The organism is Microbacterium sp. SA156, from assembly GCF_049065455.1.
GTDB lineage: Bacteria > Actinomycetota > Actinomycetes > Actinomycetales > Microbacteriaceae > Microbacterium > Microbacterium barkeri.
This window is the reverse complement of the sequence record NZ_JBAKGU010000012.1, coordinates 56,879-109,510: the sequence shown is the minus strand read 5'-3', so window position 1 is coordinate 109,510 and position 52,632 is coordinate 56,879. Positions and strand designations below refer to the sequence as shown.

At 73.7% G+C, this 52,632-nt stretch carries 61 protein-coding genes (2 of these 61 only partly in view); 27 read left to right on the top strand and 34 right to left on the bottom strand.

Annotated elements, in window-relative coordinates; translation table 11 throughout:
• Together msuE and ACOWU6_RS12480 are read left to right on the top strand one after the other, a co-directional pair.
• Window positions 1–36: the end of an FMN reductase gene (msuE, locus tag ACOWU6_RS12485; protein ID WP_282977871.1), read on the top strand. 546 nt of this gene lie to the left of the window's left edge; the window shows 36 of its 582 coding nt (coding positions 547–582); its start codon lies off the left edge, out of view; the stop codon is at window positions 34–36.
• 79 nt (window positions 37–115) lie between these two features.
• Window positions 116–994 (top strand): sulfurtransferase, encoded by an 879-nt coding sequence (locus tag ACOWU6_RS12480; protein ID WP_282977869.1) that lies wholly within the window; start codon window positions 116–118, stop codon window positions 992–994.
• Between the two features lies 1 nt (window position 995).
• Here the strand turns inward: ACOWU6_RS12480 and ACOWU6_RS12475 are convergent, their stop codons facing one another.
• The gene (locus ACOWU6_RS12475; protein WP_421075881.1) at window positions 996–1,913 is read right to left on the bottom strand and encodes a LysR family transcriptional regulator; all 918 of its coding nucleotides are present in this window, start codon (window positions 1,911–1,913) and stop codon (window positions 996–998) included.
• Between the two features lie 88 nt (window positions 1,914–2,001).
• Between ACOWU6_RS12475 and ACOWU6_RS12470 the strand changes: the two genes are divergently transcribed.
• Complete coding sequence (locus ACOWU6_RS12470; RefSeq protein ID WP_421075880.1) at window positions 2,002–3,018, top strand: YeiH family protein; 1,017 nt, start codon at window positions 2,002–2,004, stop codon at window positions 3,016–3,018.
• Window positions 3,019–3,081: 63 nt separating this feature from the next.
• On the opposite strand, the gene ACOWU6_RS12465 is transcribed toward ACOWU6_RS12470, so the two are convergent.
• The 3 genes from ACOWU6_RS12465 to ACOWU6_RS12455 form a co-directional block, all read right to left on the bottom strand.
• Complete coding sequence (locus tag ACOWU6_RS12465; RefSeq protein ID WP_282977866.1) at window positions 3,082–3,381, bottom strand: hypothetical protein; 300 nt, start codon at window positions 3,379–3,381, stop codon at window positions 3,082–3,084.
• A 119-nt stretch (window positions 3,382–3,500) separates the two neighbouring features.
• On the bottom strand, window positions 3,501–4,232 hold the full coding sequence (locus ACOWU6_RS12460) for a ThuA domain-containing protein (RefSeq protein ID WP_271171988.1): 732 nt from the start codon (window positions 4,230–4,232) through the stop codon (window positions 3,501–3,503).
• The gene (locus ACOWU6_RS12455; protein ID WP_282977864.1) at window positions 4,229–5,356 is read right to left on the bottom strand and encodes a Gfo/Idh/MocA family protein; all 1,128 of its coding nucleotides are present in this window, start codon (window positions 5,354–5,356) and stop codon (window positions 4,229–4,231) included. The genes ACOWU6_RS12460 and ACOWU6_RS12455 overlap by 4 nt, the downstream gene beginning before the upstream one ends.
• Window positions 5,357–5,555: 199 nt before the next feature.
• Here ACOWU6_RS12455 and ACOWU6_RS12450 point away from each other — a divergent pair, with 199 nt between their 5' ends.
• Both ACOWU6_RS12450 and ACOWU6_RS12445 read left to right on the top strand, forming a co-directional pair.
• Window positions 5,556–6,281 (top strand): B3/4 domain-containing protein, encoded by a 726-nt coding sequence (locus tag ACOWU6_RS12450; RefSeq protein WP_421075879.1) that lies wholly within the window; start codon window positions 5,556–5,558, stop codon window positions 6,279–6,281.
• Window positions 6,282–6,386: 105 nt separating this feature from the next.
• On the top strand, window positions 6,387–6,671 hold the full coding sequence (locus ACOWU6_RS12445; protein WP_282977861.1) for a DUF2188 domain-containing protein: 285 nt from the start codon (window positions 6,387–6,389) through the stop codon (window positions 6,669–6,671).
• Window positions 6,672–6,701: 30 nt separating this feature from the next.
• Here the strand turns inward: ACOWU6_RS12445 and ACOWU6_RS12440 are convergent, their stop codons facing one another.
• From ACOWU6_RS12440 to ACOWU6_RS12410, 7 genes are all read right to left on the bottom strand, one after another.
• On the bottom strand, window positions 6,702–7,670 hold the full coding sequence (locus ACOWU6_RS12440; protein WP_421075878.1) for a TIGR03557 family F420-dependent LLM class oxidoreductase: 969 nt from the start codon (window positions 7,668–7,670) through the stop codon (window positions 6,702–6,704).
• Window positions 7,671–7,772: 102 nt separating this feature from the next.
• Window positions 7,773–8,183 carry an arsenate reductase ArsC gene (locus ACOWU6_RS12435; RefSeq protein WP_421075877.1) on the bottom strand — a complete coding sequence of 137 codons (411 nt, stop codon included), beginning with the start codon at window positions 8,181–8,183 and terminating at the stop codon, window positions 7,773–7,775.
• 41 nt (window positions 8,184–8,224) lie between these two features.
• Window positions 8,225–9,109 carry a metalloregulator ArsR/SmtB family transcription factor gene (locus ACOWU6_RS12430; protein WP_282977858.1) on the bottom strand — a complete coding sequence of 295 codons (885 nt, stop codon included), beginning with the start codon at window positions 9,107–9,109 and terminating at the stop codon, window positions 8,225–8,227.
• Window positions 9,110–9,177: 68 nt separating this feature from the next.
• The gene (locus tag ACOWU6_RS12425) at window positions 9,178–9,348 is read right to left on the bottom strand and encodes a DUF2795 domain-containing protein (RefSeq protein WP_282978073.1); all 171 of its coding nucleotides are present in this window, start codon (window positions 9,346–9,348) and stop codon (window positions 9,178–9,180) included.
• Window positions 9,266–10,288 (bottom strand): glycosyltransferase family A protein, encoded by a 1,023-nt coding sequence (locus tag ACOWU6_RS12420; protein ID WP_421075876.1) that lies wholly within the window; start codon window positions 10,286–10,288, stop codon window positions 9,266–9,268. The genes ACOWU6_RS12425 and ACOWU6_RS12420 overlap by 83 nt, the downstream gene beginning before the upstream one ends.
• Complete coding sequence (gene rfaE2, locus ACOWU6_RS12415; RefSeq protein WP_421075875.1) at window positions 10,288–11,775, bottom strand: D-glycero-beta-D-manno-heptose 1-phosphate adenylyltransferase; 1,488 nt, start codon at window positions 11,773–11,775, stop codon at window positions 10,288–10,290. The genes ACOWU6_RS12420 and rfaE2 (ACOWU6_RS12415) overlap by 1 nt, the downstream gene beginning before the upstream one ends.
• Window positions 11,772–13,148, bottom strand: coding sequence for an aldehyde dehydrogenase family protein (locus ACOWU6_RS12410; protein WP_421075874.1), 1,377 nt, complete (start codon window positions 13,146–13,148; stop codon window positions 11,772–11,774). The genes rfaE2 (ACOWU6_RS12415) and ACOWU6_RS12410 overlap by 4 nt, the downstream gene beginning before the upstream one ends.
• A 147-nt stretch (window positions 13,149–13,295) precedes the next feature.
• Here ACOWU6_RS12410 and ACOWU6_RS12405 point away from each other — a divergent pair, with 147 nt between their 5' ends.
• Window positions 13,296–14,465 carry a glycosyltransferase family 9 protein gene (locus ACOWU6_RS12405; RefSeq protein WP_421075873.1) on the top strand — a complete coding sequence of 390 codons (1,170 nt, stop codon included), beginning with the start codon at window positions 13,296–13,298 and terminating at the stop codon, window positions 14,463–14,465.
• A 48-nt stretch (window positions 14,466–14,513) separates the two neighbouring features.
• Here ACOWU6_RS12405 and ACOWU6_RS12400 read toward each other — a convergent pair whose 3' ends face one another.
• From ACOWU6_RS12400 to ACOWU6_RS12370, 7 genes are read right to left on the bottom strand one after another with little or no spacing between them, the layout of a single operon-like run.
• Window positions 14,514–15,221, bottom strand: coding sequence for an SDR family oxidoreductase (locus ACOWU6_RS12400; RefSeq protein ID WP_421075872.1), 708 nt, complete (start codon window positions 15,219–15,221; stop codon window positions 14,514–14,516).
• A gap of 42 nt (window positions 15,222–15,263) precedes the next feature.
• A complete protein-coding gene (gene rfaE2, locus ACOWU6_RS12395; protein ID WP_421075871.1) occupies window positions 15,264–16,604 on the bottom strand; it encodes a D-glycero-beta-D-manno-heptose 1-phosphate adenylyltransferase in 1,341 nt (446 codons plus the stop codon).
• Window positions 16,601–17,230, bottom strand: coding sequence for a D-sedoheptulose-7-phosphate isomerase (locus ACOWU6_RS12390; protein WP_282977846.1), 630 nt, complete (start codon window positions 17,228–17,230; stop codon window positions 16,601–16,603). The genes rfaE2 (ACOWU6_RS12395) and ACOWU6_RS12390 overlap by 4 nt, the downstream gene beginning before the upstream one ends.
• Window positions 17,227–18,477: a glycosyltransferase gene (locus tag ACOWU6_RS12385; protein WP_421075870.1), complete on the bottom strand. Its 1,251-nt coding sequence runs from the start codon at window positions 18,475–18,477 to the stop codon at window positions 17,227–17,229. Before ACOWU6_RS12385 ends, ACOWU6_RS12390 begins: the two co-directional genes overlap by 4 nt.
• Complete coding sequence (locus ACOWU6_RS12380) at window positions 18,474–19,508, bottom strand: glycosyltransferase (RefSeq protein WP_421075869.1); 1,035 nt, start codon at window positions 19,506–19,508, stop codon at window positions 18,474–18,476. The genes ACOWU6_RS12385 and ACOWU6_RS12380 overlap by 4 nt, the downstream gene beginning before the upstream one ends.
• Window positions 19,505–20,581, bottom strand: a complete 1,077-nt coding sequence (locus ACOWU6_RS12375) for a glycosyltransferase family 9 protein (RefSeq protein ID WP_282977841.1) — start codon at window positions 20,579–20,581, stop codon at window positions 19,505–19,507. The genes ACOWU6_RS12380 and ACOWU6_RS12375 overlap by 4 nt, the downstream gene beginning before the upstream one ends.
• Window positions 20,578–21,135, bottom strand: a complete 558-nt coding sequence (locus ACOWU6_RS12370; protein ID WP_421075868.1) for a D-glycero-alpha-D-manno-heptose-1,7-bisphosphate 7-phosphatase — start codon at window positions 21,133–21,135, stop codon at window positions 20,578–20,580. The genes ACOWU6_RS12375 and ACOWU6_RS12370 overlap by 4 nt, the downstream gene beginning before the upstream one ends.
• A gap of 108 nt (window positions 21,136–21,243) precedes the next feature.
• On the opposite strand from ACOWU6_RS12370, the gene ACOWU6_RS12365 reads away from it, so the two are divergent.
• Window positions 21,244–22,221 carry a glycosyltransferase family 9 protein gene (locus ACOWU6_RS12365; protein ID WP_282977839.1) on the top strand — a complete coding sequence of 326 codons (978 nt, stop codon included), beginning with the start codon at window positions 21,244–21,246 and terminating at the stop codon, window positions 22,219–22,221.
• Window positions 22,222–22,256: 35 nt separating this feature from the next.
• Here the strand turns inward: ACOWU6_RS12365 and ACOWU6_RS12360 are convergent, their stop codons facing one another.
• Complete coding sequence (locus ACOWU6_RS12360) at window positions 22,257–23,081, bottom strand: sigma-70 family RNA polymerase sigma factor (RefSeq protein ID WP_421075867.1); 825 nt, start codon at window positions 23,079–23,081, stop codon at window positions 22,257–22,259.
• A gap of 321 nt (window positions 23,082–23,402) precedes the next feature.
• Between ACOWU6_RS12360 and ACOWU6_RS12355 the strand changes: the two genes are divergently transcribed.
• On the top strand, window positions 23,403–24,284 hold the full coding sequence (locus ACOWU6_RS12355; protein WP_271171968.1) for a manganese catalase family protein: 882 nt from the start codon (window positions 23,403–23,405) through the stop codon (window positions 24,282–24,284).
• A 4-nt stretch (window positions 24,285–24,288) separates the two neighbouring features.
• On the opposite strand, the gene ACOWU6_RS12350 is transcribed toward ACOWU6_RS12355, so the two are convergent.
• The gene (locus tag ACOWU6_RS12350; protein WP_421075866.1) at window positions 24,289–24,969 is read right to left on the bottom strand and encodes an esterase/lipase family protein; all 681 of its coding nucleotides are present in this window, start codon (window positions 24,967–24,969) and stop codon (window positions 24,289–24,291) included.
• Window positions 24,966–25,748 (bottom strand): alpha/beta fold hydrolase, encoded by a 783-nt coding sequence (locus ACOWU6_RS12345; RefSeq protein ID WP_271171966.1) that lies wholly within the window; start codon window positions 25,746–25,748, stop codon window positions 24,966–24,968. Before ACOWU6_RS12345 ends, ACOWU6_RS12350 begins: the two co-directional genes overlap by 4 nt.
• A 191-nt stretch (window positions 25,749–25,939) precedes the next feature.
• Between ACOWU6_RS12345 and ACOWU6_RS12340 the strand changes: the two genes are divergently transcribed.
• From ACOWU6_RS12340 to ACOWU6_RS12330, 3 genes are read left to right on the top strand one after another with little or no spacing between them, the layout of a single operon-like run.
• Window positions 25,940–26,734, top strand: coding sequence for a hypothetical protein (locus ACOWU6_RS12340; protein ID WP_282977832.1), 795 nt, complete (start codon window positions 25,940–25,942; stop codon window positions 26,732–26,734).
• Entirely contained in the window at window positions 26,724–27,143 is a 420-nt protein-coding gene (locus ACOWU6_RS12335; protein ID WP_271171964.1) for a phage holin family protein, read from the top strand. The genes ACOWU6_RS12340 and ACOWU6_RS12335 overlap by 11 nt, the downstream gene beginning before the upstream one ends.
• Window positions 27,140–27,703, top strand: coding sequence for a DUF3618 domain-containing protein (locus ACOWU6_RS12330; RefSeq protein WP_271171963.1), 564 nt, complete (start codon window positions 27,140–27,142; stop codon window positions 27,701–27,703). Before ACOWU6_RS12335 ends, ACOWU6_RS12330 begins: the two co-directional genes overlap by 4 nt.
• Window positions 27,704–27,753: 50 nt before the next feature.
• On the opposite strand, the gene ACOWU6_RS12325 is transcribed toward ACOWU6_RS12330, so the two are convergent.
• On the bottom strand, window positions 27,754–28,389 hold the full coding sequence (locus ACOWU6_RS12325; RefSeq protein WP_421075865.1) for a hypothetical protein: 636 nt from the start codon (window positions 28,387–28,389) through the stop codon (window positions 27,754–27,756).
• Window positions 28,390–28,553: 164 nt separating this feature from the next.
• Here ACOWU6_RS12325 and ACOWU6_RS12320 point away from each other — a divergent pair, with 164 nt between their 5' ends.
• Window positions 28,554–29,006 carry an SRPBCC family protein gene (locus ACOWU6_RS12320; RefSeq protein WP_421075864.1) on the top strand — a complete coding sequence of 151 codons (453 nt, stop codon included), beginning with the start codon at window positions 28,554–28,556 and terminating at the stop codon, window positions 29,004–29,006.
• 59 nt (window positions 29,007–29,065) lie between these two features.
• Here the strand turns inward: ACOWU6_RS12320 and ACOWU6_RS12315 are convergent, their stop codons facing one another.
• Window positions 29,066–29,383: a hypothetical protein gene (locus tag ACOWU6_RS12315; protein ID WP_421075863.1), complete on the bottom strand. Its 318-nt coding sequence runs from the start codon at window positions 29,381–29,383 to the stop codon at window positions 29,066–29,068.
• Window positions 29,384–29,674: 291 nt separating this feature from the next.
• Here ACOWU6_RS12315 and ACOWU6_RS12310 point away from each other — a divergent pair, with 291 nt between their 5' ends.
• Window positions 29,675–30,481 (top strand): helix-turn-helix domain-containing protein, encoded by an 807-nt coding sequence (locus tag ACOWU6_RS12310; protein ID WP_421075862.1) that lies wholly within the window; start codon window positions 29,675–29,677, stop codon window positions 30,479–30,481.
• Here ACOWU6_RS12310 and ACOWU6_RS12305 read toward each other — a convergent pair.
• A complete protein-coding gene (locus ACOWU6_RS12305) occupies window positions 30,468–31,226 on the bottom strand; it encodes a helix-turn-helix domain-containing protein (RefSeq protein WP_421075861.1) in 759 nt (252 codons plus the stop codon). The two genes, ACOWU6_RS12310 and ACOWU6_RS12305, sit on opposite strands and share 14 nt — an antisense overlap.
• 40 nt (window positions 31,227–31,266) lie before the next feature.
• On the bottom strand, window positions 31,267–31,794 hold the full coding sequence (locus ACOWU6_RS12300) for a MarR family winged helix-turn-helix transcriptional regulator (RefSeq protein WP_271171957.1): 528 nt from the start codon (window positions 31,792–31,794) through the stop codon (window positions 31,267–31,269).
• Between the two features lie 164 nt (window positions 31,795–31,958).
• On the opposite strand from ACOWU6_RS12300, the gene nagE reads away from it, so the two are divergent.
• From nagE to ACOWU6_RS12275, 5 genes are all read left to right on the top strand, one after another.
• Complete coding sequence (gene nagE / locus ACOWU6_RS12295) at window positions 31,959–33,881, top strand: N-acetylglucosamine-specific PTS transporter subunit IIBC (protein WP_421075860.1); 1,923 nt, start codon at window positions 31,959–31,961, stop codon at window positions 33,879–33,881.
• A gap of 232 nt (window positions 33,882–34,113) precedes the next feature.
• Window positions 34,114–35,403, top strand: coding sequence for an ABC transporter substrate-binding protein (locus tag ACOWU6_RS12290; RefSeq protein ID WP_271171955.1), 1,290 nt, complete (start codon window positions 34,114–34,116; stop codon window positions 35,401–35,403).
• 2 nt (window positions 35,404–35,405) lie between these two features.
• Window positions 35,406–36,377, top strand: a complete 972-nt coding sequence (locus ACOWU6_RS12285; RefSeq protein ID WP_271171954.1) for a carbohydrate ABC transporter permease — start codon at window positions 35,406–35,408, stop codon at window positions 36,375–36,377.
• The gene (locus ACOWU6_RS12280) at window positions 36,374–37,288 is read left to right on the top strand and encodes a carbohydrate ABC transporter permease (RefSeq protein ID WP_282977825.1); all 915 of its coding nucleotides are present in this window, start codon (window positions 36,374–36,376) and stop codon (window positions 37,286–37,288) included. Before ACOWU6_RS12285 ends, ACOWU6_RS12280 begins: the two co-directional genes overlap by 4 nt.
• A gap of 104 nt (window positions 37,289–37,392) precedes the next feature.
• Entirely contained in the window at window positions 37,393–37,803 is a 411-nt protein-coding gene (locus ACOWU6_RS12275; protein ID WP_282977824.1) for a hypothetical protein, read from the top strand.
• Between the two features lie 31 nt (window positions 37,804–37,834).
• Here the strand turns inward: ACOWU6_RS12275 and ACOWU6_RS12270 are convergent, their stop codons facing one another.
• Window positions 37,835–38,176 carry a hypothetical protein gene (locus tag ACOWU6_RS12270; RefSeq protein WP_421075859.1) on the bottom strand — a complete coding sequence of 114 codons (342 nt, stop codon included), beginning with the start codon at window positions 38,174–38,176 and terminating at the stop codon, window positions 37,835–37,837.
• A 110-nt stretch (window positions 38,177–38,286) separates the two neighbouring features.
• Between ACOWU6_RS12270 and ACOWU6_RS12265 the strand changes: the two genes are divergently transcribed.
• The 5 genes from ACOWU6_RS12265 to ACOWU6_RS12245 all read left to right on the top strand — a co-directional run bounded on the left by ACOWU6_RS12265 (window position 38,287) and on the right by ACOWU6_RS12245 (window position 43,179).
• Entirely contained in the window at window positions 38,287–40,590 is a 2,304-nt protein-coding gene (locus ACOWU6_RS12265; RefSeq protein WP_421075858.1) for an FdhF/YdeP family oxidoreductase, read from the top strand.
• Window positions 40,591–40,592: 2 nt separating this feature from the next.
• Window positions 40,593–41,489 carry a formate dehydrogenase accessory sulfurtransferase FdhD gene (gene fdhD / locus ACOWU6_RS12260; RefSeq protein ID WP_421075857.1) on the top strand — a complete coding sequence of 299 codons (897 nt, stop codon included), beginning with the start codon at window positions 40,593–40,595 and terminating at the stop codon, window positions 41,487–41,489.
• Window positions 41,490–41,570: 81 nt separating this feature from the next.
• A complete protein-coding gene (locus tag ACOWU6_RS12255) occupies window positions 41,571–42,017 on the top strand; it encodes a hypothetical protein (RefSeq protein ID WP_271171948.1) in 447 nt (148 codons plus the stop codon).
• Window positions 42,018–42,127: 110 nt separating this feature from the next.
• Entirely contained in the window at window positions 42,128–42,775 is a 648-nt protein-coding gene (locus tag ACOWU6_RS12250) for an NAD(P)H-binding protein (RefSeq protein ID WP_421075856.1), read from the top strand.
• Complete coding sequence (locus ACOWU6_RS12245) at window positions 42,772–43,179, top strand: DUF2809 domain-containing protein (protein WP_421075855.1); 408 nt, start codon at window positions 42,772–42,774, stop codon at window positions 43,177–43,179. Before ACOWU6_RS12250 ends, ACOWU6_RS12245 begins: the two co-directional genes overlap by 4 nt.
• Here ACOWU6_RS12245 and ACOWU6_RS12240 read toward each other — a convergent pair.
• Genes ACOWU6_RS12240 through ACOWU6_RS12225 form a run of 4 tightly spaced genes read right to left on the bottom strand, consistent with a single transcriptional unit; the run spans window position 43,133 to window position 46,951 of the window.
• Window positions 43,133–44,692, bottom strand: a complete 1,560-nt coding sequence (locus ACOWU6_RS12240) for a deoxyguanosinetriphosphate triphosphohydrolase family protein (protein WP_271171945.1) — start codon at window positions 44,690–44,692, stop codon at window positions 43,133–43,135. The two genes, ACOWU6_RS12245 and ACOWU6_RS12240, sit on opposite strands and share 47 nt — an antisense overlap.
• A gap of 30 nt (window positions 44,693–44,722) precedes the next feature.
• Window positions 44,723–45,316, bottom strand: coding sequence for a DUF1992 domain-containing protein (locus ACOWU6_RS12235; RefSeq protein WP_421075854.1), 594 nt, complete (start codon window positions 45,314–45,316; stop codon window positions 44,723–44,725).
• Window positions 45,317–45,369: 53 nt separating this feature from the next.
• A complete protein-coding gene (locus ACOWU6_RS12230; RefSeq protein WP_421075853.1) occupies window positions 45,370–46,203 on the bottom strand; it encodes a hypothetical protein in 834 nt (277 codons plus the stop codon).
• Window positions 46,204–46,228: 25 nt separating this feature from the next.
• The gene (locus ACOWU6_RS12225) at window positions 46,229–46,951 is read right to left on the bottom strand and encodes an NUDIX hydrolase (RefSeq protein WP_421075852.1); all 723 of its coding nucleotides are present in this window, start codon (window positions 46,949–46,951) and stop codon (window positions 46,229–46,231) included.
• Between the two features lie 47 nt (window positions 46,952–46,998).
• Between ACOWU6_RS12225 and ACOWU6_RS12220 the strand changes: the two genes are divergently transcribed.
• Complete coding sequence (locus ACOWU6_RS12220; protein WP_271171941.1) at window positions 46,999–47,493, top strand: MogA/MoaB family molybdenum cofactor biosynthesis protein; 495 nt, start codon at window positions 46,999–47,001, stop codon at window positions 47,491–47,493.
• Complete coding sequence (locus ACOWU6_RS12215) at window positions 47,490–47,927, top strand: molybdenum cofactor biosynthesis protein MoaE (protein WP_421075851.1); 438 nt, start codon at window positions 47,490–47,492, stop codon at window positions 47,925–47,927. Before ACOWU6_RS12220 ends, ACOWU6_RS12215 begins: the two co-directional genes overlap by 4 nt.
• Window positions 47,928–47,930: 3 nt before the next feature.
• Here the strand turns inward: ACOWU6_RS12215 and ACOWU6_RS12210 are convergent, their stop codons facing one another.
• The 4 genes from ACOWU6_RS12210 to ACOWU6_RS12195 are packed head-to-tail and all read right to left on the bottom strand — an operon-like array spanning window position 47,931 to window position 51,020.
• Window positions 47,931–48,164 (bottom strand): MoaD/ThiS family protein, encoded by a 234-nt coding sequence (locus ACOWU6_RS12210; protein ID WP_282977811.1) that lies wholly within the window; start codon window positions 48,162–48,164, stop codon window positions 47,931–47,933.
• On the bottom strand, window positions 48,161–48,643 hold the full coding sequence (gene moaC / locus ACOWU6_RS12205; RefSeq protein ID WP_271171938.1) for a cyclic pyranopterin monophosphate synthase MoaC: 483 nt from the start codon (window positions 48,641–48,643) through the stop codon (window positions 48,161–48,163). Before moaC ends, ACOWU6_RS12210 begins: the two co-directional genes overlap by 4 nt.
• The gene (gene glp / locus ACOWU6_RS12200) at window positions 48,640–49,878 is read right to left on the bottom strand and encodes a gephyrin-like molybdotransferase Glp (RefSeq protein WP_421075850.1); all 1,239 of its coding nucleotides are present in this window, start codon (window positions 49,876–49,878) and stop codon (window positions 48,640–48,642) included. The genes moaC and glp overlap by 4 nt, the downstream gene beginning before the upstream one ends.
• The gene (locus ACOWU6_RS12195) at window positions 49,875–51,020 is read right to left on the bottom strand and encodes a ThiF family adenylyltransferase (protein ID WP_421075849.1); all 1,146 of its coding nucleotides are present in this window, start codon (window positions 51,018–51,020) and stop codon (window positions 49,875–49,877) included. The genes glp and ACOWU6_RS12195 overlap by 4 nt, the downstream gene beginning before the upstream one ends.
• 96 nt (window positions 51,021–51,116) lie before the next feature.
• Between ACOWU6_RS12195 and ACOWU6_RS12190 the strand changes: the two genes are divergently transcribed.
• A complete protein-coding gene (locus tag ACOWU6_RS12190; protein ID WP_421075848.1) occupies window positions 51,117–52,295 on the top strand; it encodes an ATP-binding cassette domain-containing protein in 1,179 nt (392 codons plus the stop codon).
• A gap of 47 nt (window positions 52,296–52,342) precedes the next feature.
• A protein-coding gene (gene moaA, locus ACOWU6_RS12185) for a GTP 3',8-cyclase MoaA (protein WP_421075847.1) crosses the window boundary here: on the top strand, window positions 52,343–52,632 show its 5' end (the start). It continues 727 nt past the right edge of the window; only the first 290 of its 1,017 coding nucleotides appear in the window; the start codon lies at window positions 52,343–52,345; its stop codon lies beyond the right edge, outside the window.

The window sequence follows — 52,632 nt, the reverse complement described above, 5'->3', positions numbered from 1 at the left end:
CTCGCCACGTCGTCCCCGGTGGCCGCGGGCGTGTAGCGCCCGGGCCGACGACGCACGACGTCATATTCCCTATCGGAATGATCGGGAATGCGGTGCGCGGGGTCAGGATGGCCTCATGTCGCCTCTCATCTCCGCTGCCGACCTGCACGAAAGGCTCTCCGGCGGCGCACGCGTGAGCCTTCTCGACGTCCGCTGGCGCCTCGACCTCCCGGAGGGTCGACCCGCCTACCTCTCGGGTCACCTCCCCGGCGCGGTGTACGTCGATCTCGAGACCGAGCTCGCCCGTCGCGGTCATCCGGAGGAGGGCCGGCATCCGCGTCCGGCCCACCGCGATCTCGAGCGCGCGGCCATCCGATGGGGCGTGCGCCGCGGCGACCTCGTGGTCGTCTACGACGACAACGACTCGGTCGCCGCGGCGCGGGCGTGGTGGCTGCTCCGGCGCACCGGGCTCGAGGTCCGCGTCCTCGACGGAGGCCTGCGCGCGTGGATCGCCGCCGGACATCTCCTCGACACGGGCGACGTCGCTCCGCCCCGTGGTGACGCGACGCTGCGCGACGTCGATCCCGGGGAGCTGCCGATCGACGAGGCGGCGACCCTGCCGAGCCGCGGCGTGCTCGTCGATGTGCGGTCCCCTGAGCGATACCGCGGTGCGCACGCGGGAGCCGATCCGACGGCGGGCCACATCCCGGGCGCCGTCAGCCTCCCCGCCGTGACGCACATCCGACCGGACGGCACGCTGCGCACGCCGGCCGAGATCCTCACGGCCTTCGCGCGGATCGGGGCTCGACCGGGCCGCGAGATCGGGCTGTACTGCGCGTCGGGCGTCGCATCCGCCCACAGTGCCCTCGCCCTCGCGACAGCGGGGATCGAGGCGCGGGTCTTCTCGGGCTCGTGGAGCCGGTGGGTGCAGAGCCCGGGGCGGCCCATCGCCGTCGGCCCGACGCCGGCCGGGCGGGTCGTCGGGCACCTGCGGAGCTCTGCGCTCGCCCGGTGACTCAGGTCGGGATGCCGCGCCGAACCGCGGCTTCGAGCAGGTCGCGGCTCGTCGGTGCGAGGTCGCGCGGTGTGCCGCGCCAGAGCGCCGTGATCGGGCGCGAGATGGCGGGCCCGGCGATCGCGATCCGCCGGAGACGCGCCAGGCGCACATCGTCCGCCACGACGAGGTCGCTCAGAACGGCGGGGGCGATGCCCTCGGCGACCGCAGACCGGACGGCCGCCGAGGTGGACAGGACCATGGCCGGCGCGACCGGCGTGCGTCCGAGCCGCTTGCGGACCGCGGACTCCCACGCCCTCCGCGTGCCGCTGCCGTCCTCGCGCGCGATGAGCGCGGTGTCGGCGACGTCGTCGAGCGACACGCTCCCGTGGTCGGTCCACGGGTGCGAGGGCGCCGTGACGAGGACGAGCACATCGTCCGCGACGGTCGAGCTCGACAGGTCGTCCGGGATGTCCGGGCTCTCGACGAACCCGAGGTCCGCCCTGCCCGTGCGCACGAGCTCGGCCGTCTCGTCGCTGTTCGCCGTCACGAGGCGAACGGAGGTCGGCTCCCTCCCGTCCTCGAGTTGCGCGGCGCGCAGGGCGAGGAGCCACGCGGGCAGCATGTGCGCGGCGACCGTCTGACTCGCGGCGACGACGAGCGCGCGCGTGCTCTCCCCGCGCAGCCGCTCGACGCCCGCGCGGAACCGCTCAGCGGCCGCGAGCAGGTCGTCGGTCCAGGTCAGCACCCGGCGTCCGCTCGCGGTGAGTGCCACGCCGTGCGGGGAGCGCGTCACGAGCTCGAGGCCGAGCGTGCGCTCGAGCGAGCGGATGCGCGCTGACGCGGACTGCTGCGTGCAGCCGGTCTCGCGGGCCGCGGCCGAGATCGAGCCGTGGTGCGCGACGGCCCTCAGGAGCTCGAGGGCGTCGATCGAGGGCACGTGTCGCATGGTCCCTACAGTCTGGCCCTGTACCCCCACGCACGCCAGCCGGATACCGCGCGCCCCGTGATCCGGCGACCGTGGGAGCATGCCCCAGCTCCTTCTGCACCGCACGATGCGGGCGGCCCCCGGTCTCGCGGCCTGCGGCGCGATCGCCCTCGTCTCCCTCGTGATCGGCCGCGCAGCCCCCGCGGTCGGCAGCGCGGCGCCCGCGATCGCCCTCGGCGTCGGCTGCGCGGTGCTCCGCGCTCCGGGGCCTGCGCTGCACCCCGGGATGGCGTGGGCGAGCGGCCCGGGCCTGCGGGTCGCCATCGTGCTCCTCGGCGCGGGCCTCCCGATCCAGAGCGTCGTCGCGGCCGGTGCCGAGGCGCTTCCGGTCATGGCCGCCACGCTCGGGGCGTGCGCGCTCGCGACGGTCGTCGTCGGCCGGGTGCTCGGCGTGGGGCGGCGACTGCGGACCCTCGTCGGCGCGGGCACCGGGATCTGCGGCGCGTCCGCCATCGCCGCGATCGCCCCCGTGATCGGCGCCTCGAGCGCCGAGATCGCCTACGCGATGTCGACGATCTTCCTCTTCAACCTCCTCGCTGTCGTCGTGTTCCCCGTGCTCGGGCACGCGCTGGGGCTCGACGCGCACGCGTTCGGGGTGCTCGCGGGCACCGCCGTGAACGACACGAGCTCAGTCATCGCGGCGGCGGGGGTGTTCGGCGGAGGCGCACTCGCCGTGGCGGTCGCCGTGAAGCTCGTCCGCACGCTCGCGATCATCCCGCTGAGCATCGCGCTCTCGATCGGCGAGAGCCGACGGGGCGGGGGAGGGAGCCCGCTGACCCCGAGCCGGGCCGCGGCGCTCGTGCCGTGGTTCCTCATCGGGTTCGCTCTCCTCGCGCTCGCCCGGTCGGCCGGGTGGATCCCGGCCGGGATGCAGGACGCGGTCTCGCAGGCGAGCGGATTCCTCATCGCGGCCGCGCTCGCGGGTGTGGGCCTCTCGACCGACATCCGAGCCGTGCTCCGAGCCGGGTGGCGCCCGCTGGGGCTCGGCGCGATCCTCTCCGCGGTCGTGGCGGGCACCGCGCTGGCCGTGATGTCCGCGTTCGGCGCTCTCGCCTGAGGGTCTGCACAGACGAGGAGGCGCCGCCCGGCGATCCGGGCGGCGCCTCCTCGTCGCGGTCGGTCAGACGGCCGTGAGACGGTGCGGGATGTCGGTCACGAGATCGCGGATGGCGACGGTGAGGCTCGCGCGGGTCCCGATCGAGCGCGCGTCGGCCATGTGCGCGCCGGCGAAGCACTCCCACTCGCGTCCCTTGACGCAGATGTACCCCTTCACCTGGTCTGCGAGCGCCACCTGGTAGCACGTGAGGCTGATGGGGATGAGGACGGCTTCCGGCGCGCGTCCGAGGCTCGGGTGACCGGTCCTCATGGTCGACGCGGTGCGTGCGGGGGCCTGCGGGGCTGTCTCTGCGATCAGCGACATCTGTCCTCCGTTCTCGGGGCCGCGGGGTGCGGCGATAGAAGATGTCTACCGACCGCGCGGCCTCCTCTCCAAGACGGGGCTCGAGGCTTGACACGGTCGCCGCGATCGGGCAGACGGCGTCAGGACCACGTCCTCCGCGCGGGGTTGCTCACCTCCGGCTGTCGGCGCTCGCCCGGCGTCGGGGCCGTCCAGCGGACGGCGTTCGCGAGCACGCGGCGCACCTGAGGGTGGAAGTAGACGGGGTACTCCTGATCGCCGGGGCTGAAGTAGAAGATCCGCCCGCGGCCGCGCGTGAAGGTCACGCCGGAGCGGAACACCTCGCCGCCCTCGAACGAGCTGATGAACACCTGGTCGTCGGGGTTCGGGATGTCGAAGTGCTCGCCGTACATCTCCTGTCGCTCGATGACGATCGGATTCTCGACGCCTTCCGCGATCGGATGCCCGGGCGCGGTCGTCCAGACCAGCTCGCGCTCTCCGTCGTTGCGCCAGGCGAGGGAGCACGTCGTGCCGAGCAGTCGCGTGAAGATCTTCGAGAAGTGGCCGGAATGCAGCACGATGAGGCCCATCCCGCCGAGGACATGGCGCTGCACGCGCGCCACGACCTCGTCCGCCACCTGATCGTGCGCGATGTGGCCCCACCACAGGAGCACGTCCGCGGCCGCGAGGGCATCCTCCGTCAGGCCGTGCTCGGGCTCCGCGAGCGTCGCCGTGCGCACCGCGACGTCGTCGCCGAGGAGCTCGGCGAGACCCTGCGCGATCGCGCCGTGGATCCCGTCGGGATAGATGGCGCGGATGTCGTCCTGCGTCGTCTCGTGGACGTTCTCGTTCCAGACGAGGGCGCGGATGGTCATGCTGTTCCTCCGATGATGTTGAGGTCGGTGTCGAGGGCGATCTCGCGCCCGGCGGCGGCCGACGCGTAGCAGGCGTCGACGAGGCGCGCGCGGCTGAGCCCGACGCTCCCGTCGTGCTCGGCCCACGTGCCGGGGTCGGCGACGTGGTCGAGGAACGTCTCCACGACGGCGGCGTGACCGCGACCTGCGGGCGCCTGGATCGGGGTGTCCTGGCGCGACGCGCCATCGCCCGTGAAGATCGTCAGCTCGCCCGACGGGGCGTAGTCCACGACGGAGAGGTCGGCGCCGCCGTCGGTGCCGTACAGCGCGATGCCGAACTGATCGGGGGTCGAGCGGTGCGACGCCCAGCTCGTCTCCAGCACGATCGACCCGCCGCCCTCGAGGCGCAGGAGCGCGGTGGCGAGGTCCTCGACCTCGTACGCGTGACCGGTCCCGTGCTTCACGCCGCCCGAGCCGCCCAGGCCGCGCGGGCCGAGCTCGGAGTGCGTGACGGCGGACACCGCGGTCACGCGGGGCTCGCCCATGAGGTGGAGCGTCCAGTCGAGCACATGCACGCCGAGGTCGACGAGCGGCCCGCCTCCCGACATCTCGGCGTTCGTGAACCAGCTCCCGAGAGCCGGGATGCCCGAGCGCCGCAGCCACATGGCGCGCGCGTGGTAGGGGCGACCGATCGTGCCGTCGTCGACGGCCGCACGGATCGCCTCGATGTCGCCGCGGCGGCGGTGGTTGAAGGTGATCTCGAGGATGCGCCCGGCCTCGCGCGCGGCGTCGACCATGCTCTGGCCCTCGTCGCCCGTGCGGGCGATCGGCTTCTCGCACAGGACGTGCGCGCCGGCGCGCAGCGCCGCGATGCTGATCGGCGCGTGGAGGAAGGTCGGCACCGCGACGCTGACGACGTCGAGGTCGCCGCGGCCGATCATCTCCTCCCAGTCGGCGTACGTCTCGTTGATGCCGTAGGTCTCCGCGAGCTGCGCGCGGACGTCGTCTTCCTTCCCGGCGATCGCGACGAGGTCGACCTCCGGGCGGGCGGCGTACGCCGCCATGTGCTGCTGGCCGGCCCATCCGATTCCGACGACGCCTGCACGGATGCGACGAGCGGGAGTGGGGGAGGACTGCTGTGTCACTGTTCCTCGTTCTCTCTCCGGGCATCGACGCCCGGATGATTGAGTATCTAAATATATGCGTGTCTCGACCGTAGGAGACATCTCCCGGAGAGTCAATCACCCGCCTGCGGGCGCGTCGATACCGGTTTCTCGGAGCCTGGTCATTCAGTGCAGTTTCGTGCACTATGCTCGGGGGGAACGGGAGACCGAGGAGGAGCTCATGGCGGGAACGACGCGGATCGACAGGATCCTCGAGGACAGCTTCGTCCACGAGGAGGTGTTCGCCCTCCGCCCCGACTACCGGGCGATGCTCGTCGTGATCGAGGGGATCGCTCCGGCGGCAGGCGACGCGGAGAGCGAGGCGCTGCTCGTCCGCGCCGAGGAGCACGCCCGGCGCGTGGCCGCCGCCGGGCCGATCGAGGATGAGCCGCACATCGCGTCGTGGCGCGAGGCCTACCGCGCGTTCGGGGCGAAGCCGCAGCGGACGCGCAACAGCCTCGAAGCGCTCACCCGTCGTGCGGCGGATGCGCTGCCGCGAGTGAACCGCCTCACCGACGTGTACAACGCCGTCTCGGTCCTCCATGGGCTCCCGCTCGGCGGTGAGGATCTCGACCGGTACGTCGGCGCGCCGCGCCTCGTGCGCGCGACCGGGACGGAGCCCTTCGACACGGTGGCCGGCGGAGACCCGGTCGTCGAGCACCCCGACCCGGGCGAGGTCGTCTGGTGCGACGCCGAGGGCGTGACGTGCCGCCGATGGAACTGGCGTCAGGGCCGCCGCACGCGGCTGACCGACGGCACGCGCACGGCCCTGTTCATCCTCGACGCTCTCGCGCCGACGACGGATGCCGAGCTGGAGGCCGCCGCGGACGCGCTCGTCGGGCACCTCGGCGCGGGCGCGACGGTCGCGCGACGCCTGCTCGCGGGACCGGATTCCGCTCTCGGATGACGCTGCCCGCGGACGGCGTGAGGCGCACCGGGCCAGGGCGCAACCCCCTGTCGACATGCCGGCGCCCGTCGTAGCGTCGCTCCCGACATCGACGAGGGAGGACGCATGACCGGAACGCATGTGGAGACGTTCGCCAAGCGCGGGCAGTGGATCAGCCGGGTCGCCGGCGACAGCGCGCTCTCGCAGAGCTCGGCGAGCAGGGAGGAGGCCATCGAGGCCGGGCGTGCGCTCGCCGAGCGCCTCGGGGTGCCGCACCGGGTCGTCGACAGCGAGCCGACCGGGGTCGCGAGCGACGAGCAGAGCGAGGCCGACGCGGCCGAGGTGGCCGACGAGATGCTGCCGGACACCACCGACGAGCGGGGGATGCCGCTCGACAACCCGTCCGGCTGAGCCGCGCCGGCCTGCCCTGCGGGGGAATCGTCAGAGCGCGCGGAGTCGGTCGAGCAGCGGCTCCGCGATCTCGGCGAGGAAGCGCTCCTGCTGAGCGTCTCCCACCTGGACGATCGCGACATCCGTGAAGCCGGCATCGACGAACGGGCGCACGCTCTCCGCGAGGGCGTCGAGGTCGGGTCCGCACGCGATCGAGGCCGCGACGTCCTCGGGACGCACATATGCGCTGGCCCCCTCGAAGCCGGCGGGCGTGGGCAGGTCGGCGTTCACGGCCCAGCCGCCCGCGAACCAGCGGAACTGCTCGTGCGCTCGTGCGACGGCCGCGTCGCGGTCGGGGTCCCAGGAGATCGGGATCTGCCCGATCTTGCGGGATGCGCGGCCTCCCCGGGCCTCGTCCCAGGAGGCGAGGAGGTCGGCGTCGGGAGCGGTCGTGATGAGGTGGTCGGCGAGCGGTGCGAACTCCGCGACCGAGTTGTCTCCGGACACCGCGACGCCGATCGGCACGCCGCCGTCCGGGGCGTCCCACACGCGTGCGGAGTCGACGCGGAACCACTCGCCCTCGTAGGTCACGAGGTCGCCCGTGTGCAGCGCGCGGATGATCTCGATCGCCTCCGCGAGCATGTCCTGGCGCGCGTGAACGGCCGGCCATCCCTCGCCCACGACGTGCTCGTTGAGGTTCTCGCCCGATCCCAGTCCGAGCGTGAACCGCCCGTCCGAGAGCACCTGCATCGTCGCGGCCTTCTGCGCGACCACGGCGGGGTGGTACCGCATCGTGGGGCACGTCACATATGTCATGAGCTCGACGCGCGACGTGGCCTGGGCGACCGCGCCGAGCACCGTCCAGGCGTAGGGGGCGTGGCCCTGGCTCACGAGCCACGGGGAGTAGTGGTCGCTGCACGCGAGGTAGTCGTACCCCGCCGCCTCCGCGGCCTGCGCGTACGCGACGAGCTCTCGCGGGCCGCTCTGCTCGGTCATCAGCGTGTATCCGAAGCGCGTCATGTGGACCTCCTGTGTCGTCGGCTTCCCCCGCACACTAGGCGCGGGGGAAGGCCGCGAACAGGGGGTTGCCGCGGGCCGAGAGGTCCTCGATGATGCCCGCTCTCAGGCGGGCGCGATCTCCGCGACGAGGCTCTCGACGCGCGCCCGGATCTCGTCCCGGATGGGCCGGACCGCCTCGATGCCCTGCCCGGCCGGGTCGTCGAGCTGCCAGTCCTCGTAGCGCTTCCCCGGGAAGATCGGGCAGGCGTCGCCGCAGCCCATCGTGATGACGACGTCGGACTCCCGGACGGCGTCGACGGTCAGCACCTTCGGGGTGGCCCCCGCGATGTCGATGCCCTCCTCGGCCATGGCGGCGACGGCCACCGGGTTGATCTCGTCCTTGGGCTGCGAACCCGCGGAGAGCACGTCGACGCGGTCGCCCGCGAGCGCCTGCAGATAGCCCGCGGCCATCTGCGAGCGGCCCGCGTTGTGCACGCAGACGAAGAGGACAGCGGGGCGGGTGGTCTCGGTCATGGCTCCTCCGGGTCGGGTCGCCTCAAAGCATAGACCGTTGTCTATGTAATGGGAAGCAGGTCCCCGAGAAGACCGCGCACGCGGCGCTCGATCTCGTCGCGGATGGCCCGGACGCGCGGGAGCGGCTGGTCGGCGGGATCGTCGAGCGGCCAGTCGAGGTAGGTCTTGCCCGGGAGCACGGGGCACGCGTCGCCGCAGCCCATCGTGACGACGACGTCGGCCGCTCGCAGGGCCTCTGCCGTCAGCGGCTTGGGGAACTCGTCTCCCAGCGGCACCCCGATCTCGTCGAGCACCGCGACGACGTGCGCCTTGACCTCCTCGGCCGGCTCGGACCCGGCGGTGCGGGCGCGGACCCGGTCGCCGGCGAGATGCCGCAGGATCGCCGCGGCGAGCTGCGAGCGGCCCGCGTTGCGCACGCAGACGAAGAGCACCTCGGGCGCGCCGCGGTCGACGGATCGGGAGCGCGTGAGCGCATCGAGGCGCTCGACGGCGAGGGCCGACACCCGCGAGGCGAGGCGGGCCGGCGCGCGCTCCTGTCGGCGGAGGAGCTCATGGCTCGTCCGCACGAAGAGCGACACGGTCTCGGCGCCGTGCACGCCCCGGTACCGCTCGGTGAGATCCGCGGCGATGCGCTCGAGGTCCGGGCCGGCGGCGGGGGCATGGCCCACGAGGCCGATCACCTCATCGACGCGATCCGGTGCGAGCGAGAACCACGCCCGCCGTCCCTCCTGCCGCCGCTCGACGACGCCCGCCGACGCGAGCGCGCGCATATGGTGGCTGACGGTCGGCTGGCGCAGTCCGAGCTCGCCGGCGAGCTCGGTCACGCTCACGCGGCCCTCAGCGGAGTCGAGGATGAGCCGGATGATCCGGGCGCGCGTCGGGTCGGCGACCGTCGCGAGGACAGCGGGGGAGGTCGCGGCGGGCATAGATCGCAGTCTATGCCTCATGGGACCGAGCGAGAGGGAGCGCCGGCGTCGGCCGGCGCCCCCTCGCGTCACTCCGCGTCGCTCACGGCCGAGCTGACGGCCGTCGGCGCGTCGTACTCGCGATCGGGGATGCGGCCGAGCGCATCGAGCACGGCGTCATCCGCGCCCGCGTCCCGCGCCGATGCGAGGATGTCCTCCTTGCTCGCGGGATAGTCGATGCCGCCCAGGAACTTCTGCACCTGGATGGGGCCTGGCGTCTCGCTCATCCTTCTCTCTCCTCTCTCGTTCGGGCCCCGCGGGGCCCTGCTGCGCCGACTCGCCCGCGAAGACGATCTCGCTCGCCTCCGTCCCGCGGTCGACGACGGTGGTGGGGGCCTCGAGGTGGACGGCTCCGCTCGGCAGCACGCCGGCGCCGCCCGCACGCTCCATGACGCGCCACTGCGCCACGACGTCCTCGCCCGCGTGCGCGGCCGGCAGGTCGCGCCAGAAGCGGAACCCGCCGGCGGCGAGCAGCTCCGCGCGCTCGAAGAGCACGCACCCGCCGACCCATGCGATGCGGTAGGCGAGCCGCGCGTCGTCGTCGAGCCCGCGGTCGGCGGCCTCGTGCGCCATGTTCGCGGCGTTGTGCAGACGCCACCGCTCGAAGCCCGGAGCGCCGCGGCGCATCCGCTCGGGGCGCACGCCCGCGGGCCCCCACGGCTCGAACGCCTCGCGCTCGTGCGGGCGCACGTCGTCGAGATGCGACAGTCCCTGCACCGCGTACCCCGCGAAGCCTCCGCCCGACTCGGTGAGTGCGGCGTCGAGCCGCTCCAGCGCGCCCGGCTCGAGCCATACGTCGTCGTCGAGGAAGAGCACCCGCGGCGCGCGGGACGCGTCGAGCAGGAACTGGCGCTGCTCTGCCATCCCGCGGCGGGGGAGGTGACGAAGCAGCACGACCTCGCGCCCCTGGGCTCGGAGGACCCGGACCATCGCGCGCACGGCGGGGTCTGCGTCGACAGGCGCGGAGGGCGACTGGTCGCTCACGATCACCCGGAAGGCCGGGTCGTCCTGCGCGGCGAGGCCGGCGAGCGTCACGGCGAGCGCCGACGTGCGGCCGGCGGTGGGGACCAGCACGTCGACGGCCGGCGGCGCGGGCTGCGAGGCGAGCGCCCATCGCGCCGCTCCGCGTCTGCTCCGCATCAGCGCCGCCCCTCGCGAGCGAGATCCGCCGGCGCGGGCCGGGACCGGATCCGTCCGATGATCTCGGTCGTCGAGTGATCGGAGACGTAGTCGAGGATCGCGACCTCTCCGCCGACCGCGTGCACGTCGGCGGTCTCGGCCAGCATCTCCGGTGTGTAGTCGCCGCCCTTCGCGTACACGTGCGGGCGCAGACGCCGGATGAGTGCGGCGGGCGTGTCCTCGTCGAAGACCGTCACGTAGTCGACGCACTCAAGCGCGGCGAGGACGTTCGCGCGGTCCGAGGCGCTGTTGACCGGGCGGCCGGGCCCCTCGAGCCGTCGCACGGACGCGTCGCCGTTCACCGCGACGACGAGCACGTCGCCGAGGCGCCTGGCCTGGCGGAGGTAGCTCGTGTGGCCGCGGTGCAGGACGTCGAAGCACCCGTTGGTGAAGACGACCCGCTCGCCGGCTCGCCGGTGCGCCGCGATGCGCTCGGCGAGCTCGTCGGCATCGAGAGCCGCATCCGACGGGCGGCCCACCCAGGCCGCGAGCTCGTCGAGGGAGCACACGCAGGTCCCCGGCTTCCTCACCGCGACGTCGGCGGCGGCCTGCGCGAGCTCCGTCGCGACGGGCAGGGGCGCTCCCGAGGCCACGGCGACCGTGAGCGCGGCCACGAACACGTCGCCTGCGCCCGACGCCTGCTTCTCCGGGGTCGGGTGCGCGCGCGTGCGGACGGGCGGATGGCCGGGGCGCAGGAGCACCGTCCCGCTGCGGTCGAGCGTGACGACGGCGGCGCCCGCGCCCGCCGCCGCGCGCAGCCGGTCGGCCACGGCGGCGGCCCGCTCGACCCGCTCCTCGCCCGTGCCGAGCTCCGCTCCGACGAGGCGCTCGGCCTCCGCCGCATTGGGCGTGATCACGTCCGGTTCGGCTCGCCGCCAGCGCGCCGCATCGTGCGCGTCGACGACGCGCAGAGGCGGCCGCGGCAGCCGAGCCAGCGCCTCGACGACCTCGTCGGCGAGGAGGGTCGACGCGTAGTCGCAGATGAGCTGCGCGTCCGCGCCCGCGCTCGCGTCGCGCGCGTCCTCGACGAGACGAGCGAGGGCATCCGCCGGCCATGGTGAATCCTGGGTCTCGTCGAGACGCAGCATCACCTGATCGCCTGACACGACGCGGATCTTCGTGGTCGTCCGCGCATCGGCCACGTCGCGCAGCCGCGCCGTGTCGATGCCGGCCGCGGCGAGCCGCTCGCGCAGCAGCCGTCCTGCGTGGTCGGTGCCGATGAGCCCCACGGCGCTCACGCGGGCGCCGAGCGCGGCGAGGTTCATCGCGGTGTTGGCCGCGCCGCCGGGCGCCCAGGCGCGCTCGGCGACCTCGACGACCGGGGCCGGCGCTTCGCGGGCGAGCCGCGAGATGCCGCCGCTCCACCAGCCGTCGAGGAGGAAGTCGCCGATGACCGTCACGCGCGGCGCACGGTCGCGGATCGCGGCGAGGGCGTCGAGCGCGCTCACCGCGTCACCGCCGGTGCCATGTGGACCACCTTGACGCTCGTCATCTCGTCGAGGAGCTCCGGTCCGTACCCGAAGCCGGATCCGCTGCGGCCGCGCGGCTGGGCGGAGCCGCCCGGAGCTCCGCCGAAGACGGCGTTGATCTTCACTGTGCCGACCGGCAGGGCGTCGATCGCGCGATGCGCGTGCGCGATGTCGCCCGTGAGCACGGTCGCGGCCAGACCGTACGCGTCCTGCACGGCGTGGCGCAGAGCCGAGTCGAAGTCGTCCACGACCATGACCGGGGCGACCGGGCCGAAGGTCTCCTGGCGGAAGACCGCGGTGTCGGGCGTGCAGCCGACGAGGACCGTCGCGGGGTAGCGGAAGCCCGGGCCGTCCGGCATCGTCCCGCCGGTGAGGGCCCGGGCGCCGTCGGCGAGCGACGCCGTCACCTGCGCATGCACCTCGTCGCGCATCCGCGCGTCGACGAGCGGCGCGAGGGTCCGGCTCTCCGCCTCCGCGACGAGGGCGCTCGTGAACTCCTGCGCGACCGCACGGTGCACGAAGATGCGCTCGACGGCCGTGCAGATCTGGCCGCTGTTCGCGAACGCCCCGAGTGCCGCCTGGGCCGCCGCCCAGCGCGGGTCGATGTCGGCGTCGACGATGAGCGCGTCGTTGCCGCCGTTCTCGCGCACGAGGTGCGCGCCCGTCAGCGCCGTCATGCGCGCGATGCGCTCGCCCGCAGCCGTCGACCCGACATGCGCCACGACGTCGACCCCGGGCGAGCTGACCAGCGCCTCGCCCACGTCGGCGCCCCCGAGCACGGTCACGAGCACATCCGGGGGAAGGGCGGCGGCGAGGATCTCGCCGAGCAGGCGCCCGGCGTGCGGGCAGCGCTCGCTCGGCTTGTGGACGACGGTGTTGCCCGTCGCGACGGCCGCGCCGATGAGGCCGGCGGCCACGGCGATGGGATCGTTCCACGGCGTGACGGCGGCCACCACGCCGCGCGGCTCCGCGCGCGTGAGGTCGAGCGCGTCGGGGGCGCCGCGGAGGCTGCGGCCGCGGTGGAGCGGAGCGCTCTCGGCATACTGCAGGAGCGTGTCCACGGCCGCCGCGATGCCGCCGTCGGCATCGGCGCGCAGACGCCCGTTGTCGCGCTGCTCGACCTCCGCGAGCTCCGCGCCGCGTTCAGCGAGCGCGTGCGCGGCGGCCCGCAGCGCTCGACCTCGCTCGGCGGCCGGGGTCGCGCGCCAGGCGGGCTGCGCGGCCCTCGCCCTCGCGACGGCGGCACGGACCTCCGCGACATCGGCGACGGGCACCGACCCGCTCACCGTTCCGTCGCGCGGATCCCTGATCACGATCTCGTCTCGCGTCCGGATGGCTGTGTCGCCGCTCATCGTCCTGCTCCTTCCGCTCGCGTGCTCCTCCTCCCCACGTACCCACTGCGCCGCGCGTTCACACACCGCGCTCGCCGGGGTTTGCCGTGCGCGGCGCGGGGGAACGGAAGGAGGAGAGGAACCCTGCCGCACGAGAAGGAGCCGCACATGACGCCGGAGACAGCGCTCGCCGATCCGCTGGGCACCCGCCCCGCGGCACCCGCTCCGGCGGTCGCGCCGCCGCGCGACCGATTCGCCGGCGTGCGGCGCATCGCCGTGCTGCGCGCGGGCGGCCTCGGCGACCTCCTCTTCGCCGTGCCGGCGATGCAGGCACTCATGGCGTCGTATCCCGAGGCCGAGGTGACGCTGCTCGGCGCGCCCGTCGCGCGCGCCCTCCTGCCGGGGCGCGACGGCGCGCCGCATCGCGTGCGCGTCCTCCCGGCGATCCCGGGCGTGGGCGCGGCGCCCGACGCCGCGGCGGATGTCCGGGAGATCGAGCGGTTCGCGGCCGAGCAGCGGGAGGAAGGGTGGGATCTGGCCGTCCAGCTGCACGGGGGAGGGCGCTTCTCCAACCCGTTCCTGCTGTCGCTCGGAGCGCGGCACACGGTCGGCACGCGCACGGATGATGCCGCTCCCCTCGAGCGCACGATCGACTACGTCTACTACCAGCACGAGATGCTCCGCGGCCTCGAGGTCGCCGGCCTCGCCGGCGCCGCGCCGGTGGCTCTCGAGCCGCGCCTCGGCACGTCCGCGCGCGAGCGCGCCCACGCCGCGGAGCGGTGCGGAGCGGATCGCCCCGTCGCCGTGATCCATCCCGGCGCGACGGACCCGCGACGCCGATGGCCCGCCGAGCGCTTCGCCGCGGTCGCCGCCGCGCTCGTGGACGCGGGAGCCCGCGTGGTCCTCGTCGGCGATGGCGAGGACGCCCATCTGTGCGGTCGCATCGCCGCCGCGGTCGACGCGCCGTCCGACCGCGTGCGGGACCTGTCCGGCGCGCTCGATCTCGGCGCGCTCGCCGGCGTCCTCGCCCACGCCGCGGTCGTGATCGGGAACGACAGCGGCCCGCGCCACCTCGCGCAGGCGGTCGGCGCCCGGACCGCCGCGGTGTACTGGTTCGGCAACGTCGTGAACGCGGGGCCTCTCGGCCGGGGACGTCACCGCGTGCAGCTGGGGTGGACGACGCACTGCCCCGTGTGCGGGCGAAACGCGACACAGGTCGGATGGACCGCCGAGCGGTGCGCGCACGACGTCTCGTTCGTCGCCGATGTGCCGGTGGCCGCCGTGCGCGACGATGCGCTGCGCCTCCTCGAGGACGCCGCGGCGGAGCGCGCGCGGTGAGACCCGGCGAGCCCCGCCGGTCAGCGGGGTCCGGCGGGTCTCACCGGATCACGGCCACGACGGCTCCTCCTCGGGGCAGACGACGAGCTCGCGGACCTCGCAGCCGCGCGGCTGCTGCAGCGCGAAGACCACCGTGCGCGCCACCTCGGCGGGGTCGTTGAGCTGCGCGTCGGGACCCGGCCGATACTGCTCGTCGCGGTCGTCGAAGAAGCGCGTGCGCATCCCCGCCGGGATGAGCGTCGTGACCCCGATGCGACCGCGCGTCTCCGCGGCGAGTGCCCGGGAGAACCCCAGCACGCCGAACTTCGATGCGCAGTACGCCGTGGCATCGGGGAGCGCCCGCAGCGCGAGCGACGACGCCACCGTCACGACGCGTCCGTGGGCCCGCTCGATGTGCGGCAGCGCGGCGCGGACCACGGAGACCGTGCCGAGCAGATTGACGCCGATCACGCGCTCCCACTCCTCGGCGGCGACGGCGTCGAGTCGTCCGCAGCGGTCGATTCCCGCGGCCGTCACGACCGCGTCGATGCCGCCGAGCTCCTCGGCGATCTCCGCGACCGCGCGCTCGACCGCGACCCGGTCCGAGACATCCGCCTGCCGGGTCGTGATCGCGCCGACGATCCCCGAGACATCCCGGTCGATGACGGCCGGCGTTCCGCCGCCGTCGGCGACGGCGCGGACGACGGCCTCGCCGAGGCCCGAGCCGCCTCCGGTCACGAGCACGCGGCCGAGGGGGCACGGATATGTGTCCTGCATGTGGTTCCTCCTTCTCCGGCTGACGCCGGCGATCGGGATGGCTCAGCCGACCTTCGCGAGCGCCGAGGCGAGCGCGGTGGTCGAACGGCCGAGGTGGTACGGGAGCGTGAGAGCGCGGCCGCCCCAGCGCTCGAGGATGCGCGCCTCGGGAAGGCTCTCGGCGCTGTAGTCGCCGCCCTTGACCCAGAGGTCGGGCCGGATGCCCTCGATCGCGCGCTCGGGACCGTCCTCGTCGAACACGACGACGGCATCGACGCACGCCAGGGCGCTGAGCAGCTCGACGCGGTCGCTCTCGCCGATGATCGGGCGCTGCGGACCCTTGAGTCGGCGGACGGAGGCGTCGGAGTTGAGGCAGACGATGAGGCAGTCGCCCAGTGCGCGCGCCGCCTCGAGGGTCCGCACGTGGCCCGCGTGGACGAGGTCGAAGCAGCCGCCCGTCGCGACCACGGTGCCGCCTCGGCTCCGCACCGCTTCGGCGACCGCGCGCGCGTCGCGTCGGCCGTCGGGAAGGCGGGAGAGCGCGGCCGCGTCCAGCGTCGACACGCCGCCCGCCGCGAGGAAGGCCCCCGCCGCGTCGACCGCCGCGCGGACGGCCGTGCGCTCGTCGTCGCCGCGGGCGAGGGCCACGGCTGCCGTCGCGGCGAAGCGGTCGCCCGCTCCGCACGGATCGCTCGTCGCCACGGGGAGCGCGGGCAGCCGGATCGCGCCGTCGCCCGTCGCGAGCACAGCGCCCTGCTCACCCGCCGTCACGGCGACGGCCGCGCATCCCCAGAGATCGCGGAGTCGGCGTGCCGCGTCCTCGGGGTCGCCCTCGCCCGATGCGCTCGTCGCCTCGGCGAGGTTCGGCGTGACGAGGCGGGCCTGCGCCACGGGCTGCGCGCCGCGCGGATGCGGGTCCCACACGAGCGGCGCGTGCGCGGCGCGGCGCGCGAGCGCGCTCCGCAGCGGCGCGCGCGCCGCGATCCCCCTGCCGTAGTCGGCTACCACGATCGCATCCGCCTCCGCGATCGCCGTGAGCATCTCGTCGGTGACCTCGGGTTCCGGGGCCGGCCCGCAGCCGTCGTCGAGCCGCCCGATCGGATGGCCGTTGGCGCGGATGCGGGACTTCACGGGTGTCGGCGCGTGCGAGGCGCCCGCGACGATCCGGACACCCGCGAGGCACGCGCGCACGCGGTCGGCGGAGGGGTCGTCGGACAGCGCCGTGACGAGGGCGACGTCGTGCCCGTCGCGCGCGAGCAGCGTCGCGACGAGTCCTGCCCCGCCGGCCCGCTGCGTGCGCGACGCGACGTCGATCACCGGCACCGGGGCGTCCGGCGACATCCGAGTCGACGCGCCGTCGACGTCCTCGTCGAGGAGCACGTCCCCGACCACGACGATGTTCATGAGCTGCGTCCTTCCTCATCCATGACGATCGCGTCGAACACGCGGCACACCGCGTGGATCGCGGCGAGCTGGCACTCCTGGACGTGCGGCGACGGTCCATCGAGGCAGACGGCCTCGTCGCACACCTCCGCGAGCGGGTTCGGGCCGGGGCCGGTGAGCGCCCAGGTGGCCGCGCCGGCGAGGCGACCCGCGCGGGCGGCGTGGAGCAGGTTCGGGCTCGCGCCGCTCGTGGACAGCAGGAGCACGATGTCGCCCGCGCGGGCGTGCGCGCGCACCTGCCGCGCGAACACCTCGTCGAACCCGTAGTCGTTGCCGATCGCGGTCACGCTCGAGGTCTCGGCGTTGAGGGCGATCGCAGAGTACGCCGGACGCTCCTCGCGGTAGCGGCCGACGAGCTCCGCGGTCAGATGCTGCGCCTCGGCGGCGGAGCCGCCGTTGCCCGCCACGAGCACGCGCTGGCCGCGCCGCAGTCGGGCGGCGAGCTCGACGCCCCAGGCCTCGAGCTGCTCGGCATGACGCTCCGCCGACGCGAGGGCCGCGCCGAGGCCGCGGAGGTGGTCGCGGACGGGGTCGACACGCGCGGGGGCGCCCACGCGCGCCGCGCCTCGGGTCTCGGCGATGGTCACAGCGCCGCTCCTTCCAGTCGGCCGCCCGCTCGGCGGGCGCGGGACAGTGTGCTCGCGTAGATGCGCTCGGTCTGCGCGGCGACCCGATCCCACGAGTAGCGCGCCTCGACGCGCTCGCGCCCCGCCGTGCCGAAGGCGCGGAGGAGATCGCGGTCGGGCAGCAGGCGCCGGAGCGCGACGGCGATCGCGTCGGCATCGCGCGGCGGCACGTGCAGCCCGGTCGCGCCGTCGACGACCGTGTCGATGAGTCCGCCGACGGATGCCGCGATGACGGGGGTGCCGCACGCCATCGCCTCGAGCGGCACGATGCCGAACGGCTCGTACCAGGGCGCGCACACGACGACGTCGGACGAGCGCAGGAGAGCCGGCATGCCGTCGCGGCTCACCTGGCCTCGGAACACGACGCGGTCGGCGACGCCCAGGTCGGCCGCGAGCGCCCGCAGCCGGGCCGCCTCGGGATCGGCGGCGCCTGCCGCGCCGTCGGAGCCGACGACGACGAGCTCGACGTCGTCGATCCCCTCGGCGCGGAGGCGGGCGATCGCCCGCACCACGAGGTCGACGCCCTTGCGGGGCACGAGCCGCCCGACGCTGAGCACGCGATGACGGGCTCCGCGCTCGTCGACCGAGCCTTGCGGCCGGAAGAGGTCGAGGTCGACGCCGCAGGGCGCGATCGAGATGCGTCGCGACGGGACGCCCAGCGCGCGGAGCTCGAACGCCTCATCCGAGCAGGTGGCCACGACCATGTCGACCTCGCGGCCGACCCGGGGCTCGAGCCATTCCCGCTCGGGCGGGCTCGTATCGGCCGCGCCCTGGTGGCGGCGCTTCACGACCCCGAGGGCGTGGAAGGTGTGCAGCACGGGCGGCGGAGCAGCTGCGCCGCGGAGGGCGGCGACGCCGTCGAGCGCGGCGAGCCCCGACATCCAGAAGTGGCTGTGGACCACGTCGGGGCGGTCGTCCCGCCATTCCTCGGCGAGGCCGGCGGCGAGCTCGCCCATGAACGGCAGGAGATCGTCCTTCGCGACGTGCTCGGCCGGGCCCGCGTCGATGTGGACGACCTCGACGCCGTCATCGAGCCGGACCCGACGGGGCAGGGAGGGGTCGTCGCGCCGCGTGCAGACCGTCACGGTGTGCCCGCGCCGCGCGAGCGCTCGCGAGAGCGCGGCGACGTGGACGTTCTGTCCGCCCGCGTCCACGCTTCCCGGCGCGGCCAGAGGACTCGCGTGCTCGGAGACCATCGAGATCTTCATCGGTCCGTTCCTTCCATGATCGAGACGAGCGCGGGCTGCGTGGCATGCGCGAGCGAGCGCGCTCGTCTGCGTCGCGCCGCGGCGTGCGCCGCGACGTGCTCCTCGAACAGCGCGTCCCAGTCCTGCAGGAAGCGCTCGAGGCCGTAGTGCGCGCGGGCGAACGCGCGTGCGGCGAGCCCGCGGCGACGCGCCTCGTCCGGATCGTCCATGAGCGTCCGCGCGGCGGCGCGCAGGTCGTCCGGATCCGACGAGATCGCACCCGCCTCGGGCGGCACGGCGCGGGCCGCCTCGGTGGTCGCGAGGACGAGCACGGGCATCCCGAGGCTCATCGCCTCTAGCAGGGAGAGGCCGAGCGACGTCCACCGCAGCGGGTGGAGGTACGCGCGCCGCCGCGCGAGCTCGCCGTGCAGGAGGGGCGTCGGCAGGTCGCCGGCGACCTGCAGCCGGTCTGGAACGAGGCCCAGCGCGCCTGGGAGGAGGTCGGTGTCGATGCCGAACGCGTGCAGCGGCGCGATCTCGGCGAAGGCCGGCAGCAGATCCGTCCCGGTGACCCGTCCGCGCCGCACGGGCTCGTTGACCACCACGCCGAGCGCGGGGAGGGCGCCCGTGTAGAGGGCACCGGGATCGGGCACGCCGTGCTCGATGACCGCTGTAGGCGCGTCGCCGCTGTCCCAGACGAGCCGGTTGAAGTGCGTGACGTGCACGATCGGGATGGCGCGCTGCTCCGCGAGCGGGTGACGCTGGTCGATCGGCCGCTCCTTCGGCGTGTTGTGCTCGACGAAGACCGCGGGCACGTCGCGGCCGGGGACGCGCCCGAGGAGGCGCTCGACGGCCGCCAGCTCCTCGAGACGCTGCAGCACGACGAGGTCGACCTCCTCACCGCGCAGCGCCGATTCGGCCACGGCCCGCGCGCGATCCGGCAGGTGCGGAGGCGTCGCTTCGTCGTCTGGGCGGGGCACGACGTACTCGTGCGTCCCGCGGAGGAAGGCGTTCATCCATCCGCCGTGCACGTGCCAGACCAGGATCCTCATCTGATCGCTCCGTCCTTCGTGTCGATCGGGTTCGCCTCGATCGGGTGGGCCTCGCGAGCGTCCGCGAGGCGGATGGCCGCCGCCGCGACCTCCGCGGGGGCGACGCCGGCGAGGCACGGGTGGCCGGGCACGGGGCAGTCGCGGGCGCGCGTCCCGCGACAGGGCGCATCCTGATCGCCCAGCAGCGCGACGGGCACGCCGTACGGCGCCCAGCGGACGGCCGGCACGACGGGCGAGAACAGGCTCACCACCGGCGTCCCGACCGCTGCGGCGAGGTGAGCGGGCCCGGTGTTCCCGACGACGACGGCGTCGGCGCCGGCGAGCACGCCGGCCAGCAGCCGCAGGTCGCAGGCTCCCGCGAGGTCGACGGCGTGCGGCCCGGCCGCCCTCGCGACGAGCGCCGTGAGGTCGCGCTCGCCCTCCGCGCCGGTCACGACGACCCGGCGCCCTGACTCGGCCAGGAGCCGCGCCGCTCCGGCGAACCCCTCAGCCGGCCAGCGGCGCGCGCCCACGGCCGCTCCCGGGTGGAGGACGATGTAGCGCCCGTCGCCGACGAGGGCGGACGCGTCGGCCACGTCGCGCACGCGCAGGCGCCGGTCGGCCTCGGCCGGGAAGCCGGCGGCCTCGGCGATCGCGCACGCGCGGTCCACCTCGGGGATGTCCTCGGGAAGATCCTCTCCGGGGCGCAGGCGGACGTCGAGGAGGGAGCCCGGGTAGTCGACGGAGGCCCCCGCGATCCGGTCCACGCCCGCGAGCCGGAGGAGGAGGGCAAGGGGGAGCGGAGACTGATGGAACGACGTGAGGATCACGGCCTCGTCGATGCGCGCGGTGCGCAGACGGTGGATGAGCTGGTCGATGCGTCCACCGGTCACCGCTGGCGCCGGATCGGAGATCCACGGGGCGTCCCAGACCATGACGTCGCGCACACCCGGCAGAAGCGCTCCCGCCGCGGCGCCCCGGGGCCCGCACAGCATGATGACCTCGGCCTCGCGCGCGACGGCGCGGACGGCCGGCCCCGCCAGCAGGACGTCGCCCATGCTGTCGAGCCGCGCGACGAGGACGCGCCGCCTCATGAGGCCGCCCTCCCTGCGGGCACCGGCTCCCCGAGCAGGAGTGCGACGGCCGCGGCCAGATCCGGCGCGACCCGCGGCGCCGCGGCGATCTCGTCGGGCAGCGTGCGGGCGGTCGGCACGAGCACCGCACGCGCCCCGGCGGCAGCGGCGGCGCCCATGTCGGCCCCGATGTCGCCGATCACCGCGAGCTGGGCCGGCGCGAAGCCGAGGGCGTCGGCCGCGGACAGGACGAGGCCCGGCCGCGGCTTCCGGCACGCGCAGCCGTCGTCCGGCCCGTGCGGGCAGAACCGCCAGACGTCGAAGGGGCCGAGCACCTCGTCCACGCGCGCGTTGACCCGGCGCACGTCGTCGGCGGACAGGGTGCCGCGGGCGATGCCGGACTGATTGCTGACGACCCCCGTGCGCAGGCCGCGGGCGCGCACGAGCCGCAGCGCCTCGGCAGCGGTCGGCATGGGGGAGACCCGGTCGGGGTCGCCGTTGTACGGCACGTCGACGACGAGCGTGTCGTCGCGATCGAAGAGGATCGCGCGGAGCGGTCGGTCACGGTCGTCCATACGAGAAGCACTTCCCCCGCGCACCGCGAGGCAAACGCCCCGGTGCGAACTTCTCCTCGCGTCCCGCGCTCCTGCCATCCGCCCTGGCCGCGGCGCAAGGGGGTTCGGATGGCGTGCGAGCCGGTTCACGATGGGTCGGTGCGCATCTTCACCGAGCCGTCCGATCGCCCCATCGTCCTCGCGCTGCGGGCCCTCAAGCTGGGCGACCTGCTCGTCGCGGTGCCTGCGCTGCACGGTCTGCGGCGTGCGCACCCCGACCACGAGGTCGTGCTCGCCGCTCCCGGGTGGCTGGCGCCGGTCGCCGCGCTCGTCGGCAGCGTCGATGCGCTGCTGCCGACGCCGGGCCTCGACGACCCCCTGCCGCTCGACGCGGGAATCGTCGACGTGGCCGCGAACCTCCATGGCAACGGCCCGGAATCGCGGGCGCTGATCGACGCGCTGGGCGCCCGCGTCCGGATCGTGCACCGCTCGCCGAGCGACCCGGATGGCCCCGAGTGGCTCGACGGGATCCTGGAACGGCGCCGCTGGGCGCGACTCGTCTCGGCGTACGGAGCGATCGCCGACGAGGACGACGTCGCCATCGCCCTCCCGTCGACGGCATCGCCCGCCCCGGGCGCCGCGGTGCTGCACGTGGGCGCGTTCTACGGATCGCGGCAGTGGCCCGTCGATCGGTTCGCCGCGGTCGCGCGCGCTCTCCGGTCGGACGGCCTCCGGATCGTGCTGACCGGCGGCGCGGCCGACCGCGAGCGCGCGGAGGCCGTCGCGTCGGCCGCCGGTCTCGACGAGGACGCGGTGCTCGCGGACCGGACGCGCCTCGATGAGCTCGCGGCCCTCGTGGCCGACGCGTCGGTCGTCGTGTCCGCCGACACCGGCGCGGCGCATCTCGCCTCCGCATACCGCACGCCGTCGGTCGTCGTGTTCGGGCCGGCTCCGGTCGAGGAATGGGGGCCGCCGGAGGGGCCGCACATCGCCCTCACCGATCCGGCCGCTCGCCGAGGCGACGCGTTCGCGGCGACCCCCGACCCTGCGCTGCTCGCGGTCCAGGCAGACGAGGTGATCGCCGCGGCCCGCTCGGTGCGTCGCTGAGGGGAGGGGGAATCCGGCCGCCATCCGCGCTCTCCTCAGGCCGCGAGGAGGTCGGGGGTCAGCTGCCCGCGCAGGGTCGAGAGGATCTTGGTCAGAAGGCGCGAGATCTGCATCTGCGTGACCCCGCACTCCCGGGCGATCTCCGCCTGCGTCTGCTCGTGGAAGAAGCGCAGGTAGAGGATCCTCCGCTCGCGCGGGCTCAGGGTGCGGCAGGCGGCGGCGAGCGCGGCGCTCACCTCCGCGCGGGCGAAGTCGGCGCCGCTCGCGTGCAGCGTGTCGCCCAGGGTGAGCGACCCGTCCGGGGTCGCGGCGTGCGGCGCGTCGAGCGAGGCCGGCTGGCGGCCCTGTCCGCAGTCGATCGCCTCGACGACGTGCTCGACCGCGAACCCCGTCTCCGCGGCGATCTCGGCGGGAGACGGGTCGTGCCCGAGCTGCTGGGCGATGCGGGGGACGGCCGTGCGGAGCTCTGCGTGCAGCTCCTGGAGCTGCCGGGGCGGGCGCACCACCCAGCTCGTGTCGCGCAGATGCCGTTTGATCTCACCCGCGATCGTCGGGACGGCGAAGGACACGATGTCCGCGCCGCGGTCGGGCGCGAAGCGCTGGACCGCCTTCGTGAGGCCGAGATACGCGACCTGCCGCACGTCGCCCGCGTCCTGCGGTCGCGAGACGTACCGGCTCGCGACCGCATCGGCGACGTCGAGGTACTCCACGACCACCTGCTGCTGGAGCCGCGTGCGCTCGGCCTCGGGCGCGGACCGCGCGCGTTCGAGGAGCGCGACCGCACGGGCGTTGCGATCCTCCTGCGCTCGCGGGGCGCGGCGGGCGGGAGCCGGTGTCGGAGCGATGGCGGAGACGGGCATAGGGCACCTCTTTCGAAGCGTTGCGAGGGCGCGCTGGGGCACCGCGTCTGCACGCGTGCGGCCCGTGGCGCGGGCGGTGTCTGCGGCTCCGGAGCAGTGCTCGCGGAGAGGTCTGGCTCCCACTGAAGCGAAGGAGGAGCGCCCGTCAGAAGTGGCTTGCGGAGAAGGAGAAGGAGGAGTAGAAGCAGCGCGCGCGCGAGGCCGCCCCTCCGAGCGGAGCGTGATTGTGTCACGTGGTCGGGCCATCCGGAACCCCGTGTCGCCGACGGGGCGCGCGAGCTTGACTGGCGCCCGAAACCGACGACACACGGAAGGCGATCCATGTTTCTCCACAGGCAGGAACTCCAGCACGCAGCCAAGCCAGACGCTCCCGACGCGGTGTACGCGCGGAAGCTGCAGGAGGTGCTCGGCGGCCAGTACGGCGAGATCACCGTCGCCCTGCAGTACCAGTTCCAGGGATGGAACATGCACATGCCCGGCAAGTACCGCGACCTCGTCTTCGGCATCGGCGCGGAGGAGATGGGTCATGTCGAGATGCTCGCGGTGATGATCGCGCAGCTCCTCGAGAAGTCGCCGCTCGGGATCACGGAGGACGCCGTGCAGAGCGACCCGACGGTGGCGGCGGTGGTCGGCGGCACCGACGTCCAGCAGGGCATCGTCGCCGGCGCCGGCGCGCGCCCCGTCGACAGCAACGGCAACCCGTGGTCGGGCTCGTACATCACCGCGAGCGGCAACCTGCTCGCCGACTTCACGGCCAACGCCAACGCCGAGATGCAGGGCAGGCTGCAGGTCGCGCGGCTGTACCACATGACGGATGACCACGGCGTGCGGGACCTGCTCGCGTTTCTCCTCGCGCGCGACACGATGCACCAGAACCAGTGGCTCGCGGCGGCGGAGGAGCTGAAGTCGGAGGGGATCGAGGAGCTTCCCGTGCCGAGCAACTTCCCGCTGGCGAAGGAGGACCGCGAGGTCTCCTACCAGTACCTGAACTTCAGCGACGGCGCGGCCGCCCGCGACGGATCGTGGGCGTCGGGCCCGACGCCCGACGGGAAGGGCGAGTTCACCTACCACGACGGGCCCACGACGACGGCTCCGATGCCGGCGCCCACGCACCCGGACGCGCGCTTCTACGGCACGACGGACGTCCCGAACACGGTCGAGCGGATCGCGGGCGCGGCGCAGGACAGGCTGCACCGCGAGTAGGCGCTCATCGGTCCGCCGTCTCGGCGAGGGCGGCCACCTCCGCGATGACCCGCGGATGCGCGAGCACCCGGAAGTGGCCGCCCGTCTCGAGCACGACGTTGCGCGCACCGAGGAGCTCGCTACCCTCGGGGATGTGCGGGTCGAAGCGCGCGTACACCGACACGATCCGCGCGTTGACCTCGGTCGCCTGCGCGAGCGCACGGAGGGCCGCGTCGCGCGGCGAGAATGCGCGGAGAGTGGGGGCGGCGAGGAAGCGCGCATAGCGCGAGCCGCCGAACGGCGTCGCGACCGCGACCATCCCGTGCACGCGCCGGGCGGCGGCCGGAAGCGACATCGCGCGCTTCCCGATGAGCCCGCCCTTGCTGTGCGCGACGAGGACGACGTCGCGCAGCTCGCGCGTCTCGAGGAGCTCGGCCACGAGGTCCGCTCCGGCCGAGAACGGCATGCGGTTGTGCCGGAGCGGCTCGACGACGTGCACGGGATGGCCGCGTGCGTGCAGGGCGACGACGAGCGGGGTGAGGAATCGCCACGACTCGTACACCCCGGGGATCACGACCACCGGTGCGAGGGAGCCCGAGCGGAACTCGGCCGAGGAGCGACGCCGCGTGAGGGCGCGCAGCTGAGCGAGGGCCGCGTAGGCGTAGTCGGCCGCCCACCAGGCGAGCCGCCGCAGCGGCCCGATCACGGGCCCTCCGCGTCCCCCGCTCGCGACGGCTCCCGGTCGGCGGCGAGGAACGGCCGCAGCACGGCGGCGACGGCGCGGGGTGCGGTGTGCTGTACGAGGTGGGGCTGGCCGGCGATCTCGACGAGCCTGCCGTCCTGCGCGGCGTCGCGCAGGCGCACGCACCACGCCCGTCGGGCGACCGGGTCGCGCTCTCCGCGCACGATGAGCAGCGGCCGACGGAGCGCGGTCACGCGCTCCTCCGGCCGGTACGCGAGCATGTGCGGGAGCTGGCGGAAGTACCAGCGCGGCCCGCAGCGCACGTAGTCGCTCAGCACGATCGCGTTCGCGGAGACGGTCTCGCGCAGGCAGTCGTGGGCGAGAGCCAGGGCCTGCCGCGCGGCGGAGCGACGCCGCTCGTCGACGACCGGCCCGATCGCGACGACGCGCGACACGAGGCCGGGGTGCCGGCAGGCGAGCTCGATCGCCCACTGCGTGCCCATCGAGTTGCCGACGACCGCGAACGGGCCGTCGCCGAGGCCAGCGACCACGTCGGCGAGCAGCTCGGCCATCGCGGGCACGTCGGGGGAATGCCCGGGACGCGGCAGGTCGCCGAAGCCCGGCATGTCGAGGACGTGCACGACGTCGTCTGCGGCGAGCACCTCGGCGAGCCGGGAGAAGGCGCGGTGCGAGATGCCGATCCCGTGCACGAGCACGATCGGCGGATGGCCGGAGCCGGGCCGCCCGCGCGTGCGCACGCGGAACGTCGCATCGGCCACGCGCACGAGTCGGTCGGTCGTCATGGACCCAGTCTCCCGTTCCGGGCGGACGGTGTCTCGGGGTTGACGCGGGCGGCCGGAGGCGGCGACCTCTCGATCGCGCGCCGCGCGTGCCACACGCGGAGGGGGTCCGTCAACCCTCGCGAAATCGGACGCGGGACGGTGTTGCATCGCCGGTGAATCCATCCGCAGCGGTAACGGAAAGGAAGTCCCCCATGTCTCAGTTCTCTGGTCAGGTGCCGACCGAGGCGGACAGCCGCCCCACGGGTGCCGTCGACACGGCGCGACAGGAGGCCGCCGACGTCACGGAGACGGCCAGGGCCGAGGCCGGCCACGTCGTCGACACCGCCAAGCAGGAGGCGTCGCATGTCGCCCACGAGGCGAAGGCGCAGCTCAAGGACGTCTACAGCCAGACGCAGCGCGAGCTGCGGGATCAGGCCGCCGCGCAGCAGCGGCGCGTCGCCGAGGGGCTCCGCTCGGTCGGCGACGAGCTCGAGTCGCTCGCAGCGGGCTCGGAGAATCCCGGCGTCGCGACGGACATCGTGCGCCAGGCCTCCACCCGTCTGAAGGGCGCGTCCACCTGGCTCGACGACCGCGACCCCGGCTCGCTCATGCACGAGGTCACCTCGTTCGCCCGCCGTCGCCCCGGCGTGTTCATCGCGGGCGCGCTGCTCGCGGGGCTCGCCGCCGGGCGCCTCACGCGCGCGCTGGCGGAGAGCGGTGCGGAGAGCGCGCAGGGCGCGTCGGCCGAGCGCGCGGCAGACGTCGCCGCGGCTCCGACAGCTCCCGCCGTGCCGGCCGCCGCACCGACGACGACCGCGGGCGACGGCACGCCGTCAGCGGCAGCCCCGGGCGGATACGGCGAGCCGGGCGCGCCGGGCGCGCCGGTGTCGGACCCGCTCGCCACGCCGTCGGACCTTCCGCCGTCGCGCGAGGAGGGCACGCCCGTCTACGACCGCTCGCGCGCCGAGCGCGCGCGCCCGGGGGAGGGGATCGGGAATGACCTCTGACCAGCCGACCCCGTCGGAGCAGAAGGCGGCGACGACCTCGCTCGGCGACCTCCTGTCCGAGGTGACGAGCGACATGTCCCTGCTGATGAGGCAGGAGCTCGAGCTCGCCAAGGCGGAGCTGCGGGAGTCGGCGACCCGCGCGGGGAAGGGCGCCGGCCTGCTGAGCGGCGCAGCGTACTCCGCGCTCATGGCGGTGTTCTTCCTGTCCGTGGCGCTGTGGTGGGCCATCGGCCTGCTCACGGGCCTCGGGTGGTCGGCCGTCATCGTCGCCGTCCTCTGGGCGATCGCCGCGGCCGTGATGTTCGCGATCGGCCGCAAGGACCTGAAGAACGTGAAGGGCGCTCCGCAGACCGTGGAGTCGCTCAAGAAGATCCCCGGCGCTCTGGGGAGAGATGAGGAGAACCGATGACCGATTCACCCGACGCCATCCGCGCCGACATCGAGCGCACGCGCCGCGAGCTGGGCCGCGACGCCGACGCCCTCGTCGACAAGGTGACGCCTTCGAAGATCATGGACAGGCAGACGAGCAGGCTCAAGGGGGCCTTCGGATCGCTGCGCGAGCGCGTGATGGGAGCGGCCGACGACGCCGGCTCGAGCCTGCACGACGCCGGTGAGACGGTCGCCGACGCGACGCACCGCGCCGCGGCGAAGGCCGAGGGCAACCCCATGGCTGTCGGCCTCATCGCCTTCGGCGTGGGGCTGCTCGCCTCGTCGCTCATCCCCGCGTCCGGCAGGGAGAAGCGGATCGCGCAGGATGTCAGGGAGCAGGCTCAGCCGCTCGTCGACGAGGTCAAGGACGTCGCACAGGAGGTCGGCGCGCACCTCAGGGAGCCGGCCCAGCAGGCGGCGGAGTCGATCAGGGACACCGCGACCGAGGCCGCCGAGCATGTGAAGTCGGAGGCTCAGGGCTCGGCCGACGCCGTGGCCGGGCGCGCCCAGGAGGCGCGCGACAACGTGCAGGGAAGCTGACTCCGGCAGGACAGCGGGCGGGCTCCGCGGAGCCCGCCCGCTGTCCTGCGTCAGCCCGCGCCGAAGAGGAGCCCGATGAGGCTCCAGGCGCCGTACACGGCCAGCGAGGCGCCGCCGATCACCGCTGCGGCGGCGGCCGACCCCGCGACGATGAGCCACGTCCGCACGCGGGAGCGCGCGGGTGCGCGGCCGCGCTGCGCGATCGCGTCGGCCGACGACTCGGCGAGCGCTGCCGCCTTCGCGCTGCGCAGCTCGACCGGCGCGAGCGGCGAGCCCGTCCACTTCTCGACGCCCCACGCGGTCGCCCTCGCGGTCTGGTTCCTGAGGGTCGCACCCCAGCCGCCGGTCGGCGCGACGGCGGTGGCGCGCAGCCGCTGCGCCGCTGCCCGCGCGTGTTCGGCGTCGCGCAGCCCCGCCTGGGCGAGATCCGCCGCGAGGGCCTGCAGGCGCCGCCGCGCCCCCTTGCGGAGGCCCGTGTCGGAGGCGCGTGCCGCGATCCGGTGCATCGAGGTGCGCACGCCGTCGAGCGTCCGATGCGCGTCCGCGAGGTAGCGGGCCGCCTGGCGGTCGGGGCCGACGGACAGGAACGCCGACTCCTCGGCGAGCGCGTCGACGGCCTGGTCGAACGCGAAGACCGCGCGGCGCGCATCCTCGTCGCGGGGCCCGATCCGGTCGGGAAGCGCCATGCGTCCTCACCCTCCTCGAGACGTGCGTCCTGCCGACAGCTTACGAGGGCCCGCGCGCGGCAGGACGCCCGATACCCGAGGCCTCCCGATGTGGCAACCCCCGTGACGGGTCATCCGAGCGCGGCACACGATGGAGCCCAACCCAACGATCGGAAGGACACCCCATGGCTCGCATCACGGAGAGCATCGATGTCGACGTCGACGTCACGACGGCGTACGACCAGTGGACGCAGTTCGAGACGTTCCCGCAGTTCCTGAGCTTCGTCGAGTCGATCCGGCAGATCGACGACGAGACGCTCGCCTGGAAGGTGAACATCGGCGGCGCCGAGCGCGAGTTCACCGCCAAGATCACCGAGCAGCACCCCGACGAGCGCGTCGCGTGGACGAGCGTCGCGGGTGAGGCGGATCACGCCGGCGTCGTGACCTTCCACCGGCTCGGCGACACGAGCACGCGCGTGACCGTGCAGCTCGACTGGGAGCCGACGGACCTCACCGAGAAGGTCGGCGCTGCCCTCGGCATCGACGACCACGCCGTCAAGAAGGACCTGCGGAAGTTCAAGGAGTTCATCGAGTCCCGCGGCACCGAGACCGGTGCGTGGCGCGGCGACATCGACTGACCCGCGCAGATCGGCCCCCGCCGCTCCGGTGATCGGAGTGCGGGGGCCGTGTCGCGCCGTCAGCGCGTCTCGGGCGTCCGGATGTGCTCCTCGACGAGCTGGATGCCGCCGAGGGCGTTCGCGGAGACCGCGAGCTCCTCGAGCCACTCGCGGTTGAGCGCCGGAGCATCGGCCTCGTCGAACTCGAAGCGCAGCGGGATCGCGGGGTGGATCCAGATCGTGCTGCGGCCGCTCTCGCCCTCGTCGGGGTGTCGCCACGAGACCGAGAAGCTCTCGTCACGGCGCAGCTTGCTGATGATGACGACCTTGATGTGCGCGAGCGCACGGTCGTCGATGTGGATGGCGGAGGCATTCGCGCCGTAGTAGAGCACTCCCATGGCGGTCACGCTAGACCGGGCAGCCGGGCGCCGCTCGGCCGGAGCGGCCGCGCGGCCGAACGGCGGAAGGGCGCGCTCCCGCTCGTGGCGCGGGGGACGACCTCGACACACCGACGCGGGAGGCGCGCGCTTTTCCGACGATCGTCGGAAATGCGCCGTCGCGGACCGCGAGGACGCCGGGGTGGGTGCGTCAAGGGCACGCGCCGGGCGGTCGCGCCGTCCTACCGTCGAAGGGAAGGACAGCGCCGCGTGCGCGCGGCGTGAGGTGAGCAGGACATGGCGGAGTGGGCAGTGACGTCTCAGACGCGGGGATCGCGCGAAGGCATCGAGCACATCTCAGGGGACGCGACGTCAGGCGCTCGCGTCCACGTCTTCCGGAGGCTCCTCGACGACGAGCGCGCCGTGCGCGTGCGCGCGCTCGCCCAGGCGGCCGATCGCCGCTGGCTCGACCGCTCGGACGGCCTCGTCGTCGCGCTCCTCGACGCCGTCGGATCGGATGACGAGCGGCGGCGTCTCGCGACGGCGATCCAGTCCGACGGGCGCGGCGCGACGTGGCACATCGGCGATCTCGCCGACCATCCGGTCCTCGTCGTCTCCCGGAGCAGGCTCGACGGCGACGTCGAGGACGTCCTCGCGTCGGCGGCTCACCGCCATGGCCATCCCGCCGCGCGCTTCGCGACCGCGGCCGTCGCGCCGGACGAGGACGACATCCGCCCCGCCGTGCGGGAGGCGCGGCTCCTCCTCGAAGACCCCGACCACCTCACGCCGGCGGGCATTCGAGCGCTCCTGGACGAGCTCCCCGTGCCGATCGACCTCATCCGGCGCGCGTCGCCCGGTGCATTCGCGCTGTGGCGTGCGGGGGATCGCCAGCAGCTCGACACGGTCGAGGCGTATCTCGACGCGGGCGCGCGGGTCTCCGAGGCCTGCCGGCGGTTGCACCTCCATCGCACGACGCTCTACTACCGTCTCGAGAACCTGCCAGAGCCGGTCCGCGCGGAGCTCGCGGACGGCGTGCGCAGGAGCGTGCTCCACGTCGCGCTCAAGCTGCTTCGACGGCGCTCGGGGCCGACCGGGGCCGCGCGCGTCACGGATGGATGATCGTCAGCAGCGAGTCGGGATGGTCCGGCACGATGAGGGTCTGCCAGGTCGCGCGCTGCCAGCCGTGCTCGGCGTCGTAGAACAGGCTCGTGCCGAACGTGAGCTTCCGCGCGCGCTGGCGTGACCACAGCTCCCGGAAGGCAGGGTACCGGCGCCGCAGGAGCGCGAGCAGCTCCTGGAACCGCGATTCGTCGGGCGCGGTGTGGAAGCGCATCGAGTCGACGAGGCGCGTCGCCGTCGCGCGCCATTCCTCGGCGGACGGAGCCTCGTGCTCGTGCTCGAAGACCTCGATCAGGAGGTTCCGCCCTTCGTCCAGGAATCCCTTCGCGATGCCCGCGCACGAGCGGTTCACGACGAGCACGTCGTGGACGCCGTTCGTGATGTAGGCCGGGTGGGGCTCGACGAGGCGCAGGATGGCGAACGCGCCGGCCGGGAGGCCCTCGCGCGTCGACAGGGCCCGCGTCGCGCTCGTCTGCGCGAGCTGCTGGAAGTACTCGGTGGTGTCGGGATCCAGCTGCAGGGCGCGCGAGAGCGCCGAGACGACCTGAGGCGACGGGAGGTGCCCGTGCGCCTGCTCGAGGCGGATGTAGTAGTCGCGATTGATCCCGGCGAGCTCGGCGACCTCCTCACGGCGGAGGCCCGGAACGCGGCGGCCGTCGCCGCGGGGGATCCCGACGTCCTCGGGCTGCAGCTCTGCCCGGCGGCCGCGCAGCAGCTCGGCGATGAGGGCGTGGCGAAGGCTCATGGTGTCAGCATCCTCCCGCGGACGCTCCGGCGCGAGCGCGTCACGGTCGCGCGTCGCGCTCGGCGGAGGCGCCGATCGTGCGCAGCGCGTCGATGAGCGCCGCGACCTGGTTCCAGGAGAGGCCCTCGAGCAGGCGCGCCTCGGCCGCGACGAGGGTGCGCATGGCCGACTCGACGCGCTCGCGACCCGCGGGGAGGAGAGTGACGATGCGGCTGCGCTGGTCGGCAGGGTTGTCGGTGCGCGCGACGTAGCCGCGCTCCTCGAGGCGCTCGATCCGGTACGTGATCGTGCCGCTCGTCGCCGTCGTCCACGCGGCGAGCTGCGACGGCGTCATGGACAGGTCGTCGGGGGAGCGGCGGAGGAGGGAGAGGATGTCGAACTCCCATGCGCGCAGACCCGACGCGGAGAAGGCGGATTCGCGGACGCGCTGCAGATCGCGCGCCACGCGTCGCAGGCGCGACATCACGTCGAGAGGGGAGAGGTCCACGTCGGGGAGGATCGTCGACCACGCGTCGATGATGAGGTCCACCTCGTCATCGCCGGACTGTGAGATCTCCGTGCCTGCCACCTCCCACAGCATAGGACCGCGCGCCCTCCGATCCGCATCACGACGCCCCGCGCGGATTTGTAAGGGATTTTAACGATTAGCTTGGCGCGGCATCCGCGAGCGTGTACCGTCATGCGCATCACAGCACGCGCACGCCCGAAGTGCGCCCCTTCCAGGAGGTACCGATGAAGTTCTTCCAGAGGCTCGGCAGGTCGTTCATGCTGCCGGTCGCCGTCCTCCCGATCGCCGCGATCCTGATGGGCGTCGGGTACTGGATCCAGAACGTCGCAGGCGACAACATCGCCGTGACGTTCCTCAACGGCGCGGGCGGTGCGCTGCTCGGCAACATGCCGATCCTCTTCGCGATCGGCGTCTCACTCGGCATGGCGACGAAGACCGACGGCACGTCGGCGCTCGCGGGGCTCGTCTCGTGGCTCACGATCACGACGCTCCTGAGCACCGACACCGTCGCCCTCTTCCAGGGTGTCGAGGCCGCTGAGGTCAACCCGGCCTTCGGCGTCATCAACAACGTCTTCGTCGGCATCATCGCGGGTCTCATCGGCGCGTTCGCGTACAACCGCTTCAAGGATGTCAAGCTGCCCGACGCCCTGGCCTTCTTCTCGGGCAAGCGCTCGGTCGCGATCGTCGCCGCCGGCATCTCGCTCCTCGTCGTGATCCTCCTCTTCTTCATCTGGCCGTTCGTCTACAGCGGTCTCGTCGCCTTCGGCGAGTTCATCGCGACGCTCGGCCCGGTGGGCGCGGGCATCTACGGCTTCATGAACCGCCTGCTCATCCCGCTCGGGCTGCACCACGCGCTGAACTCGGTGTTCTGGTTCGACGTGGCCGGCATCAACGACCTCAACAACTTCCTCTCGGGCACGGGCGAGTACGGCGTCACCGGCCAGTACATGACCGGTTTCTTCCCCGTGATGATGTTCGGCCTTCCCGGTGCGGCGCTCGCGATGTACGTCACCGCGAAGAGCACGCGCAAGAAGGTCGCCGCGGGTCTGCTCCTCTCCGGCGCGATCTCGTCGTTCGTCGTCGGCGTGACCGAGCCCCTCGAGTTCGCGTTCATGTTCCTCGCCCCGGTCCTCTATCTCATCCACGCCGTCTTCATGGGCATCTCGCTCGCCGTCAGCGCGATCCTCCCCGTCCGGATGGGCTTCGGCTTCTCCGGCGGCGGGATCGACCTGCTCCTGGGATGGGTGAACCCGATGGCGCAGAACCCGTGGCTCATCCTCGTCATGGGCGTGTTCTGGTTCGTCGTCTACTTCCTCGTGTTCCGATTCGTCATCCTGCGGTTCAACCTGAAGACGCCGGGCCGCGAGGACGACGACGTCGCGCTCGACGGGGCCGACGCGACGACGGCCGACGGGGGCTACCTCGCGACGGCCGCGCGCTTCATCGACGCGCTCGGCGGGCGCGACAACATCGTGGAGCTCGAGAACTGCGCGACCCGGCTCCGGATGGAGCTGGGTGACGTCGCGAAGGCCGACGAGGCCGCGCTCAAGCGCGCGGGCGCGGCGGGCGTGATGAAGCCCGGCGGGCGCTCGTACCAGGTGATCTACGGCCTCAACGTGCAGTTCGTGAAGGACGCCATGGAGCAGATCATGTCGGGACGCGCCGAGGCGCCGGCGCCGTCCGCGCCGACCGCCGAGCCGGTCGCGGCCCCGCCGCAGACGGCGACCGCGGTCGCCGCTCCCGCGACGGTGCGGCTGCGTCAGCCGATCGAGGGTGCCGTCGTGCCGCTCTCGTCGGTGCCCGACGCCACGTTCGCCGAGGGCATCATGGGCCCGGGCGTCGCGATCGAGCCGACCGGTGACACGGTCGTCGCCCCGGTCGACGCGACCGTCGGGCACGTCTTCGAGACGGGGCACGCGATCGCCCTCGTGCTCGACGACGGCACGGAGCTGCTCATCCACGTCGGCATCGACACCGTCGCGATGAAGGGCGAGGGCTTCCAGACCCTCGTCGAGGCCGGGGCGCGTGTGACCGCGGGGACCCCGCTGCTGCGCGTCGACCTCGACCGCATCCGCGCGGCCGGCCATCCCACCGTGACGCCCGTGATCGTCCTCAACAACGAGAGCGCCGTGATCGAGCTCATCTGACCGCGACCCGCGCGAGGCGCCCCGCAGGCACGCCTGCGGGGCGCCTCGCCGTCTGCGCGCGCCTCGTGTTCCCACGTTGCAAAGCAGGTGATCGACAGGCAGGATGACCCGGGCGCCCGTCGTGCTTGACACGACCCCCGAGAGTGCGCCTATGATGCCAGAAACCGGTTTCTCCGGTTCTCGTCCTCGCAACGACGCGAAAGGGAAGACAGTGAGCGCATCACGTGTGGAGATGAGCCGTCGGACACTCCTCGGTCTCGGACTGGGCGCCACGGCGCTCATGCTGGCCGGCTGCAACCGCTTCGGCATCAGCACCGAGCCGTCGACGGCGGCGTCCACGCTCAACATGATCTGGTGGGGCGACGCGGCCCGCGCCGAGGCGACGGAGGCGATGCTCGCGGTCTTCACGAAGGAGCACGACGGCCTCACGATCAAGACCGAGTACCAGGACTCTGGCCCCTACGCCGACAAGATGGCGACCCGCTTCGCGGCCGGCGACATCCCCGACCTGTTCAACCAGCGCCGCGACAGCCTGCGCGAGTACGCCGACCGCGGCGCGCTGCTCGACCTCAACCAGCACCTCGACGTGCTGAACCTCGACGACGTCCCCAAGACGGCGCCGCTCGGCGTCGTGGGCGACGCGCTCTACGGCATCCCCGCGGGCCTCAACGCGGTCGGCTTCGTCATCAACCGGAACCTCACCGACCAGTACGGCGTCGAGATCCCCGACGGCGACACGTGGTCGTGGGACGACCTCTGGGCGTTCAGCAAGGCGGTCACCGACGCGTCGGGCGGTCAGGTCTACGGCGTCGACATGGCCTTCGACACCGTGCAGAACCTCGTCGTCTTCGTGCGTCAGACGGGTGAGGAGCTCTACAACGAGGACGGCTCGTTCGGCGCGAGCGAGAAGACGCTCACAGACTGGTTCGCGATGTCGGTCGAGCAGCGCGCGGCCGGCGCGCTCGCCCCCGCCGGGCACATCGAGACGGTCGGCAGCTCGGCCGAGCAGTCGCCGCTCGCCGCCGGTCTCGTCGCGGGGCAGGTCATCCCGACGAACAACCTCAAGGCCTACAACGACGCGTCGGGCGGCGCGCTCGAGCTGCTGCGCATGCCGGGCGAGGTCCAGGGCGCTCGGCGCGGCATGTCGATCGACACGTCGATGTACTGGTCGATCGGCCAGGAGTCGCCGAATCAGGAGATGGCACTCGAGCTGCTCGACTTCATCGTCAACAGCGTCGAGGGCAACGAGGCCGTCGGCGCGACCCGCGGCCTTCCGGCGAGCACGGTCGTGGCGGAGGCGATCGCGGACTCCCTCACCCCCGAGGACCAGCGCTCGATCGCGTACATCACGGCCCTCGCCGAGGAGGAGCTGCCGGACTCGCGCCCCGACCCCATCGGAGGCCAGGCCGTGCAGGATGCGCTGACCGACATCGCGACCGAGGTCACCTTCGGCCGCATCACGGCTCAGGAGGCCGCGAAGCAGGTCATGGCCGCGGCGAGCGAAGCCCTCGGGCAGGCCTGACGATGGTCGCCACCGTGGATGCGCCGCCCCGCGGCGAGCGCACCCTTCCGCCGACGGCGCCGGTCGTGCGCCGTCGGCGGAAGCCGACGAGGGCCGGCCGGATCGACTGGTCCGGCTACCTCTTCCTCATCCCGTGGTACGGCGGGATGCTCCTCACGATCATCCCGTTCGGCGCCTCGCTGTACCTCGCTTTCACCGACTACAACCTCCTGAACGCCCCCGTCTTCGTGGGCTTCGAGAACTTCGCCGAGATGCTCTCGGATCCCCGGGTCGGGCAGTCGCTCATCGTGACCTTCGTCTACACGTTCGTGTCGGTTCCGCTGTCGCTCGTCGCGGCGCTCGGCGTCGCGATGGCGCTCAACCAGGGTCTGCGCGGCCTCTCGTTCTACCGCGCGATCTACTACCTGCCCTCCTTGCTGGGGTCGAGCGTCGCGATCGTGATGCTGTGGCGCGAGCTGTTCGGCACGCGCGGCGTCGTGAACACGGCGCTCGGCTGGCTCGGGATCGACGGCCCCGCCTGGGTGTCCGATCCCGACACCGCACTCAGCGTGCTCATCATGCTGAACATCTGGACGTTCGGGTCGCCCATGGTGATCTTCCTCGCGGCGCTCCGGCAGGTGCCCGCCATGTACTACGAGGCCGCGGCGGTCGACGGAGCGACGAAGTGGTGGCAGTTCCGCTACATCACCGTGCCGCTCATCAGCCCGATCATCTTCTTCAACCTCGTCCTGTCGATCATCGGGTCGCTGCAGACCTTCACGCAGGGCTACGTCATGAGCAACGGGTCGGGCGGCCCGGCCGGATCGACGCTCTTCTTCAATCTCAACCTCTACATCGAGGGATTCGGACGCTTCAACATGGGATACGCGTCGGCGCTCGCGTGGCTGCTGCTGCTCATCATCGCCGCGCTCACCGCGGTCAACTTCATCGCCCAGAAGCACTGGGTGTTCTACGAGGACGCGGAGGAGCGATGACCGTCACCGAGGTCCAGACCGTCGTCCGGCCCCGTCGCTGGAGCCGGCCCCCGCAGGATGTCCGCGCGGTCGGCCGCCGTCGCGCGACGGCCCGCTCGCGCTTCCTCCGGCACGTCGTGATCGCGGGGGTGGGGCTCTTCATGCTCTACCCGCTGCTGTGGATGCTCTCGAGCTCCTTCAAGCCCGACGACAGGATCTTCACCGAGCAGGGCCTGTGGCCCGCCGAGTGGGATCTCGCGAACTACACGGACGGCTGGAACGCCCTCGAGCATCCGTTCGACGTGTACCTCGTGAACTCGCTCATCATCGTGGTCCTCAGCATCATCGGCACCCTCGTGTCCACCGCGCTCGCGGCGTTCGCGTTCGCCCGGCTGAACTTCCCGGGGCGGCGCCTCATGTTCGCGCTCACGCTGGGAACGCTCATGCTCCCTGGCCACGTGCTGCTCATCCCGCAGTACATCATCTTCGCCGAGCTCGGATGGGTGAACACGTACCTGCCGCTCGTCGTGCCGCACTTCCTCGCATCGAACGCGTTCTACACGTTCCTCATGGTGCAGTTCATGCGCGCGCTGCCGCGGGAGCTCGACGACGCCGCACGCATCGACGGATGCGGGACCTTCGGCATCTTCTGGCGGATCATCCTCCCGCTGTGCACGCCCGCGTTCGCGACGACGGCGATCTTCACCTTCATCGCGACCTGGAACGACTTCTTCTCGCCGCTCATCTACATCACGGACACCGACCTGTACCCGGTGCCGCTCGCGCTGCGCCAGTTCATGGACTCGGAGGGCCAGGCGTCGTGGGGGCCGATGTTCGCGATGTCGGTCGTGTCGCTCCTGCCGATCGTCGGGTTCTTCATCGCGGGTCAGAAGTACCTCGTCCAGGGCATCGCGACGACCGGGCTCAAGTGAGCATCGACACGGCGGGGGAGCGGTCGTAGCATCGCCCACAAGGAGGCGCTTCGCGTCCACCGGGTCGGCCGTCGGCTCGCGCGAAGCGCAGGGAGCGAGCTGACATGGACATGAAGACCATGACCGACATGATGGCCGATTCGGACACGATGATGCCGATGGACCACGACGTCATGCAGGCCTGCATGGAGGCGTGCATGGCGTGCGAGCAGGCGTGCACGATGGCCGCCGACATGGAGTCGGGCGCCGAGATGTCGATGTGCCGCAGCATGTGCATGAGCTGCGCCGACATGTGCCACACGATGATGCGCATGATGCTCCGCCCCATGGGCATGCACATGGGCGCGATGATGGCCATGCACGAGGCGATGAAGACCATGGCGATGGCGTGCTACGACGAGTGCATGAAGCACGCCGAGACGAGCGAGGCGATGCGGATGTGCGCTCAGGCGTGCATGGACTGCGCGAACGCGTGCGACGCCATGATGAAGAGCATGAGCTCGGCCTCGATGTGAGGCGCGGCGGGCCGGATGCGACGGGCGCGGCTCAGCCGCGCTCGTCGCGCACGTTCAGCCAGCTGCCCGCTGTCGAGAGCACGTGGTAGCCGGCGTGCAGGGCGACGGGCTCGCCGGGCGCCACGATCGACGCCAGCGGCGCGTGGTGCCACACGCGCGTGAGCGCGCGACCCTCGAGATCGCGCAGCTCGAGCCATCCGTCGGCGTCCACGGCGCCCGCGATCGCGTCGATCCAGCGGCTCGGGGTCGCGGCGACGATGCGCCGCTGGATGAGGTGCATGTCGTGACCCGGTCCGACCTCGGCGCAGAGGGCGCCGGCCTCGTGCAGGCACACGACGGTGTGCTCGGCGGAGGCGCGGAGGGGGCTGGTCACGGGATGCTCCTGTCGACGGGTGCGGTCGGGCGTTTCGACCACGGTACGGTCCCTCGCCGCGCCCGTCACGCCGCCGTGTAACGCAGGGAAACCCGCCGTAGCATGGCGGAATGGCGAAGAGGGCACCCCGGGCGGACATCGACGAGACGCGGCTGGTCGTCGGGGAGCGGGAGACCTCCGCGGTCGGCGTGCCGGGCGTGTACCACGCGATGAAGACGTCGCTCGAGCAGATGGGCGTCGTCCGGAGCGCGCGGACGCTCCTGCGCGTGAATCAGAAGGACGGCTTCGACTGCCCCGGCTGCGCATGGCCAGAGGAGGACAGGCGCCATGTCGCGGAGTTCTGCGAGAACGGCGCGAAGGCGGTGGCCGAGGAGGCGACGCTGCGCCGCGTCGAGCCGTCGTTCTTCGCCGCGCACTCCGTCGACGAGCTCCGCGGCCACGATGACTGGTGGCTCGGCCAGCAGGGCCGCCTGGCGACCCCGATGGTGCTCGACGAGGGCGCGACGCACTACCGGGAGGCGGGGTGGGACGAGGCCCTCGATCTCGTCGCGGGCGCGCTGACGGGCCTGGACGACCCGGACGAGGCGGTCTTCTACACCTCGGGGCGCACATCGAACGAGGCGGCCTTCCTCTATCAGCTGCTCGTGCGGGGGCTCGGCACGAACAACCTCCCCGACTGCTCGAACATGTGCCACGAGTCCAGTGGGTCGGCGCTCACGGAGACCATCGGCATCGGCAAGGGGACCGTCTCGATCGAGGACATCCACGAGGCCGACCTGCTCATCGTGGCGGGGCAGAACCCCGGCACGAACCACCCCCGGATGCTGTCGGCCCTCGAGAAGGCGAAGCGGCGCGGCGCGACGATCATCGCCGTCAACCCGCTGCCCGAGGCCGGGCTCATCCGGTTCCGCAATCCGCAGACCCCGCACGGGCTCGTGCTCGGCGGCACGCGCATCGCCGACGAGTTCCTGCAGATCCGGCTCGGCGGCGACCAGGCGCTGTTCCAGGGCATCGGCAAGCACCTGCTCGAGTGCGAGGCGGAGGAGGGCGGCGTCCTCGACCGGGCCTTCATCGAGGGCTTCACCACGGGCTTCGACGCGTACTCCGCGGCGGTCGCGGAGGTCGGCTGGCCGCAGATCGAGGAGGCGACGGGGCTCGACGAGCGGACGATCCGGGCGACGGCGGAGCGCGTGCGGCGCTCGCGCGGCACGATCGTCTGCTGGGCGATGGGCCTCACGCAGCACAAGCACTCCGTCGCGACGCTGCGCGACGTCGTCAACGTGCTGCTCCTGCGCGGCGACATCGGGCGTCCCGGAGCGGGCGTCTGCCCCGTGCGCGGCCACTCGAACGTGCAGGGCGACCGGACGATGGGCATCTACGAGAAGCCGTCCGAGACGTTCCTCGCGGCGCTCGACGCCGAGTTCGGGTTCCGCGCCCCGCGCGCGCACGGGCACGACACGGTGGCGGCGATCCGCGCGATGCGGGACGGACGCGTGCGGGTGTTCCTCGGGATGGGCGGCAACTTCGTCTCGGCGACGCCCGACACCGCCGTCGTCGAGGCGGCGATGTCGCGCGTCGACCTCACCGTGCACGTGTCCACCAAGCTCAACCGGTCGCACGTCGTGCACGGCCGCCGGGCAGTCATCCTGCCGACGCTCGGCCGCACCGACCGCGACCGCCGCGGGCGCGGCGAGCAGCGCGTGACCGTCGAGGACTCGATGGGCGCCGTGCACGCCTCGCGCGGACGCCTGGCCCCGCCGAGCGGCGACCTGCTCAGCGAGGTCGCGATCATCGCGCGCCTCGCGGAGCGCGTGTTCGCGGACCGGCCGAACGCGCCTCGTGCCGACTGGCGCGCGCTCGAGGACGACTACGCGCGCGTGCGCGCGCACATCGCGCGCGTCGTGCCCGGGTTCGACGACTACGAGCGCCGCATCGAGAAGGGCCGCACCTTCCTGCTGCCGAACGGGCCGCGCGACGCGCGCCGCTTCGACACCCCGACGGGGCGGGCGGTGTTCACGGCGAATGCGCTCGAGCACCCGCGCATCCCGGAGGGTCGGCTGCTGCTGCAGACCCTCCGCTCGCACGATCAGTACAACACCACGGTCTACGGCCACGACGACCGCTATCGCGGCATCCGCGGCGGGCGTCGCGTCGTGTTCGCGCACGTCGACGACATCCGCGCGCTCGGGTTCGCGGAGGGAGACGTCGTCGATCTCGTCTCGGAGTGGGATGGCCCGCTCGGCCGCGAGGAGCGTCGCGCCGAGGCGTTCCGCCTCGTCGCCTACGACACGCCGCGCGGCAACGCGGCCGCGTACTACCCCGAGACGAACGTCCTCGTGCCGCTCGACTCGGTCGCCGACACGAGCGGGACCCCCACGTCGAAGGCCGTCGTCGTGCGGCTCGAGGCGCGCTGAGCATGGGCCGCCTCACGGCGCACCGCCCGGTCGTCCGCGTCCGTCTCGGGGACGACGGCGCGTCGGCCGCGCGACGACCCGACGCGCTCGCGGTCGAGGAGCCCCTCGAGATCCGCGTCGCGGGCGAGCCGGTCGCCGTCACGATGCGGACCCCGGGCCATGATGTCGAGCTCGCCTCCGGCTTCCTCGTCTCGGAGGGGGTCGTGCATGCGCAGGACGACGTGCGCGCGGCCATCCACTGCGGAGGGCCAGGGACCGGCGGCACCGAGAACACCTACAACGTGCTCGATGTCGCCCTCGCGCCCGGGATCCGTCCTCCCGTCGCACGCGGCTTCTACACGACGAGCTCGTGCGGCGTGTGCGGCAAGGCCTCGATCGAGGCCGTCGAGACCGTGTCGGCGTTCGACATCCACTCGGACCCGACGCGCGTCGCGGCACCGGTTCTCGCGACCCTGCCCGACCGCCTCCGATCCGCGCAGGCGCTCTTCGACCGGACAGGCGGCCTGCACGCGGCGGGCCTGTTCCCTGCCGAGGGCGGCGAGCCCCTCGTCGTGCGCGAGGACGTCGGGCGCCACAACGCGGTCGACAAGGTCGTCGGATGGGCGCTCGCGCGGGGGATGCTGCCGCTGCGCGGCACCGTGCTCATGGTGTCGGGGCGCGCGAGCTTCGAGCTCGTGCAGAAGGCCGCGATGGCCGGCGTCCCCCTGCTCGCGGCCGTGTCGGCGCCGTCGTCGCTCGCGGTCGAGCTCGCCGCGAGCCGGGGCATCGGGCTCGTCGGGTTCCTCCGAGGCGACACGATGAACGTGTACGCAGGGGCGGAGCGCGTCGATCTCGACGGGGGAGTTGTCCCCACGCCCGGGCGTCCGCGCGACTCCCGCGGCGCCGACCGCGTCCGATAGGGTCGATCGCGGGGGTCGCCGGCATCGTGCTCGGCGTGGTGTCGTCTGCGCGGCTCGCCGCACACGACGACAGGAGCACTCATGGCCATCCGCCGCACCACCAAGACCGTTCTCGCCGCAGCCGCCGCGCTCGCCCTCCTTCCCGGCCTGGCCGCCTGCGGCGCCGGCGGGCAGTCGGTCGCCGACGCGTGCGAGCTCATCACCTCGGGCACCTCGGACATGAACTCGAGCATGAGCGAGCTCTCCACCGCGATGACGAGCGGCGACACCGAGGCGCTCAGCGAGCAGGTCTCGGCCATCAACGACGAGGTCGCCGCGATCGGCGAGAAGGTCACCAACGAGGAGGTCGCCCCGGTCTACGAGAAGTTCGCGGGCGCGTTCGGCGACCTCACGACGCAGATCGAGGGCATGGGCGAGCTCGACATGACCGACACCGAGGCGATGACCAAGGTGAGCGAGGACATGACGGCCGCGTCGACCGCGCTCACCGAGGCGCAGTCCGAGCTCACCGAGCTCTGCGGCGCCTGAGCAGCCTGCTTCGCGAGAGCCCGTGCCGACCGGCACGGGCTCTCGGCGTCTCCGCGCCTGTGGCCCCGCGCGACCGTAGGGTGGGAGAACGCGAACGGAAGGGGGATCCCATGGCCCGCATCCTGATCTTCGGAGGGCACGGCAAGGTCGCGCTCCTGCTGGCGCCGCTCCTCGCGGGCCGCGGAGACGAGGTGACGAGCGTGATCCGCAATCCCGCGCACGCCGACGAGGTCGCGGCGACCGGCGCGGAGGCCCGCGTGGCCGACGTCGAGACGCTCGACGTCGATGCGCTCGCGCAGCTCGTGCGCGGCCACGACGCGATCGTGTGGTCGGCGGGAGCCGGCGGCGGGAATCCGGCCCGGACCTACGCGGTGGACCGCGACGCGGCCATCCGCTCGATGGACGCCGCGCGTGCGGCGGGCGTCGACCGCTACGTCATGGTGTCGTATCTCGGCTCACGACCCGATCACGGCGTTCCGCGCGACGAGCCGTTCTTCGCGTATGCGGAGTCGAAGGCCGCCGCCGACGAGCACCTGCGCGCGAGCGGGCTCGCGTACACGATCCTCCAGCCGGGGCCCCTCACGCTCGACGAGCCGACCGGTCTCATCGAGACGGCGGAGCCGGGCACGGGGCGCGTGACGCGAGGCGACGTCGCGGCGGTCGCCGCGGCCGTGCTGGCCGATGACGCCACGGCGGATCGCTCCATCCCGTTCGGCAACGGAGCGACGCCCATCGACGAGGCGCTCGCGGCGCGGTGAGGCGCGTCGCGCTCGCCGTCGCGGGGGCGCTCACGGTCGCGGCGGGGCTCCTCGTGCACACGGCTCTGCCCGAGACCGCGGCGTCCGACGCGGCGGGCGACGCGCTCTACGCGGTGCTCGTGTACCTGCTCGCGGCGTTCGCGGCTCCCCGCGCGCGCCTGCTCGTCGTCGCGGCAGCGGCTCTCGCCTGGTGCACGGCCGTCGAGCTGCTGCAGCTGTCCGGGCTCCCCGCGCGCTGGGGCGCGGCCTTCCCGCCCCTCCTGCTCGTGCTCGGCACGGTGTTCTCGGCCGCAGACCTCGCCTGGTACGCCGTCGGCGTCGCGATCGCCGCGGGCGCGGACGCCGCGCTGCGGGCGCTCAGAGCCCCTGGCCGGCGTCCCACAGGCGCTCGGGGGAGCCGTTGATGAGCGCGTCGATGTGCATGGCCTGCGCGTCGGTGAGCGACGCGACGTAGTCGACGATCCCGCGCCCGGTGGCGCGCCGCCGGAGCTCGGCGCCGTCCGACGCGTCGGCGAGCTCGGGCGCCTCGCGGCGCACCCGCGCGTAGTCCTCTGCCGCGAGATCGACGAGATCGAGCAGACGGCGCGGCGCCCGGCGCACGTCGCGCGGATCGTCGAGCCACGCGGCGAAGCCGTCGACGAGCCGCTCGAGCACGCTCGCCTGTCCGCGCTGGTACAGCGCGAGATCGGGCCGCTCGAGGATGAACCGCTGGTGCAGGAACTTCAGCACAGCGACCTCATGCCAAGCGGTGCGGTCGAGGCTCACGTGACCCGAGCGGATGGGCGGGGTCGCGGTGACCGCGATCGAGTGCTGCAGGCGCGCGATCCACGCGGCCGTGAACTGCGAGAGCGTGCGCTCGGTGAGCATCGAGCCGTCGAAGGGGACCGCGAGCAGGCCGTCGATGACCTCGTCGTTCACGCGCGCGACCGCGTCCGCGAACGCGTCCTCGTCGGCGATCCACGGATCCTTCGCGGCGAGACGGCGCCACAGGAGCTCGAGGGCGCGGCCCGGAGCACGCTGGGAGAGGACGAGATCGCCCTGCTCGGCGGCGTGCAGCTCGGCGCGCTCACGGCGCCATGCCCGGAACTCGGCCGAGATCGTGGACTGGTTGAGCAGACCGGCACGGTAGAAGTCGTCGAGGTCGTGGAGCGAGTAGGCGATGTCGTCGGCGATGTCCATGACCGAGCACTCGACGGTCTGCTGGAGGGGTGCGATCTCGGGGTACGCCGCGCGGGCCTCGTGCATCTCGTGCACGTCGAGCGCGAAGGCCGAGAACTTGTACGCGCCCGTGCCGGGGCTCGCGGGCGTGATCCCGCGCGGAGCCTCGTCGCGGCCGAACCAGTCGTCGCCCTCGCCCCGCAGCCACGGGTACTTCAGCACGGCCGCGCGCACGGCCGCCGTGAGATTGAGCCCCGCGCCCGCGCGGTCGTACTCGTCGAGGCGCGTGATGATGCGGAACGTCTGGGCGTTGCCCTCGAAGCCCTCGCGGAGGCCGAAGCGGTCCTTCGCGAGCCGGTCGAGGGTCTGCTCGCCGAGGTGCCCGAAGGGCGGATGGCCGAGGTCGTGGGCCGCAGCGGCGGCCTGCACCACGACGGGGTCGCATCCGCCGAGCCGATCCACGAGGGCCGCATGCTCGCCGTTCGCGAGCTGCACCGCGATGCCGCGGGCGACGGCGGCAACCTTGACCGAGTGCGTGAGCCGGTTGTGCACCGCGAGGCCGGCGCCGGCCTGCGCGATGACCTGCGTCACGGCCGACAGGCGCGAGTAGTACGGCGAGAAGCGGATCCGCTCGACGTCGACGCGGTACTCCGGGTTCCGCTCGCGCTGCTGGTACGCGTCGAGCGCCTCGGGCACGCGCCGGGCGGTGCGGGGGTCGTGTGCGCCGGCCGTGGGGCCGCCGGAAGGTGCATCGGTCATCGGGACGATGCTACGAGACCGGAGGAGGAGTCAGGTGCGGCGACGGCGGAGGAAGCCCCGGCGCGGGGGCTCCTCGGGGCCTGCCGGACGCGCGGCGGCGCGCCGACGCTCGTCGCGGCGCTCCGCCCACGCCGCGACCTCGGCGTCGATGTCGACCATGGGCGTCACGACGGGAGGCCCGCCGAGCAGCTGCATGCGCGCGAGCCTGACGCGGCGGTTGAAGTCGTCGAGATGCGCGCGCACGTCGGCCTCGCGCGAGAAGCCGTCGAGGGTCTCGTGCAATGCGGCATGCTCGGTGCGCAGCTGGAGAGCGGGCGGGCCGATCCCGGTGAGCCCCTCGCGCTCGATCTTGCGGCGGATCCACCAGTCCGGGTCGTGCGACGTCCCGAGTCCCTCGATCGGGCGGCCCGCTCCCGGCAGGTCGTCGAACTCGCCGCGGCGCATCGCCTGCTGGATGACCATCTCGACGTAGGCATGCCGATCGGCCGGGGTCGTGGAGCCCGCCCTGCTGCGGCGGTCGTCCTCATCCGCCGGCTCGCCGAGCTCCTCGCGGATGCGGTCGATCCGGTACTGGGCGGCCGCGAGCCGCGGGTCGTCGGGCTGCTCGCGCTCGCGTGCTGCCATCGCCATCACCTCCGCGTCACCAGGCTACGTCGCGCGGGGGAGCAGAGGGGCCGTCAGGCGCCGAGGTCGCCGCGCAGGCGCGTGAGGTGCTCAGCGGTCAGGTCGTCCTCGGCGCGCTCCGCGGTCGGGATGTCGCGGATGACCTCGAATCCGACGGCGGGGACGCCGCCCGCAGGGCGCACGTCGAGGTGCACGACCTCGTCGCCCCGCGCGTGCAGCCAGGCGGCCATGTCGTAGTCGCTCGGGGAGTCTCCCGCCGTGAACCAGCGGCGCGGCGCGGCCATCCGCTCCTCGATGAGGCCGAGCGCGCGCTCGGCGCCGAGGGCCTTGCCGGCCGTCACATGCTCGATGTCGACCGAGATGATCGTCGGGACGATGTGGAAGTCGGCGGCGAGCCCCAGCTCGTCGATCACGGCCTGGCAGGCCGCGACGAACGCGGGCTGCGCCGCGAGGTAGTCGGCGTTGGCCGTGTCGACGTTCTGCTCGACGGAGATCATCGTCCGCTTGGTGTCGTCCCAGAACATGAGGTCGCGCTCGCGCTCGGCGAGCGCGCGGATGGCGTCGAGCAGCTCCTGCGGCGGCCGCAGCGCCTCGTCGGCGTGCACCTGCCCGGCGCGCGGCGTCTCGGCGGACGCGTCGAGCGCGAACCACGTCGCGCCTTTCTCTCCGACGCCCCAGACCGGGGCGTCGGCGCGGAGCCCCGCATCCGCGAGCGCCGGGATGACCCGCGCCACGAGGAAGGCGTGCGAGCGCCCGGTGTTGAACACCACGGGCGCACCTGCATGAGCGAGGGCGACGAGGTCGGGCGCGATCGATGGCACGCGCAGGGTGCGGGTGACGGTGCTCGCGAGCGGGCCGTCGACGTCGAGGAGGAGTCCGAGGGTCACCGCTCCATCCTCCCCGATCGCGGGGTCACACCGGAACGTCGATGATCCGGCCCTCGTCCCACGGCTCGGTCCAGCCGAGCCGATCGAACATCGCGTCGAGCACACCCGCCGTGAAGCCCCACACGATGCGCTCCTCGCGCGTGCGCGGATCCGCGAGCACGAACGCGGGGCCGCGCCACTCGCGGCCGCCGCGGCGGGTGACGGAGGTGCGGCGGTTCTCAGGGGCGAGGAGATCCGCGACCGGAGCGCGGAACACGGACGACGACTCGGCCGCGTCGACCGCGCGAACCGGCGAGGGGCGCCGCCACCAGGCGAGCACGGGGGTCACGAGGTGGCCCGAGACCGGCACGGGGATCTCGCGGAGCGCGCCGAGAACGTCGACGCCGGCGGGGTCGAGCCCCGTCTCCTCGCGCGCCTCCCGCAGGGCGGCCGCGACGATGTCGCGGTCACCGGGCTCCACACGGCCGCCCGGGAAGGCGATCTGCCCTGCATGGGAGCGCAGCGTGGTCGCGCGCGCGAGCAGCAGCACGTCGAGGTCGCTCGAGACCGCGCAGCGATCGTGCCCGGCGGATGCGGGGAGCGCGTCGAGGATGCCGAACAGCACGAGGACGGCCGCGGGCCGAGTGGCGGCCGCCATGAGCTGCGCCCGCTCGCGCGCCCACGGGCCTTCGAAAGCCGGGTCGGCCCCGAGTGCCTCGAGCTGCGCGCGCGCCGTCGACGCCGGGAGCTGTGCGTGCGCGGACGACATGGCCACGAGCGTATCGCGCCGCATCGCGCCCTAGGCTGGTCGCTGTGATGTCGGACGAGAAGACGCCGCCGCTCGCGGTCGTCGTGACCGTGAGCGACCGCTCGGCGGCGGGGGAGCGCGAGGACGCCGCGGGCCCGCGGGCCGTCGACGCCCTGCGTGCCGCGGGATGGCGGTGCGAGCCCGCGCGGGTCGTCCCGGATGGCGAGGCCTCCGTCTCGGCGGCCCTGCGGCAGGCGGTCGCAGACGGCGCGCGCCTCGTCGTGACGACGGGCGGCACGGGCGTCGGGCCGCGCGATCGGACGCCCGAGGGCACGCGCGCGGTGCTCGATCGGGAGGTGCCCGGGATCGCCGAGGAGCTGCGCCGTCGCGGCGCGCAGGAGAAGCCGGCCGGCATGCTGACCCGCGGCCTCGCGGGCATCGCCGGGGCGGCGCTCGTCGTGAACCTGCCCGGTGCGCCGCGAGCCGTGGACAGCGGGATGCCGGTCGTGCTCTCGGTCGCCGGGCACGTCGTGTCGCAGCTCGACGGCGGAGACCACGCGTGACCGGCGCCGGTCGGGTCGCGATCGCGCGCATCAGCGCCGAGCCGCTCGACGTCGCCGCGCACCTCGCGGCCGTCGATGATCCGCGCGCAGGCGCGGAGACGTCGTTCGTCGGCCGTGTGCGCGACCACGACCCGGACGCCGGGGGAGCGGTCGTGGCGCTCGAGTACACCGCGCATCCGGACGCCGAGCGCGTGCTCGCATCGCTCGCCGAGCGGGCCGCCGCGGACCACGGCGCGACGGTCGCCGTGAGCCACCGCGTCGGGCGCCTGGGCGTGGGCGACGCGGCGGTGGTCATCGCGGCCTCGTCGGCGCACCGAGCCGAGGCGTTCGCGGCGTGCCGTCAGCTCATCGAGGACATCAAGCGCGAGCTCCCCGTGTGGAAGCGCCAGGTCGAGGCCGACGGCACGGCCGCCTGGAAGGGCATCGGGGGCTGAGGGTCACCCGCCCGCGAACGGCGGCAGCACGTCCACGTGCACGGCGCCCGCGAGCGGAGCGTCGTCGTCGCGGCGCTCGCCGTCGACAAGGACGGCACAGCGCGGCAGCACGGACCCGAGGGCCGGGTGGTCGGCGACGAGCGCCGCGCGGAGCGCGTCGAGCGTCGCCTCCGTGCGCTCCTCCTCGGCGACGCCCGCGGCCTCCTCTGCGGCGGCGAAGTAGCGCACACGCGTCATGCCGGTGCCTCGCCGTCGCGGATCCAGTCGCCGGAGCGCCCGCCGGACTTCGCGACGATGCGCGCGCTCTCGATCGCCGCGGATCGGTCGATGCCCTTGATCATGTCGACGACAGCGAGCGCCGCCACCGTCACGGCCGTGAGGGCCTCCATCTCGACACCCGTCCGGTCGGCGGTGCGGACCTCCGCCTCGATCGCGACGCCCTCGTCCTCCACGGCGAGGTCGACGCGTGCACCGTGCACGCCGATCACGTGCGCGAGCGGCAGGAGCTCGGCGCAGCGCTTGGCTCCCTGGATCCCCGCGATGCGCGCGACAGCCAGGACGTCGCCCTTCGGCACGGCGCCGTCGCGCAGAGCGTCGGCCGTCGCGCGTGCGCAGCGCACGAAGCCGCGCGCTGTCGCGGAGCGGACCGTGGGCTGCTTGGCCGTGACGTCGACCATGCGGGCGTGGCCCGCGGCATCCAGGTGCGTGAAGGTCATGACAACAGCATGACATCCACGGGGTCGCCCGCCGCGACAGCGTCGACCTCCGCGGGCACGACCGCGTACGCCGTCGCCGCCGCGAGGCTCCCCGCGAGATGAGAGCCCGATCCGCCCGGTGCGGCCGGGCGCACCGACCAGCGCGCGGGGTTCGATGTGTCCACGAACGCAGGCAGGTACTGGCGTCGCCCGGCGGGCGTGCGCCATCCGACCGCGGCGGGCAGCCGGATGACGGGGCGAGCGGTGTCTCGGATGCCCTGCATCGCGCGCAGCGCGGGGCGCACGAACACCTCGAACGACACCGCGGCGCTCACGGGATTGCCCGGGAGGCCGAACAGCAGCGGGCCGTCGGCGAGCCGGCCGAAGGCCTGCGGCTTGCCGGGCTGCATGGCGACCTTGACGAAGGCGACCCGCCCAGCGAGCGCGTTCTTCACGACCTCGTACGCGCCCGCGCTGACCCCACCGGAGGTGATCACCGCATCCGCGTCGTGCGCCGCGTGCAGGAGCTCGGCGAACGCCTGCTCATCGTCGGACGACACGGCCACGCGCACGATCTCGGCCCCTGCCGCGGCGGCGAGCCCCGCGAGCAGGGTCGAGTTGGACTCGGGGATCTGGCCGCGGGCCAGGGGCTCGCCCGCCGGCACGAGCTCACTGCCGGTGGAGAGGACCACGACTCGAGGGCGGCGGTGCACCCGCACCGCACCGCCGATGCCGGCGGCGGCCGCGGCGCCGAGGGCATGGGGAGTGAGCACGGTCCCGGCCGGGAGCACCTCGTCGCCCGCGCGGAGGTCCTCGCCCCGTCTCCGGATGTGAGCGCCGCGGCGGCGCGGCGCCCGGAGCGCCGCGATCTCGCCGAGCGACGCGGCGAGGCCGTCGCGCGTGTCCTCGAACGGCACGATCGCGTCGGCAGCCGTCGGCACGGGCGCCCCGGTCATGATGCGGATGGCCTCCCCTGCGCCGAGCGCCGGGTCGGCAGGATCGCCCGCGGGCAGATCGGCGACGACGCGCAGGGTGACGGCGCGCTCCGGGCTCGCCTCGGCGACGTCGTCGAAGCGGACCGCGAAGCCGTCCATCGCGGAGTTGTCGAACACCGGGATGTCGACGCGCGCCCGCAGCGCCTCGGCGAGCACGCGCCCGCCCGCTGCGGCGAGCGGGACCTCGACCGGGTCGAGGGCGCGGACCTCCGCGAGGACGGCCGCGAGATGCTCCTCCACGGTGCGCAGGCGGCCGCTCACCGCGCGTCCTCCCTCTCGCGCCATGCCGCGTAGCCGCCATCGAGCACCCTCGCTCGCGTGAAGGGGGCGAGGGCCGTCGCCGCCCGCCGCGCTCGGCCCCCGATCTGGCACACGATGAGCACGGGGCGGTCGCCGACCTCGCGGGCGACGCGCTCGGGCGCGTCGAGCAGGTCGGCGAGGGGGATGTGACGCGAGCCGGGCACGATGCCCGCCTCGAGCTCCTCGGCCTCGCGCACGTCGATCACGATCGGGGCGGCGGGGCTCGCGAGCTCGGCAGCCGCGGCGTCGACCGGCACGATCTCGACCGGGTGCGCGGGAGAGCCGGACGCGGTCACCGTGCGCGGTCGGCTGGTCGCCCCGCCCTCGCGCGACTGCGCCGCGCCGCGCAGCGGGATCTCGCGGAAGCGCGTGCCGAGCGCGTCGACGAGCAGCAGGCGGCCGACGAGCGGGTCGCCGACGCCCGCGAGGAGCGCGATCGCCTGCGTCGCCATGAGGGCTCCGAGCTGCAGGCAGAGGGGCCCGAGCACGCCCACGGCGGCGCACGTGGGCGGCTCGCCGACGCGATCAGCCGGGTAGAGGTCGTCGAGCACGACGGGTGCGACGCCCGCGGGAGGGCGCGACCAGAAGACCGTGAGCTGCGCGTCGGTCTCCTGGACGGTGCCCCAGACGAGCGGCGTGCCCGATGTCGCGCAGGCCGCCGCGACGGCCGAGCGCGTCGAGAAGAGGTCGGAGCCGTCGAGCACGACGTCGGCGCCCGCGAGGAGGCGCGCCGCGCTGTCGTCCGTGAGGCGCTCCCGGACGGCCCGCACCCGCACCTCCGGTGCAATCTCGCCCGCGACGCGCACGGCGCTGTCGACCTTCGGCGCCCCGACGTCGGAGAGGCGGTGGATGACCTGCCGCTGCAGGTTGGTCAGCTCCACGTCGTCGTCGTCGATCACCGTGAGCGTCCCGACACCGGCGGCGGCGAGGGCGAGCACGGCCGGGGAGCCGAGCCCGCCCGCGCCGACGATCGCGACGTGCCCCGCAGCGAGCCGGCGCTGCCCGTCATCGCCGAGCGCAGCGAGCGAGCGGTGGCGGGCCGTGCGCCGCTGCTCGGCGGCGCTCAGCGCGGGGACGGGCTCGACGAGCGGCGGGAACGGCATGGGATCAGGGTACGGCGTCCGCGTCGCCCGCGATTCTCGGGCGATCCATTCCCTTCCGGGCATCGCCGAGGCAGGATCGGAAGGGGGAGGGGGCTCATGGGGGAATCGGTCCGGATGCGCAGGGGCGCGCACACCGTGCCGGTGGACACCGGCGCTCTGCGGCTGAGCCCGCCCGTGCTCCGCGCGGATGTGCGCGTCGACCGGAGCCGCGCGCTCGCGCTCAACGCGCGGATCGAGCTGCACCACGGCGAGATCGTCGCGGTGATGGGACCCCGCGGCTCGGGCGCCTCGACGCTCCTCGCCGCGCTCGCCGGGACCATCCGCCTGTCCGACGGCTCGATCGAGCTCGATGCGGGCATCCGGATCGACCGCCGTCGGCACCTCCGCCCCGCGCGGCGGGGCATCGCGCTCGTCGCCGGCGCGCCGGACCTGCCCGAGCACCTCCGCCTCCGGGACATCGTCGCCGACGGGCTGCGGCATCGGGGGGTCCCGCGCGGTCTCGCTCGCCAGGAGGCGGACGAGTGGCTGTGGCACGTCGGGCTCCCCGGAGCAGGCGACCATCACCCGCGCGAGCTCTCGCCCGGCGGCCGAGTGCGGGTCGCGGTCGCGCGCGCCCTCGCGGCGGCACCGCGGGTGCTCCTCCTCGACGACCCGCTCGCGCGGCTCGACGCACGCGAGGCGGACGACGTGCGCCAGATGCTCCGCGAGCAGCTCGCGGCGACCCTGACGACCGCCCTCGTCGTCTCGCGCGATCTCGTCGACGCCGTCGCGCTCGCGCAGCGGATGGTCGTCCTCGAGCGGGGGCGCGTGACGCAGTCGGACCGGATCCCCGCCGTGCTCGCGGCGCCCGCGACCGCCTACGTCGCGGAGATCGCGGGGCTCAACCGGCTCGAGGGCGTGTTCGCGGATGGCCACTGGACGCCGCGCGAATCCGGCCCCGGGCCGCGTCTCGCGTCGTCCCACCGCACGCATGTCGCCGAGGGCGCCCCGGCCGCGGCGATCTTCCCGATGCGGTCGGTTCGCGTCGAGCACACGGCAGAGAGCACCTGGACCGGCGCGGTGCGCGTGGCGAGGGACAGCCCGGCGTCGCCCGGCCGCTGGCTCTCGCGCGTCGCGCGGATCGAGACGCTGCCTGCGGGCGGCCGCGTGCGCACGAGCGCTCCCGAGATCGCGGTCGACCTGACATCCGCTCGCCTCGCGGAGCTGCGCCTGCAGCGCGACGACCCGATCTGGCTCTCGGTCGACCCGTCTGACGTCCGCGTGCGGCCGGCCTGACGACGGCGGCGCGCCCCCGCGCGCCGCAGCGGGCCTACGCTGGACGGATGCGCAGCTCACCGCCTCTCGTCGACACGCACGGCCGTGTCCACCGGGACCTGCGCATCTCCCTGACCGACCGCTGCTCGCTGCGCTGCACGTACTGCATGCCCGAGCAGGGGAACGAGTGGCTCGCGCGCACGAGCATCCTCTCCCTCGACGAGATCGAGCGCGTGGCGGCGGTGGCGGCGGCCGCGGGCATCACCACGTTCCGCCTCACGGGCGGGGAGCCGCTGCTGCGCTCCGACATCGTCGAGGTCGTGCGGCGGCTCGCACGGCTCGAAGGCCCGGATGGCCC

Bases quoted from the DNA above. Each gene is read 5' to 3' on its own strand.
- ACOWU6_RS12480 (WP_282977869.1), top strand. From the start codon at position 116: ATGTCGCCTCTCATCTCCGCTGCCGACCTGCACGAAAGGCTCTCCGGC.
- ACOWU6_RS12470 (WP_421075880.1), top strand. From the start codon at position 2,002: ATGCCCCAGCTCCTTCTGCACCGCACGATGCGGGCGGCCCCCGGTCTC.
- ACOWU6_RS12465 (WP_282977866.1), bottom strand. From the start codon at position 3,381: ATGTCGCTGATCGCAGAGACAGCCCCGCAGGCCCCCGCACGCACCGCG.
- ACOWU6_RS12460 (WP_271171988.1), bottom strand. From the start codon at position 4,232: ATGACCATCCGCGCCCTCGTCTGGAACGAGAACGTCCACGAGACGACG.
- ACOWU6_RS12450 (WP_421075879.1), top strand. From the start codon at position 5,556: ATGGCGGGAACGACGCGGATCGACAGGATCCTCGAGGACAGCTTCGTC.
- ACOWU6_RS12445 (WP_282977861.1), top strand. From the start codon at position 6,387: ATGACCGGAACGCATGTGGAGACGTTCGCCAAGCGCGGGCAGTGGATC.
- ACOWU6_RS12440 (WP_421075878.1), bottom strand. From the start codon at position 7,670: ATGACGCGCTTCGGATACACGCTGATGACCGAGCAGAGCGGCCCGCGA.
- ACOWU6_RS12435 (WP_421075877.1), bottom strand. From the start codon at position 8,183: ATGACCGAGACCACCCGCCCCGCTGTCCTCTTCGTCTGCGTGCACAAC.
- ACOWU6_RS12430 (WP_282977858.1), bottom strand. From the start codon at position 9,109: ATGCCCGCCGCGACCTCCCCCGCTGTCCTCGCGACGGTCGCCGACCCG.
- ACOWU6_RS12420 (WP_421075876.1), bottom strand. From the start codon at position 10,288: ATGCGGAGCAGACGCGGAGCGGCGCGATGGGCGCTCGCCTCGCAGCCC.
- ACOWU6_RS12410 (WP_421075874.1), bottom strand. From the start codon at position 13,148: ATGAGCGGCGACACAGCCATCCGGACGCGAGACGAGATCGTGATCAGG.
- ACOWU6_RS12405 (WP_421075873.1), top strand. From the start codon at position 13,296: ATGACGCCGGAGACAGCGCTCGCCGATCCGCTGGGCACCCGCCCCGCG.
- ACOWU6_RS12400 (WP_421075872.1), bottom strand. From the start codon at position 15,221: ATGCAGGACACATATCCGTGCCCCCTCGGCCGCGTGCTCGTGACCGGA.
- rfaE2 (WP_421075871.1), bottom strand. From the start codon at position 16,604: ATGAACATCGTCGTGGTCGGGGACGTGCTCCTCGACGAGGACGTCGAC.
- ACOWU6_RS12385 (WP_421075870.1), bottom strand. From the start codon at position 18,477: ATGAAGATCTCGATGGTCTCCGAGCACGCGAGTCCTCTGGCCGCGCCG.
- ACOWU6_RS12380 (WP_421075869.1), bottom strand. From the start codon at position 19,508: ATGAGGATCCTGGTCTGGCACGTGCACGGCGGATGGATGAACGCCTTC.
- ACOWU6_RS12375 (WP_282977841.1), bottom strand. From the start codon at position 20,581: ATGAGGCGGCGCGTCCTCGTCGCGCGGCTCGACAGCATGGGCGACGTC.
- ACOWU6_RS12370 (WP_421075868.1), bottom strand. From the start codon at position 21,135: ATGGACGACCGTGACCGACCGCTCCGCGCGATCCTCTTCGATCGCGAC.
- ACOWU6_RS12365 (WP_282977839.1), top strand. From the start codon at position 21,244: ATGGCGTGCGAGCCGGTTCACGATGGGTCGGTGCGCATCTTCACCGAG.
- ACOWU6_RS12360 (WP_421075867.1), bottom strand. From the start codon at position 23,081: ATGCCCGTCTCCGCCATCGCTCCGACACCGGCTCCCGCCCGCCGCGCC.
- ACOWU6_RS12355 (WP_271171968.1), top strand. From the start codon at position 23,403: ATGTTTCTCCACAGGCAGGAACTCCAGCACGCAGCCAAGCCAGACGCT.
- ACOWU6_RS12345 (WP_271171966.1), bottom strand. From the start codon at position 25,748: ATGACGACCGACCGACTCGTGCGCGTGGCCGATGCGACGTTCCGCGTG.
- ACOWU6_RS12340 (WP_282977832.1), top strand. From the start codon at position 25,940: ATGTCTCAGTTCTCTGGTCAGGTGCCGACCGAGGCGGACAGCCGCCCC.
- ACOWU6_RS12335 (WP_271171964.1), top strand. From the start codon at position 26,724: ATGACCTCTGACCAGCCGACCCCGTCGGAGCAGAAGGCGGCGACGACC.
- ACOWU6_RS12330 (WP_271171963.1), top strand. From the start codon at position 27,140: ATGACCGATTCACCCGACGCCATCCGCGCCGACATCGAGCGCACGCGC.
- ACOWU6_RS12325 (WP_421075865.1), bottom strand. From the start codon at position 28,389: ATGGCGCTTCCCGACCGGATCGGGCCCCGCGACGAGGATGCGCGCCGC.
- ACOWU6_RS12320 (WP_421075864.1), top strand. From the start codon at position 28,554: ATGGCTCGCATCACGGAGAGCATCGATGTCGACGTCGACGTCACGACG.
- ACOWU6_RS12315 (WP_421075863.1), bottom strand. From the start codon at position 29,383: ATGGGAGTGCTCTACTACGGCGCGAATGCCTCCGCCATCCACATCGAC.
- ACOWU6_RS12305 (WP_421075861.1), bottom strand. From the start codon at position 31,226: ATGAGCCTTCGCCACGCCCTCATCGCCGAGCTGCTGCGCGGCCGCCGG.
- nagE (WP_421075860.1), top strand. From the start codon at position 31,959: ATGAAGTTCTTCCAGAGGCTCGGCAGGTCGTTCATGCTGCCGGTCGCC.
- ACOWU6_RS12290 (WP_271171955.1), top strand. From the start codon at position 34,114: ATGAGCCGTCGGACACTCCTCGGTCTCGGACTGGGCGCCACGGCGCTC.
- ACOWU6_RS12285 (WP_271171954.1), top strand. From the start codon at position 35,406: ATGGTCGCCACCGTGGATGCGCCGCCCCGCGGCGAGCGCACCCTTCCG.
- ACOWU6_RS12280 (WP_282977825.1), top strand. From the start codon at position 36,374: ATGACCGTCACCGAGGTCCAGACCGTCGTCCGGCCCCGTCGCTGGAGC.
- ACOWU6_RS12275 (WP_282977824.1), top strand. From the start codon at position 37,393: ATGGACATGAAGACCATGACCGACATGATGGCCGATTCGGACACGATG.
- ACOWU6_RS12265 (WP_421075858.1), top strand. From the start codon at position 38,287: ATGGCGAAGAGGGCACCCCGGGCGGACATCGACGAGACGCGGCTGGTC.
- fdhD (WP_421075857.1), top strand. From the start codon at position 40,593: ATGGGCCGCCTCACGGCGCACCGCCCGGTCGTCCGCGTCCGTCTCGGG.
- ACOWU6_RS12255 (WP_271171948.1), top strand. From the start codon at position 41,571: ATGGCCATCCGCCGCACCACCAAGACCGTTCTCGCCGCAGCCGCCGCG.
- ACOWU6_RS12250 (WP_421075856.1), top strand. From the start codon at position 42,128: ATGGCCCGCATCCTGATCTTCGGAGGGCACGGCAAGGTCGCGCTCCTG.
- ACOWU6_RS12240 (WP_271171945.1), bottom strand. From the start codon at position 44,692: ATGACCGATGCACCTTCCGGCGGCCCCACGGCCGGCGCACACGACCCC.
- ACOWU6_RS12235 (WP_421075854.1), bottom strand. From the start codon at position 45,316: ATGGCAGCACGCGAGCGCGAGCAGCCCGACGACCCGCGGCTCGCGGCC.
- ACOWU6_RS12225 (WP_421075852.1), bottom strand. From the start codon at position 46,951: ATGTCGTCCGCGCACGCACAGCTCCCGGCGTCGACGGCGCGCGCGCAG.
- ACOWU6_RS12220 (WP_271171941.1), top strand. From the start codon at position 46,999: ATGTCGGACGAGAAGACGCCGCCGCTCGCGGTCGTCGTGACCGTGAGC.
- ACOWU6_RS12210 (WP_282977811.1), bottom strand. From the start codon at position 48,164: ATGACGCGTGTGCGCTACTTCGCCGCCGCAGAGGAGGCCGCGGGCGTC.
- moaC (WP_271171938.1), bottom strand. From the start codon at position 48,643: ATGACCTTCACGCACCTGGATGCCGCGGGCCACGCCCGCATGGTCGAC.
- ACOWU6_RS12195 (WP_421075849.1), bottom strand. From the start codon at position 51,020: ATGCCGTTCCCGCCGCTCGTCGAGCCCGTCCCCGCGCTGAGCGCCGCC.
- ACOWU6_RS12190 (WP_421075848.1), top strand. From the start codon at position 51,117: ATGGGGGAATCGGTCCGGATGCGCAGGGGCGCGCACACCGTGCCGGTG.